Origin of the sequence: Caulobacter sp. X, from assembly GCF_002742635.1 — a bacterium.
Lineage (GTDB): Bacteria > Pseudomonadota > Alphaproteobacteria > Caulobacterales > Caulobacteraceae > Caulobacter.
The window spans coordinates 1749558-1805343 of sequence record NZ_PEGF01000001.1 but is presented as its reverse complement, the minus strand read 5'-3'; the positions used below and the strand labels follow the sequence as shown (position 1 = coordinate 1805343).

The following is a 55786-nucleotide window of genomic DNA, read 5'->3' as shown; positions in this document are numbered from 1 at the left end:
GTGAGAAGGCTCGCAGCATCAGGGCCATGTTCTTCTGCGGCGTCAGGCGAGCGATGCTGACAAAGCGCCGACCAGAGCCGTCACCCGTCTCGCGGGGCTGGGCGCGCAGCCGCTCGATCAACGAAACCGACAGGGCCGGATCGGGAATGATCGTGACGCGGTCCGCGCCCACGCCCAGCGCCTGCCGGATCTCGTCGGCCATCGGCGTCTCCAGGCCGACGAAGTGGTCGATGGAGCGCCCCTGAGCCTTGAGCCAAAGGCGGTAGAAGAAGCGGAACCATACGGGCTGGTCGCGCCGGTCGAGGTCGTTGCTGACCTTGAGCAGGATGGGCGGGCAGTCTCGGCCCAGCAGCGCCTTCAGCGCCAGGGCCACGATCGCATAGGTGTTGCCCGCGCAGAACAGGACGTCGGGCCGGAGGCGCCGCACGACCTTCGGCAGCGTCCAGATCATCCAGAGCGTCTCCATCCGCGCGATCAACGGACCGCCGCGCGGCGGCGTGATGAAGTCCAGATCCGCGCCGACATCGCGCATGGCCCCATCGGTGCGGCCCAGGAACAGCGGCGCATCGACGCCCAGGGCGCGCCACCGCCGCACGAGGCGCAGGGCGATCCGCTCGACCCCGCCTGGCTCGAAGCTGTGCAGGAACGTCAGGACGCGCGGGCCGGCGCGCTGGGGCGCGATGTCGGACGGCTTCAAGGCTGGCGCGCTCCCCAAAGCGAGCGGTCGATCCGCTTGACGTCGAAGAAGGTCACGGGGCCGCAGGCCGAAAGCGTATGGAGGCCGCGCGAATAGCGCCCGGCGTTGGGTGGGAAATCCAGAGGTTGGGACGCGTGGGCCTCGAACCGTTCGGGGGTAAGGCTCGTTATATTCAGTATGCGGATCGCTCCGCCATAGGTGCGCGTGCAGTCCTGGACCGGCAGGCGCGGCAGGCCATCCTCGATCCACGCGGTCCCGCCCGGGCGACTGGAGGCCAGGTCGTCGCGGACCGGATTGCCCGGATGCGTCCGCCAGGGCCCGGTCAGGCGCTCGGCGAAGGCGAAGTGCAGGCGACCCTGCTTCCAGCGCTGCGGCCCCGTCGGCGAATAGGCCAGCCACCAGAGGCCGTTATGCTGGAACGGCGTGGCGTCGATCGCCGGGGTGTCCAGCTCCAGCCGCGCCGCGGGCTCCCAGACGTCGGGGAAGGCCGCCGCGCGATAGAGCGTCAGCGCGCCCGACCGATAGGCCTCGGGCAGCATCCAGATCTCGCCGTCGGCCTCGAACACCTGGGGATAGGAAAGATGCCAGGGCTCCTTGAGCACGACGGCGCGGCGGGTCGGCGTGAAGTCCGCGCCCAGCTCGATCGTCTCTATTACGCCGTGGCGGGTCCGGTAGTCATAGGCCTCGACGAACAGGTGCAGCCGCCCGTCGCGCCACAGGCCGAACGGATCGGCCAGGAACCGTAGACGCGGCTCCTCCGCCAGCCAGCGGACCGGCGTGTCGGCGGGAAAGCCGCGCCGGGCGACGTCGGCGATCGGCGCCTCGACCAGCCCCACCCGCCAGATGTCCCGCCCGGGGATCTTTATCCGCCAGTTACTCATGGACGCTGCTCGCCCCTTTCGTTTCCGGCCCGACGAAGACGCCGCCGCCGCTGCTCATGCCCCGCGCCAGATCCGCCGCGCCCAGCGCGACGATGACGCCCAGATGCATGACCAGGGTGACGAACGCCAAGGCCGCCAGCAGCACCGCCACGGACGAGTGCGCGCCCAGCAGAAGCAGCACCAGGTTGCCGAACACCAGGTCCTTGTTCGAGATCAGCGGGATGCGCGAGATCAGGCAGCGGATCGCCAGCAGCACGATCCATTGGCCCGTCGGAACCTCTGGCAGGGCCATCCGCCAGACGGCGATGTTCAGCACGGTCCAGGCCGCCAGCCGCCCGATGTTGACCGCCCCGACATAGGCCAGCTGGCCCAGGCGCAGCGAGAACACCTGACGCCCGAAGATCAGCACCACCACCGAGATCGCCATCGGAATGAGGCCCGACCACAGGGCCGGCCCCAGGCGCTGAGCGAAGTCGAGATTGCGCAGCTCGGCGAGGCTGATCGCCGCCAGCGCCAGGGTCAGCAGATTGCCCAGCAGCGCCGAGATGATGTTGGCGTCCTTGATGGCCGCGAACGGAGCCTCGACCACCTGGGCCGCGCGACGCGCCCAGACATAGAGGAAGGCCTCGCCGCTATAGCCCAGCACCACCTCGTTGATGACGTTCTTGCGCAGCAGCGCCTTGAATCCAGCCGGCGGCAGGTCCCAAAGCCGCCGGAAGATCAGATAGTCGAAGGCCGGCTGGACCAGATAGAGCAGCAGCAGGACCGGCCAGACCAGCGGGGGGAGGTCGCGGATCGCTGTCAGGATTTCGGACGTCGCGCCGCCAAGCTGCAGGACCACGGCCGCCACCAGGCCGATGGACAGCGCCACGCCGACCCAGACCCACAGGCGCGATGTCTTCTTGCTCGGCCGCTCCGGCGAAGTCTCGTCGAGCCCGTTCTCGATCGCCTGCGTCATGCCCGGGCGCTCGCCGCGATCGCCTGGTAGTGATCGAACAGCTCGGCGAAGTGATCGCTGTCGCGCCGGACTCTTTCGGCGGCGTCGACCGCGGCGGCCCTGAGGGCGGCCGGATCGCGGGCCAGCAGCCGACGGATGGCCGCGGCGGCCGAAGCCGTGTCGCCAGACCGATAGATCTCGGAGGTCGCCGGCTGCGCCAGGTGGGAGAAGCCGCCGCGATCGGGACCGACGACCGGCACGCCGCTGGCCATGGCCTCGGCGGGGATCAGGCCGAAGGTCTCGGACTCGCAGCCGTGCGCCAGGGCGTCGGCGCTGGCGAGGTGGGCGGCCAGCAGGGCGCGATCGTGGATCGGCGACAGGATCTGGACGTGGGGATGGCTCGCGGCCGCCCGCGTCACCCGCTTGCGGTCGATGCCGTCGCCAATCAGGACCAGGCCCAGCGGATGTCCCTCGGCGCGGGCGCGCATCGCCGCCTCGATCACCATCGGCCAGCGTTTTTCGGGATGGAAGCGGCCCACGCCCAGGACCAGCTTGGCGTCCGTCGGGCAGCCACAGGCGGCCAGGAGCCTGGCCCTCAAGCCCTCGTCGCGCATCGCCGGCGAGAAGGCCCCGCCATCAATGCCCAGGGGCACGCTGGCCACGCCGCCGACGCCTTGTCCCGTGAGCCGGTCGGCCAGCCACGCGCCGCCGGTCACGACCGAGCTGAAGCGCCCCGTCAGCTTGCGCAGATAGCGCCAGAACCATCCGAAAAGCTGGTCGATCTGCTGGGGCGTGGCGATCGGCGCCAACCATCGCTGCGGATAAGAAGCCACCGGATCGGCGTGCATGAACATCGCGCGCGGCGCTCGCCCCGCCCAGTCGGCGACGATGCCCGCGCCCCGCCACGGCGAGGACGCCTCGACCAGATCCGGCGCCAGTGTCTCCAGTTGGCGATGGACGGGCGCCGCGTCCCAGAAGACGTGATAGTTGGCGTCGAACGGCAGGCGCGGCGCGCGGACCTGGATCACCCCGCCTGCCGGCCGCGGTTCGAAATGGTCGCGCGGGCCCGGCGCGATGACGAACAGCTCATGACCCAGTTGCGCGGCCGCCTCGAACTTGCGGTCGATATAGGTCCGCACGCCCCCGCCGGTGGGCGAATAGAACTCGGCGACATCCACAACCCGCATCTTCGCGTCCCAGAATCTCTGCCCACCGATAGTCCGACACCGTGACGAAGTGATGCCAGTCGCCCGCCTTCACAAAAGGACGACATGAGTCGGTGTAGCTCTCATCGATTTTGAAAAATCGTCTGCGGTGGTGGGGCCAGGACGTCGTCTAAGGGGCGGGGAACTGGGGGCGCGGGGAAGAACGAGCATGGATATCAAGGCGCAGTCGCACGTCGGTGGTGCGCGCCCGTTACGGATTGCCTTGTTTTCGGGGAACTACAACTACACGCTGGATGGCGCCAACAAGTCGCTAAACCGTCTGGTCGCTCACTTGCAGGACACGGTCGGCGCGCGGGTGCGGGTCTATTCGCCGACTGGACCCAAGGCCGCCTTCGAGCCCGCGGGCGAATTGATCTCGGTCCCCTCGATCAAGATCCCGCTTCGAGGCGACTATCGGCTGGCGCTGGGCCTGCCTGGCGCGATCCGCAAAGACGTCGAGGCGTTCAAGCCGGACTTGGTTCACCTGTCGGCGCCGGACCTCCTGGGCTGGGCGGCGTTGAGGCTGGGCCGGCGCCTCAAGGTTCCCGTGGTCGCCAGCCTGCACACGCTGTTCGACAGCTATCTCGACTACTACGGCCTTGGCCGCCTGCGCCCGCTGGTGCGTCAGCGGCTGTGGAACTTCTATGGCGCCTGCGACTACGTCATGGCCCCCACCGAGGCGATTGGCGACGAGCTTCGGGCCCAGAACCTGCCCGTTCAGGTGCGCACCTGGGCGCGGGGCGTGGATCCCGAGCTGTTCCACCCTGGGCGACGCAGCGAGACCTGGCGAGCCGGCCAAGGCTTCGATTCCGTGCGTCCGGTGATCGTGTTCCTGGGGCGGCTCGTCATGGAGAAGGGCCTGGCGTCCTTCGCCGAGACCATCCAGCATCTGCGGCTGTCGGGCCAGTCGCCGCAGGTGCTGGTGATCGGCGACGGCCCCGCGCGGAGCTGGTTCGAAGAGCGGCTGCCGGGCGCGGTGTTCACCGGCTTCCTGTCCGGCGAGGCCCTGGCGACCGCGCTCGCCAGCGGCGACATCTTCCTCAACACCAGCACCACCGAGACCTTCGGCAACGTCAATCTCGAGGCCATGGCCTGCGGTCTGGCCATGGTCTGCGCCGACGCGCCGAATACGCGCGCGCTGATGCGGCATGACGACAATGCAAAGCTTTGCGCCGACCAGCCTGGCGCCTACGCCCAGGCGCTGACGCAGCTGATCGTCGACGGCGATCTGCGCCGGCGTCTCGCGAACCGGGCGCTGAAGCGCAGCGCCGCCTTCCGGTGGACCCAGATCCTGGACGAGGTGGCGGAGGTCTATGGCGAGGCGCTGAGGGCGCGTTCGATGGAGCAGGCTCTTCCGCCCGCGCGCCGCCGGGCCCCGTCGGTCGAACCAGCGACCGCCGGCCTGCCGGCGCTCTAGAGCGCGCGCCTCTCCATGATCCCGACCACCCTGGACCGGTACCTGCTCAGGCGCACCCTGACGCCGATGAGCGCGGTGCTGATCAGCACGATGGTGGCGTTCCTGATGGAACGCCTGATGCGGTCCTTTCAGCTGCTTTCTCAGACGACGGACGGTTTCAAGTTCCTCACCGAGCTGCTGGTCAATCTGGTGCCGCACTATGTGGGCCTGACCCTGCCAGGCGGCTTCTTCATCGGCCTGTTCGTGGTGGTCAACGGGCTCAGCAAGAGCTCGGAGATCGACGCGATCCTGGCCGGCGGCGTGTCGCTGGGCCGCTTCGCCGCGCCGTTCGTCGGCATGGGCGTGGCGCTGATGGCGTTCAGCGTGCTGCTGTTCGGCTTCGTGCAGCCCTACAGCCGTTACGCCTATCATGCGGTGCTGCACGCGGCCGACAAGGCCGGCTGGAACGGCGACGTCAGGCCCAAGGCCCTGTTGACCACCGGTTCGCTTCTGCTGACCGCCGACGACACGGACGCCAGTGGTCGTCGGCTGGAGCGGGTGTTCATCCGCAAGATCACCCCCGACGGCCGTGAAGACGTGCTGACCGCGCGCACCGCGGTGGTGAACAAGAGTGAAGCCGACCAGAGGGTCACGCTGGACCTGCGGGACGGACGTCAGGTCAGCACCACCCCGGACCGCCAGACCTATGTCGCCGAGTTCTCGCGCTTCGCCTTCGACGTGCCCTTGTCGCTGGCGGGCAAGCTGTTTCGGATGCGGGGAAACGACGTCAGCGAGCTGACGCTGATCGAGCTGGCCCGGCAAGGCTTTGGCGCGGGGCCGACGGCGCTGCCCCGGCAGACGCTGCTCGCCGAGTTCTATGCGCGATCATCCCGGGCGCTGATGTTGCCGCTTCTGCCGCTGCTGGCGATTCCCCTGGGCCTCAGCGCCAAGCGGGCGGGCGCGGGCTCGGCCATGGCCACCGGCGCGGTGCTGCTGTTCCTGTTCGAGACCTCGCTGATCCTGGGGCAGGCCATGGCCGCCAGCGCCGGCTTGCCGGCGCTGCTGACGGTGGGGCTGCCGGCCGCGCTGTTCGCCGTCACCTGTCTGGTCACCTGGATGGTCAGTCGAAACCGGCCGGGCGAAAACCCGGTCAGCTGGATCATCGACCATATCGAGGCCTTGGTCGTCGTAATCGGGCGAAAGCTTGGAATGCGGAAGGGGCACTAGCCCTCAGACCTCGCCGCCGATGCGCTCGACCTCGTCGGCCAAGGCGGGAAGGTCCAGGACGTGCAGGGTGCGGCCCGTCTGGCGCACGATGCCCAGGCCCGCCAGACGGTTCAGCTCGCGCGTGACCGGTTCGCGCTGACTGCCCAGCAGGGCGGCGAGCTCGGCGTGGGTGGGGCAGGGGTTGATCACCGCCTGACGGCCGTCGGCGCTGGCGGCGCTGGCCATCCGCAGCAGCTCGATATCGACGCGACAGGCCACCGACACGGCGGTCAGCTCGAACAGGCGATCGGTCAGGGACCGCGCGAGGCCCGCCATGTCCTCCAGCAGCGCTCTCATGAAGCGCGGCGACTCGTCGAACAGCCGGCGCACCAGCGACTGGGGCAGGCGGGCGATGCGCGAGTCCTCCAGCGCCACGATGTTCACCGAGCGGGGCAGGCCGTCGATGGCGGAAATCTCGCCGAAATAGCTGCCCTGCGTGATGCGTCGGTAGCCGACCTCGCGGCCGGACTTCGCATACAGATTGGCCAGCAGGACGCCCTCCAGCAGCAGGTAGATGCCGCCCTCCTGATCATGGCGCTGGAGGATCATTTCCCCCTTGTCGTAGCTTAGGTGTTCGATCGCGCCGGCCAGGGATTCCACCTCCGGCTGAAGCATGTGCCGAAATACACGATTTGCGCGATAGTCTTTAGGCCATGCTTCTTTCGGCGTATGGGACGACGCAGGGGCGAACGATGGGGCAAACGTTTTCATCGAGGGGCGCTCCTGCTGTCGATCGGGGGCGACACATGGATAACCGACAGCGCTACAAAGCGTTTATCAGTTATAGTCATCGCGATCGCAAAGTCGCTCAATGGCTGCACCGCGCGCTTGAGACCTATCGCCCGCCACGCTTGGTGGCTAAGCGGGGCGTAGACGATTCCAGGCGCAGCTTACGACCTATTTTCCGGGATCGCGACGAGCTGAGCGCTTCGCTCGACCTGAACGGCGCCATCCGGACGGCGCTGGAGCGTTCCGATGCTTTGATCGTCCTGTGCTCGGAGGCTTCGGCGGCTTCCCGCTGGGTGGACCAGGAAGTCGAGTACTTCCTGAAAACCGGAGCGCCCGAGGGGATCATCTGCGTGATCACGCCGGACACCGAAGCCCATACGGACCTCTCCGCGATCCTGCCGCCCTCGCTGCGCGCGGTGTTGCCCCCGGGCGTGGAGCCCCTGGCGGTGGATCTGCGGGAGGATGGCGACGGGCGGCGCCTGGCGCGCCTGAAGATCGCCGCGCGCCTGCTGGGCGTCAGCCTGGACCAGCTCGTGCAGCGCGACGCCCGGCGGCGGCTGCAGGTCATGGCCGCCTTCACCACGGCGGCGGTGCTCGTGGCGATCGGCATGGGCGCCATGACCGTGGTGACCCTCAAATCCCGCCAGATCGCCCGCCAGCAGCGGGACGAGACCGAGGCGCTGGTGGCCTTCATGCTCGGCGACCTGCGCCAGCAACTGGAACCGGTCGGCCGCCTGGACGTGCTCGACAGCGTCAGCGCCAAGGTGCTGGCCTATTACGCCAAGGCCCAGACCGATCGGCTGGACGACAAGGCCCTGGGCCAGCGCGCCAAGGCCCAGACCCTGCTGGGGACGATCCGCGAGCAGCGCGGCGACCTGGCCGGCGCCGAACACGCCTTCTCCCAGGCCGCGGCGACCACCCATACCTTGGTCCAGCGCAATCCGCAGAACGGCGATTATGTGTTCGACGAGGCCCAGAACGTTTTCTGGTTGGGCTATGTCCAATGGCGGCGCAGCGACGTCGTGGGCGCCGAGCGGGGCTTCAAGCGCTATGGCGAGCTGGCCGATCGCCTTGTGGCCCTGGATCCCAACCGTCCCGAATGGCGGATCGAGGTGGCCTACGCCAAGAACAACCTGGGCACCCTGTTCTACGAGCAGGGGCGACCGGCCGAGGCCCTGGAGGCGTTCCGCGTCGCCTCGTCGGTCTTCGAGACCGAGCTTGCCAAGGCGCCGAAGGACCAGAAGCTGATCCAGGGCCTGGCCAATTCGCGGGCGTGGTCCGCGGACTGCCTGATGCGTCTCGTCCGTCCGCGCGAAGCCCTCGCCGAACGGGAGGCCGCGGTGCGCCTGCTGGAGGACGCTCTGACCGAAAACCCGGGCGACAAGCGGCTGGCCGCGCGCGCCGTCGCCGCCCAGGTGGCGTTGGCGCGACTCGAGCTCGACCTTGGTCGCCTGGCTTCGGCGCGGGCGCGGTCGGACGAGAACCTGAAACGGCTTCGGGGCTTGGCCGTCCTGGATCCGACGAACGCTCGCTGGCGGGAATATCTGGCCAGCAGCCTGATGGACGCCGCCGACCTGGCGCTATGGTCGGGGCGAATGAACGACGCGCGCGCCGCCCACGCCGAGGCGGGGCAGATCCTCGCGGCGCGTCGCGCTGGACCGAAGGCCGAGGCCTGGAGCGACAAGTACGAAGGACGCCTGGATCAGCAGGCGGTCACCCTGGCCCTCCAGTCTGGACGAGCGGATGCGGCGCGAACGCTGGCCGACGCGCTGGCCGTCCGGGCCAAGGCCACCGCCTGGCGCAAGGATCTGGGCCGCGCCGCTCTCTACGCGTTCTCGGAGTGGTCGGCCGGACGCGCCGCCTCGGCCGTCGACATCCTTTGGCCGTGGCGCGCCACCCTGCCGCCGTCTGGTCGCGACGTGCTGGCGCGCTCGTTAGCGGCGGCCGGCCGTAAGCCGGAAGCAGACGCAATCGTGCGCGAGCTCATAAAACAGGGCTATGGGCACCCCGGATTCCTTGCGTTTTGGAGAGACTCTCTTCCTGGTGGAGCTTCCACTTTGGGAGGCGCGAAATGACTGAACCTACACCGACCACCTACGTCGAGATCATCGTCGGCCTCGACGGCAACTTCAACTTCATGAACCTTGCGACGAACCCGCCAAGCCCGCTCAGCATGGACCTGAGCCAACGTCAGGAACTGTATTTTCGTCTGAGCGATGAGCTGATCGCGGCGAACTGGGCCTTCCAGCGACGCCCCATCCATATCGATGACGACTACGGCGTCAATTTCTCCAGCTGGGTGTGGGTGACTGAAGGGCCGCACGGCGCTCAGATGCCGACGCACACCGCGTTCAAGATCATCTACGAATGCAATCGGATGGGCATCTACACCTACAGCCTGTTCATGCTGGATGGTCATAAGCAGCTGATCACGCTCGACCCCGACGTCGAGAACGGCACGGGTCAGATTCCCTGACCCCCTACAGGCCCTTCGACAGCGAAGAGATCGCCGCGCTGATCCGGCGCGGCGAGATCCTCGCGGCCTACGACATCGCCCACGCGGCGCTTGAAGGCGAGGCCGCGCCACCCGGCGCGGCCTATGCCGCCGTCCTCTGCCTGGCGCGAGCCGGAGCCTTGGACTTCGCCCGTTCGGAGTATGTCCGACTGGGCCTCGCCGAGGCGGACGACGCCGACACGATCGCCTTGGGCGCCCGGCTGCTGAAGGATGTCGCCCTGGCCAGCCGGGGCGCGCGGCGGATCGCCTTCGCCAAGGCGTCCCGCCTTCGATACGAGGCCCTGTCGCATCGCTTCGGCGGCGTCTATGGCGCGATCAACGCCGCCACCATGACGCTTGTCGCGGGCGACCGCGCCGGCGCCGCCGAGCGCGCCATGGGCGTGCTGCAATCCCCGCCCCCGCAAGGCCTGACCGGCGAGGCGGCCTATTACGAAGCCGCCAGCCGCGCGGAGGCGCTCTTCCTGGTCGGCGACCTGGACGCCGCGCGCCGACGGCTCGAGCAGGCGCTGGCCTCGGCGCCGAGCGCCTACGCCGCCCACGCCTCCACCCTGCGGCAGATGGAGATGCTGTGCCGCGAGGTCGACGTCGATCCTGGCTGGCTGTCGCCCTTTCGGCCTCCGGCCTGCGCGCACTTCACCGGGCATATCCAGAACATCTGCGACCAGAGCCTGCGCGCCCGCATCGACGAGACGCTGCGCGCCGAACGGATCGGCTTCGGCTATGGCGGTCTGGCGGCGGGCGCCGACATCGTCTTCGCCGAGGCCCTGCTTGAGGCGGGCGGCGAACTGCACGTCATCCTGCCCTTGCATCGCGCCGCGTTCGTCGAGGTCTCGGTAGCGCCGTTCGGCGACGCTTGGCTGGAGCGTTTCGAACGTTGCATGGCCCGCGCGGCCTCGGTCCGATACGCCTCGCAGGATCCCTATCTGGGCGACGAGCAGGTGTTCGCCTACGCCAGCCAGTTCGCCATAGGCTGCGCGGTGCTGCGGTCTCAGACGCTGGCGACCGAGGCGGTGCAGTTGGCGGTCTGGGACGGGCGCGCCGCGCCGGGGCCGGCGGGCGTCTTCGCCGACATGGCCTATTGGGCCAGAAGCGGCCGGCGGGCCGCGGTGATCCCGGTCGACAGGCCACAGCCCGCCACGAGCGTCTCCAAGCCGATCACGATCGGGGCGCGGGCCATGAAGGCCATGCTGTTCGCCGACGTTCAGGGCTTTGGCGCGCTGCGCGACGACCAGATCCCAGCCTTCATGGAAGGGGTGATGGGGCGCCTGGCCGAGGTGGTCGAGGGGCTGGAGGCGCGGCCGATCCACATCGAGACCTGGGGCGATGGTCTGTTCCTGGTGTTCGACCAGCCCATCGACTCGGCGCTGGCCGCTCTGGCCCTGCTCGAGGCCTATCGCGCGGTTGATCTGGGCGCCCTGGGCCTGCCGCGAAGCCTGGGCCTGCGGATCGGCGGCCACTATGGTCCGGTCCATCTGGGCACCAATCCCCTGACGAAGGCGCCTGCCGTCGTCGGCGCGCACGTGGTCGTCGCCGCGCGCATCGAGCCCGACGCCGCGCCGGGCTCGGCCTATGTCAGCGAGGCGCTCGCCGGCGCGCTGGCGACGTTCCACGGCGATCGCGTGCGCTGCGGTTATGTCGGTCGCACGCAGGGGCGGAAGGGCTTTCCGGCCACGCCGATCTTCAACCTCTCCCGCGCCTGAAACCCCAGCCGGCGCGTAGCCGAGCCACAAGAAAAACCGCTATTTTTCCCGATGTGAAAATCCGCACATCCAAGCGGGGCCATTCCGGAGATTGTCTGCGTGTCGACCGGCGGCGGCGAGCGTCCTTCGCTTGCAGCCACCGGCCGCGTGAACCGACTTGGGGCCCGGCCACCCGCCGGCCGGGTCCATTTTCGCAACTTTCCGGGGCCTACGTCCCGGTCGGATCGGGAGCCGCGCGATGTCTATGAACACTGTCGCCCTGGGCGATGCGCCCTTCGCCAAGACCGAAGTCGGCAACACCTTTCTCCGGCACGCCCTGATCATCTGGGCGCGCGAACAGGGCGTGGCCGAGGCCCACCTGCCCGCCGTCACCCGCGACGTGCTGGATTTCGCCCAAGCGACCGTTCGCGACGGGCATCCGCAGGCGCTCAGCGCCTGAAACCTTTTCGGATCGCCGGTTACCCCTTCTGAGGCGCCCGGGAGGGACTCAAGGACCGGAGATCACTCATTTTGAGACGCGCCGCCCTGGTGGGGATTGGGGCGGCAGTCGACGAACGCCACCGTCCGCGCGGTGAGTGAGTTCGTCGCGGAGAGCCTGGGCGGCGCGACCGCTCAGGTTCTTCGCAGTCTTGCCGGCTTCTGAATTGTTGGAGAACCGTATGTCCGCCTTGCTGAGCGTCCTGGACAGCCCCGTGATCTTCGCGGCCGCCGCCGTCTTGGCGTTCGTCGCGGCGGGCGTGGCGGGGTGGCTCGGCTCCTACGCGATGCGCCTGCGCGCTCAGCTGGACGAGGCCCGCGAGGAAGCGGCCGGCCTGGCGGCGCACCGCGACAGCGTCCTGGCCGAACTGGCCCTGACCCGCGCGCGCCTGTCAGAGACCCGGCAGGCCGCCGGCCGGGCGCAGGCGACGGCGGCCGAGCTTGAGGCGCGGCTGAAGCCGACCATCAAGATCGAGCGCGGCTTTGGCGAAAGCCGCTGCGAGGCCGCCAACCGGGTGATCCTCGACGCCCTGCGGGACCGGCCGCAATAGAACCGTCCCCGGCGCGTCAGCGCGCCTTGCGGGCCTTGATCTCTTCGGGGGTCAGCTTGCGGATCGCGGTCACTGGATAGCGCTGCGCGCCGATCGGGCCCGGCACGATGATCGTGGCGTCCATGCCCGAACAGATCCAGGAGCCGCCGCGCGCCTCGATGCCGATCCGCTGGGTCCAGTCGATGTCGGGCGACGGCGAGAACAGGGTCAGGCGATAGACATCCCGGACGCCAACCGAGACATCGACGGTCTCCTTGTCGACGGCGTTGAAGCCGTCCACGTTCTGGGCGCGGAAGCACGTACGCTCGGCCTTGGGCTTGGCGGCGGGCTTGGCGGCGGGCTTGTCGGTCTGGGCGGCGGCGAGAGCCGGCGCGGCCAGCAGCAGCGCGCCGGAAACGAGCGATAGGGTCAGGTGACGCATCATGTCGTCAGCTCCTTCAACGCCCCGCTGTCGGCACTTTCGCGCCAAACCCGGCCAAGCTCAAGCCTCTGTCGCCGGCCTCGCCAGACGCAGGAGCGCCAAGCCCAGCAGCGCCGAGGCCAGGGAGCCGGCCAGGACGCCGATCTTGGTCTCGTCGATCAGCTTGGGATCGCCAAACGCCAGCCCGCCGATGAACAGGCTCATGGTGAAGCCGATCCCGCACAGCACCGCCACGCCGTAGAGCTGGGCGACCGAGGCGCCGGCGGGCAGGCGCGCCCAGCCCATCCGGATCAGGCCGTAGGCGACGCCGAACACGCCCAGCTGCTTGCCGAGGAACAGGCCCAGCGCCACGCCCAGCGGCACGGGATCCAGCAGGGCCGACAAGCCGACGCCCGCGAACGACAGGCCGGCATTGGCGAAGCCGAAGATCGGGGTGACGCCGAAGGCGACCGGCCTATGCAGGGCGTGCTCCAGCCGGTGCAGCGGGCAGCGCTCGTCGGCGCGCAGCGGAATGGTCAGGGCCAGGGCGACGCCCGCCAGGGTGGCGTGGACCCCCGACTCCAGCACCAGGTACCACAGCACGACGCCCAGCAGCAGATAGGGCCACAGGCTGATGACCTTCAGGCGATTCAGAATGACGAGGATCGCCAGCACGGCGCCCGCGCCGGCCAGGGCCATCAGGTGCAGCTGGTCGGTATAGAACAGGGCGATGATCACGATGGCGGCGAGGTCGTCCATGATCGCGATGGCGGTCAGGAACACCTTCAGCGAGGTCGGGACGCGCGGACCCATCAGCGCCAGCACTCCCAGGGCGAAGGCGATGTCGGTGGCCGACGGGATCGCCCAGCCGGCGATGCTGTCGGGGTGGCGCAGGTTGAAGAACAGATAGATGGCCGCCGGCAAGGCGACGCCCCCCAGAGCGGCCGCGCCGGGCAGGATCACGTCGGCGGGCCGCGACAGCTGGCCGTCCAGGACCTCGCGCTTGATCTCCAGCCCCACCAGCAGGAAGAACAGGGCCATCAGGCCGTCGTTGATCCAGTGCAGGACGCTCTCGTCGAGGCGGACGGGGCCGATGGCGAAGCCGAGGTGGGCCTTCAGCGCCGCGAAATAGGTCGGGGCCAGCGGCGAGTTGGCGACCACCAGCGCCAGGGCGGCGGCGACCATCAGCACATAGCCGCCGGCCGCTTCGTTCGCCAGGAAGTGCGCCAGGGTCTCGCGAGCGCGGCGGCTGATGACGCGCAGGGCCATGTCGGATCTCCTTCGGGAACGGGACCAGCTAGCCCGCTTCGTCCGTCTCTCGCAATCGGAGATGGCGCGCCTGGGCCAGCCGCTGGTCGGAGACCTCGCCCAGGTCCAGCCAGTCGGTGAAGGGCTGGCGGTAGGCGCGGTCCAGGAACTCGGCTTGGAAACGGAACGGCAGGCCGGCGTCGCTGTTCCACAGCATGACGATGCCGGTCTTGGTCGCCGGGTCGAACACCATGGTCGAGCGGTAGCCCGAGACGGCCCCGCTATGGCCGATCACGCGATGACCGCGGTAGTTGAAGCTGCGCATGCCCAGGCCGTAGCCGGCATGGCTGATCTCGCGGGCGAACGGCGCGCGGCCGTAGGGCGGCGCGGTGCCGATGCGGGGGCGTTGGGCGGCGTCCAGCACGGTGGGCGGCAGGACATCGGGCCGCAGGCCCATCTGCGCCTGCATCCAGACGGCGAGGTCGACGATGGTCGAGTTGACGCCGGCCGCGCCGGGCACTCGGTAATAGGCCTCGGACATCGGCAGCAGCCGGCCCTCGCGATGCGGGCGGGCCCAGCTCTTGGCCCCCACCAGGCCGGCCTGGCCGATCGAGGCGGTGGTCATGCCCAGGGGCGCGAACAGCTTGCGCTGGACGGTCTGAGCGTAGGCCTCGTGCGTGCGGGTCGCCAGGATCTCGGTGATCGTGTCGTAGGCGACGTTCTGATAGGTGTGGCAGCGCCCCGGCGCGCAGGCGACCGGCACGTCGCCCAAGGCGTGGCGGATCACCGTTGGGTCCTGGCCGTCCTCCAGCCGATCGTCATAGGCGTTCTTCGGCAGGCCGGTCCGCTGGGACAGCAACTCCTCGACCGTCAGCTCGCGCTGGGCGTCGCGCGGCAGGCGCAAGGTGGTGTGGAAGGTCTCGACCGGTTCGTCCAGCGACAGCAGGCCATCGGCGGCCAGCTTGGCGGTCAGGGTTCCGGCGACCGTCTTGGACAGCGAGGCCCAGCGGAACACCGTGTGGGCGTCGACGGGCTGGCCGTCCTTGGCCGAGGTCAGGCCATAGCCCTGAACGAACGACAGGCGTCCGTCCTCGACGACGGCGACCGCCAGGCCTTCCATAGAGTGATGGGCGGCCATCTCGGCCAGGCGCTGGTCGAGGGCGCGATAGTCGATGCGGCCATGCCAGTCCTCGGGCTTGGTCGGCAAGACGACCGGCGTCGGCGCGGGCGCGTGGGCCGAGGTAAGCGCCGCGAGCGGCGTCGCGGGGCGGAAGTGGAACGCTACGGCGGCGCAGGCGACCAGCACGCTCAGCCCGCCGACCGCCAGCCACTTGCGACGCGACATCTTGGGGGCGGAGATCGGGTCCTGCGGGTCCGACAAGGGCGATCGACTTTCAGCGGCGAGGAGAGGAGGCCTCGTCCTTATGCGGGGAGCCGTCCGCGCCGCCAAGGGTTCAAGGCGTCGCGCGATGACTGGTCCACAAACAAAAACGCCCCTCGCGAGGAGGGGCGTCTTCGTTTCGGCGCTAGCCGTGAGCCTTAAGCGGCCTTGACCAGCGACTTGGTCAGGATGCCGATGGCGGCTTCGCGGTCGATGCGCTCGATGGCGGCGACTTCGCGAGCCATGCGGTCCAGGGCCGATTCATACAGCTGGCGTTCCGAGTAGGACTGTTCCGGCTGGTTCTCGGCGCGGTGCAGGTCGCGGACCACCTCGGCGATCGAGATCAGGTCGCCCGAATTGATCTTGGCTTCGTATTCCTGGGCGCGACGCGACCACATGGTGCGCTTCACGCGGGCGCGGCCCTTCAGGGTGGTCAGCGCTTGGCTGACGACATTGCCCTCGGCCAGCGGACGCAGACCGGCCGTCTTGGCCTTCTTGGTCGGCACGCGCAGGGTCATTTTCTCGTGGTCGAAGGTGATGACGTAGACTTCGAGCGACATGCCGGCCACTTCCTGGGTCTCGATCGCCTGAATGTTGCCCACGCCGTGCGCGGGATAAACGACGTGATCGCCGACCGAGAATTCCAGACCAGTCTTGCTCATGTTCGTCCTCATCAATGCGGACCCAAAAGGGTCCGAACGCCGTCTTCCGCGCCAAACCAAAGGCGACAGCTTCCCGCTCCGCGGAATACTGGTCGCGGGGCCAAGCCTGTCAGGATTTGGAATAGAGCTCTAAGACACCCTTCGCCTTCATCGGGCGCGCCGGCCAGAATGAACTCTGAAGCCGGCTTGTTCGCCAAGACGGACCGTCGCGAATAGCCGCAACCGTCACGTCGGCGAAGACAATAGCATAAAATTCAGCCCGAAGAAAGGGTTGCGTCCAGGCATGCCGGATCGCGCCGCCAAGCTTTCGCATCGCGGCGGGGTTGCAAGCTTCAGAATTCGCGGGGCGATCAGGAGCCCTTGCCGGGCTTTTCGCTGAAGTACTTCTCGAACTTGCCGGTCTCGCGCTCGAACTGTTCGCGGTCTTCGGGGGGGACGCCCTTGACCGTGATGTTGGGCCAGACCTTGGCGTAGTCGGCGTTGACGCGCAGCCACTTGCCGTCGGCCTCATCCTCGGTGTCGGGCTTGATCGCGTCGACCGGGCACTCGGGTTCGCAGACGCCGCAGTCGATGCATTCGTCGGGATTGATGACGAGGAAGTTCTCGCCTTCGTAGAAGCAATCGACCGGGCAGACCTCGACGCAGTCCATGAACTTGCAGCGGACGCAGGCGTCGGTGACGATATAGGTCATCGAAAACTCGAATGAGATCGGGACGGAGTTCGGCGGGCGCGTTTTCGAAGCCTCGCGGCCGCTTGTCAATGCGGCGTGATCGCGTAGGGGGCCCAGGAATTCTGAAGGCGGGGTCAGGGCGCTCGCCTTTTGGTGGTCGACGGGCCGCCGAAAACAATTTCTTATTGAGTGCTCACGACTATCGATTTCTGAAAGCTTCAACGAAATCAACGTCAGGAAGTCGACTTAATGATCGGGGACGCCCTGGCTGTCGGAAGCAGCGAAGAGGACGGTCTGCGGGCCAGCGCCCAGGCGCGCGCTCGCGCCCAGGCGTTTGGGGCCTTCATAAGCGACACGCCTTTTCCAGCGGCCCTGCTGGACATCGACCTTGTCCTGGTCGCCGTGAGCCGGGACTGGACGGTCCAGGCGATCGCGCCAGACCTGAAGGTGGGCGCCGACGCGAGCGGCGTCGTGGCCGCGGACGACCGGGCGGCGCTGCTGGCCTGCGCCCGCGAGGGCGTCGATTTCTCGCGTTATCTCCAGACCGCGACCGAGGACGGCTCGCCCCGGTTCTGGCGCACGGAGTTCAGCGCGTGCTTGCAAGAGGATGGAAGCGTCTACGCGGTGATGGTCACCGCCCGGGACGTCACCGGCTACGCCGAAAGCGTCCTGCGGGCCGAGCGCGACGAGCAGCGCCTGAGGATGGCGCTCGAGCTCGACGACCTTCTGGTGCGCGAATACGACCTGCGCACCGGCGAGATCTTCTTCTCCGACACCGCGCCCGGCCTGCGGAAGTGGTGCGTGTTCAAGGACGATCCGTTGGAGATCGTCCACCCCGACGATCGCCAGCAATGCGCCGACGTCATCGCTTCGCGCAAGATCGGCGAGGCGCGGGTGTTCGAATTTCGCCTGAACCGCGACGATGGGGTCGAGACCTGGATCCGCGCCGTCGGCAAGGTGTTCGTCGACCAGGAGGGCAAGCCCGAGAAGCTGGTCAACCTGTTCAAGGACATCACCGACCGCCGCCGCCAGACCGAGGCCATCGAGACCCTGGCGTTCAAGGATCCGCTGACCGGACTGCCCAACCGCGCGCTGTTCCAGCACCGGTTCAACGAGGCGGTCTCGGCGTCCGAGACCCTGGGCGAGATGTTCGGCCTGATCATGATCGACGTCGATCACTTCAAGGACATCAACGACACCTTGGGGCACGACGCCGGCGACGTGCTGCTCAAGCGCCTGGCGGGCATGCTGCAGCGGGCCTTCCGGTCCGGCGACACGGTCGCGCGGCTGGGCGGCGACGAGTTCGCCGTGATCCTGCGCGGCCTGCACAGCGAGGCCGACATGATGCGGCCGATCCAGAAGCTGCAGGAGCTGCTGCAACGGCCGATCGAATATGCCGGCCGCAGCTTCACGGCCACCGCCAGCATCGGCGCCGCGCTGCATGGAGACCCCGAGGCCGACCCGGCCCACATGATCAAGAACGCCGACATCGCCCTCTATCACGCCAAGGAGGAGGGGCGGAATCGCAGCATCGTCTTCGAACCGGCGATGCGGACCGAGCTGGAGCGGCGGGTCGAGCTGCTGCGCGACGTCCGGGCGGCCGTGGCGGCCAACGAGTTCACCCTGTTCTACCAGCCGGTCGTCGATATCCGCGAGCGGCGGGTCGTGGGCTTCGAGGCCCTGATGCGCTGGCTCCACCCCGAGCAGGGGGTTCTGACGCCGGCGCACTTCATGGCCGCGTTCGAGGACCAGGAGCTGTCGCTCCGGCTGGGCGACGTGGCCTTCGAGCAGTCTCTGCGCCAGATGCGGGAATGGCTGGACCAGGGCGTCGAGTTCGGCCGCATCGCGGTCAACATTTCCGCCGCCCAGTTCCGCAGCGGACGCCTGGCCGAAGAGGTGCAGGAGCGCCTGGCGCGCTGGAACGTGCCGTGCGAGCGGCTGACCATCGAGGTCACCGAGAACGTCTACATGGGCTGGGGCTCGGACCTGGTCAGCGGCAATATCAGCCGGCTGCACAAGGCTGGCGTGATGATCGCGTTGGACGACTTCGGCACCGGCTACGCCAGCCTGGCCAACCTGCGGCAGTTCCCGATCGACCGCCTGAAGATCGACAAGTCCTTTGTCCAGAACGCCGAGGACGAGGCGATCGTGAAGGCCGTGATCACGCTCGGCTCATCCATGGGCATGAAGGTGGTCGCCGAGGGCGTCGAGGACGCCGACCAACTGGCCGCCCTAATGCGCTATGGCTGCGACCAGATCCAAGGCTACCACTTCGGCAAGCCGATGCCGGCGGAGCAGGTGGCGGGGTTCTTGACGGGGTTTGGGAACTAGATGCTCCCCCGCGATGCGGGGGAGCTGTCGCGGAGCGACGGAGGGGGCGAGCGCCGCGAAGGCCGAGCTAGCCCCCTCCGGCCCTCTCTGGGCCACCTCCCCCGCATCGCGGGGGAGGAACTGGCGTCTACCCCTCCACCGCCTCGTAGAGCCCGCGCGCCTCGCTTGCCGGTCCCCTTCGTTCGCCGCAGTCCAGCACGCGGATGGCGATCAGGCGGCCCGCCAGGCCGAACACCAGCACATCCCCCGGCTTCAGCGTGCGCGAGGGCTTGTCGATGCGGCTCTCGGCGCCGGCGCGGGTCAGGCGGATGCGGCCTTCGTCGACGAACCTGGCGGCCAGGGAGCGGGTCTTGAAGAAGCGGGCGCGCCACAGCCAGACGTCGGCGCGGGCGGCGTCGTTTGAGGACGCGGCGTCCGTCACGACGCGGCCTGCTTGGCTGCGGCGGGCTTGCGGCGACGAGGGCGCTTGCGGCGCGTGGGCGGAGGCGGTGGCTCGGTCAGCTTGGCCAAGGCTGCGAAGGGCGAATCCGGGCGCGCCTTGACCGGCTTCTGCTCCAGCTTGGCCGCGCCGCGCCGCTTCCAGACGATCGGTTGATCGGGCTTGGCGCGGATAGCGGGCGTGTAGTCGAGGGCGCGCAGAACAGCCGAGGCCTGGGCGGCGGTCCAGCCCAGCTTTTCCAGCGCCGCGTCGGTCAGCACCACGCCGCCGGGCCGTTGCTCGGCGCGCAGCAGGGCGTCGAGGGTCTCGAGCTGCTCGACCGGAACCGTGAAGCCCGCCACCGCGCGCAGGCCGCTGGCCGACAGCTCGCGAGCGCTGGGCTCGGGCGAGGGCAGTTTTTCCAGCGTCGTCAGGGCGCCGCGCCAGCCGGCGGGGCTGAGCGCGCGGGCGCAGGCGACGGCCTCGGCCCGCAGCACGCCGGGGCTGTAGAGGCTGAACGCCCCGATCCGCACGCCCAGGCTCTTCAGCGTGCGGCGCTCCGCCTGGCTCAGCGCCTTCAGCTCCGGATCGACCGGACGCTTGTCCAGCACGCCGCCGGCTTCCAGCAGGCGGTGGGCGATGCCGCGCGGCAGGCCTTTCAGCTCACCGCCGGCCAGGGCGCGCTCCAGCTTGCGTAGCGGCGCCAGATGCCGGTCGACCTCGGCGGCCAGGAAGGCGTCCAGTCGGCGCTCGGCCCGCTCGCGCACGGCGGCGGGGCCCAGCTCGCCCAGCAGGCGGGCGCGGGGCGACAGCAGGGGCAGGTCGCGGCGCACGGCGCCGGCCGCCTCGCCGCGCCACAGGATCATGCCGTCGGGCGTCAGGGCGAAGGCGTCGTCGGCCTCGCTGGCCAGCACGCCCAGCCGTCGGGCGATCTCGGGCCCGACCGCGCGCTGGGCGGCGTTGCGCAGCGCCTTCTCCTCCAGCGGGGAGGCGCCCTTGGCCGGGGTGAAGGCGACGCCCGACAGGTGGCCGACCACGTGGCCCTCGACGGTCACCTCGCCGTCCTGGCCGACGCCGGCGTAGAGCGTCTCGCGCTCGCCCAGCTGCTTCATCAGCGCGCTGGTGCGGCGGTCGATGAACCGCGCCATCAGCTTCTCGTGCAGGGTGTCGCTGATCCTGTCCTCGAGCTGGCGAGTCAGGCCCTGCCAGTGGGCCGGATTGGCGACCCAGTCCGGCCGGTTGGCGATGTAGCTGAGCGTGCGCACGCCCGACAGCCGCGCCGCCAGGCTGTCGATCTCGCCGTCGGTGCGGTCCAGGGCCTTGAACTGGTTGTTCACCCAGTCCTCGGGCAGGCGCTTGCGGCCGGTTGTCAGATCGTCGAACAGGGTGCGCGCCATGCGCTGGTGCTCGTCGTCCGTGGTCTTGCGGAAGTCCGGCGTCTGGCAGACCTCCCACAGGCGGGTCAGGGCCGAGCGGTCGGCCTTGCAGCGCTTGATGACGTCCTCCTGCTGGGCCAGGGCCCGCAGGGTGCGCTCGTCCAGCGCCTCGTCCGACAGCTTCAGGCCCCCGCGCTGGGGCGTCTCGGCCAGGGAGCGCAGCAGGCCGGGCAGCGAGCCGAAGTCGAGGCGGGCGTTGCGCCACTCGGCGGCGACGATCGGCTCGAACGCGTGGCCCTCGACCGCCTCAACGAGATCCTCGTCGATCTCCTCGCAGTCGCCGGTGACGCCAAAGGTGCCGTCGCGGGTGTAGCGGCCCGCGCGGCCGGCGATCTGGCCGACCTCCTGCGGATAGAGCCAGCGGGTGCGCTTGCCGTCGAACTTGCGCAGACCCGCGAAGGCCACGTGGTCGACGTCCATGTTCAGGCCCATGCCGATCGCGTCGGTGGCGACCAGGAAGTCGACCTCGCCGGACTGATAGAGGGCCACCTGGGCGTTGCGGGTGCGGGGCGACAGCGAGCCCATGACCACGGCCGCGCCGCCGCGTTGCCGCCGGATCAGCTCGGCGATCGCGTACACGGCGTCGGTGGAGAAGGCGACGATCGCCGTGCGCCGGGGCAGGCGGGTCAGCTTCTTGGAGCCGGCGTAGGACAGGTTGGAGAACCGCTCGCGGCTGACGATCTCGGCGTCGGGCAGCAGGCGGCGCACCAGCGGGGCCATGGTCCCCGCGCCCAGGAACATGGTCTCGAACTTGCCGCGCGCGTGCAGAAGGCGGTGGGTGAAGATGTGGCCGCGCTCGGGATCGGCGCATAGCTGGATCTCGTCGACGGCCAGGAACTCGACCTCGCGCGCCAGGGGCATGGCCTCGACCGTGCAGACGAAATAGGCCGCGCGGGCCGGGACGATCTTCTCCTCGCCGGTGATCAAGGCGACGCTGGCCTTGCCGCGCAGCTTGACCACGCGGTCGTAAATCTCGCGCGCCAGGAGGCGTAGCGGCAGGCCGATCATGCCCGAGGCGTGACCCAGCATCCGCTCGACGGCCAGGTGCGTCTTGCCGGTGTTGGTGGGCCCCAGGACCGCGGTCAGCTTCGATGGGGCCAGGCCGGTCGAACGGTCGCTCATGGACCGAAAGTGGGGCGGGATTCGCGCCGGGGCAAGCGTGGCGGCGGACGGTCGATGGCGCTACGGTTTCTGCGAACGGAGGTCGATATGAGCGCCTTGGACCAGAAAGTCTTCGCGCCGCTGTCCGGCGGCTGCCATTGCGGCGCCGTGCGCTATGTGATCAGCGCCGCCCCGCGCCGGCATTCGCTCTGCTGCTGCGTCGACTGTCGGCGCTGCGCGGGCGCGCCGATGGTGGGTTGGGCTTCGGTGGGCGAGGATACTCTGACCATCACTGGCCAGACCGCTCGCTACAACTCTTCGGGTGATGTCGAGCGCGTCTTCTGCCCGCGCTGCGGGACGGGACTGTTCTATCGCAGCGCGTCGCTGTTTCCAGGCGAGGTCGATGTCAGCACCGGGACGCTCGATGATCCCGATGCGCTGCCGCCGACGGAGGTGATCCAGGTCGCCGACGCGCCCGCCTGGTGGACGGCGATCGGGTCGCTGCCTCGGCACGCGCGGTTTCCCGAGGAGAGCGACCCGAACCCGTGATCAGGCCGTCACCGTCTCCAGCGCCAGGCGCAGGCGGCGGAAGGCCGAGGTCAGGCCCGAGGTCGCCATCGACAGGCGGTTGCCGTTGCGCAGCCGGCGATTGGCCTCGGCGTATTCGCCGCGGTTGATCAGCTCGGCCACCTCGAAGGCGGCTTGGTGGAACTCGCGGTGAGCCTCCACGCAGTTCAGATAGGTGTGGTTGCCCGCCCAGCGTTGCTGGAGCGGCCCATGCAGCCACTGGCCGGTGGTGCATTGACGGTCGGCGCGCAGCTTGGCGGCGTCGACCTGGCGCTTTTCGGCGACGGCGTCGACGAGTTCGTCATAGATCCGGGCGTGCGCGTGCGCTTCTTCGGTAAGGTCCATTTCTAAACCCTAGGGTTGGCTCACATCGGTACGCACTTTTTGGAAAACTCTGGTTTCCACCGCGTAACCGGGGATGCTTAATTCCCTCGTCGGATGTGAACCTTTTTCCCGTGCTTGTGGATGAAGCGGTTCAGCGCGTGAACGCCACCTTTCCGTCCACGATGGTCAGCACCGGTTGGGCCGTCAGGATCGCCTTGGGCTCGACGGTCATCAGGTCCTTGTCGAAGGCCGTCAGATCGGCCTTTTTCCCGGCTTCCAGCGTGCCAAGGTCCTTCTCGCGGAACGCGGCGTAGGCCGGCGCCCAGGTGAGCATCTTGAGCGCCTCGGCGCGGGTGACGGCCTCTTCCAGATGCCAATCGGCGTTGGCGAAACCGTCCAGCGAATGACGGTAAACGGCGGCGTAGAATTCGATGCGCGGATCGCCCACCTCGACGGGGGCGTCGGACCCCGCCGCGACCACCACGCCGGCCTTCAGGAAGTCGTTCCAGCGATAGCCCTCGTGCAGGCGGTCCTTACCCAGGCGCGCGGGGGCGAAATAGAGGTCGCCGATCGCGTGGCTGGGCTGCATCGAGGCGATCACGCCCAGCTTGGAAAAGCGCGGCAGGTCGGTGTCGGCGACGATCTGGGCGTGCTCGATCCGCCAGCGGGCGGTGGTGTCGCCCGCCAGGGCTTCCTCGAACCAGTCCAGCGTCATGCGGTTGCCGCGGTCGCCGATGGCGTGCATGGCGACCTGGGCGTTCACCGCTTTGGCCTTCTTCATCAGGGCCAGACCCTGGTCGCGCTGGGTCAGCTGCAGGCCCAGTCCCTCGGCGTCGCTATAGGGCTCGAGCAGCGCCGCGCCGCGCGAGCCCAGGGCGCCGTCCATGTAGAGCTTGATCCCGCGCACGCGGATCAGGCCGGTGGCGTCGGTCTGCGGGCCCTTGGTCAGGACCTCGGCCGCGCCGCTGGGGTCCATGTAGTTGTCGACCCGGATGTGGAACGCGCCTTTGGCCGCCTCGTCGCGCAACAAGGCCAGGTCGTCGGCCATGACGCTCATGTTGCCCAGGCCCGTCCAGCCGCGCGAGGCGTAGAGCTGGCCGGCCTTGCGCAGGGCTTCGCGCTTCAGGGCCTCGCTGGGCGGCGGGATGACGTCCTTCACCAGGCTCTGGGCGTGGTCGATCAGCATGCCGTCGGGCTGGCCGTCCGCGCCTTTCAGGATCTGGCCGCCGGCGGGGGCGGGCGTCGTGGCGGTGATCCCGGCCTTGGCGAGGGCGGCGCTGGAGGCGACGCTGGCGTGGCCGTCCGAGCGGCCCAGCACCACGATCCGCCCGGGCGCGGCGGCGTCGAGGTCGGCTTTGGTGGGAAAGCGCTTCTCGGGCCAGTGAGTCTCGATCCAGCCCCGGCCGTAGATCGCGCCCTCCGGATGGGCGGCGGCGTAGGCCTTTACCGCGGCGACCAGTTCGGCGACGGACTTCACCTGGTCGAGATTGAGCGTCAGCTCCCGCAGGCCAATGCCCGTCAGGTGGGCGTGGGCGTCGACGAAGCCCGGATAGGCGGCCGCGCCCTTCAGGTCGATGTCGCGGACATCCTTGGCGGCCTTGGCCTTGGCGGCGGCGAGGTCGCCAACGAACAGGATCCTGTCGTCGCGGATCAGCACCGCCTGGGCGGTCGGCGCGGCGTCCACCCCCGTATGGATCGGACCGCCGTGGACCAGGAGGTCGCCGGCCTCAGCGCTCGAAAGCGACGTGAAAGCGAGCAGAGCGGCGAGAGCGAGGCGGCGCAAGGCGATCTCCGTGACAAGTTTCGGAAATCGTAAGGGCGGTCCTTCGCCAGCGGCAACAGGCCTGCTAGTTTTTCCACATGCCGACCCAGGGTTTCGCCCTTTTCGACACCAGCATCGGGCGCTGCGGCCTCGCTTGGGGGCCAAGCGGCCTGATCGGCTTGCAGTTGCCCGAGGCCACGCCTGGCGCGGCTTGGGGCCGCCTGAGGCGGCGCTTCCCTGAGGCGGTCGAATCCGAGCCCCCGCCCGAGGTCGAGGCGGTGATCGAGCGGATCCGCGACCTGCTGTCCGGCGGGCGAGACGACCTGGCCGACGTGCCGCTGGATCTCGGCGGCCAGTCCGCCTTCAATCTGAGGGTCTACGAGATCGCCCGGGCCATCGCGCCCGGCGAGACCTCCACCTATGGCGAGGTCGCCAAGGCCATGGGCGAGCCCGGCGCCGCGCGGGCCGTCGGCAAGGCCCTAGGCGAGAACCCCTGGCCGATCGTCGTGCCCTGCCACCGCGTGCTGTCGGCCTCGGGCGGCCTGGGCGGCTTCTCCGCGCCCGGCGGTTCGGCGACCAAGGCCCGGCTGCTGACGCTGGAAAAGGCCAAGACCGACCACACCCCGACGTTGTTCGACCTGGAATTCTCGGTGGCCCCGCCGCGCGTGAAGGCCCATTCTCCCCTTGCGGGAGAAGGTGTCGCCGAAGGCGACGGATGAGGGGTCGATAAGCGTCTTGGCTTGGCGACCGCCCGGCGCGTCCTCGCGGCGGATGCCGTCTTCAACCCCTCACCCGACCCGCTACGCGGGCCACCCTCTCCCGCAAGGGGAGAGGGGCAGGTCGTGCGCTGATGCAATGTGAAGCTTGGGGAAGCTTAACGTCCGCTAACCCTTGGCCGAACAGGGGCGAAACGAATCATGACCGAATCAGCGACGTTCACCGATTCAGTGTTTGTTCCCTACAATCTATTGTATCTCAATTCGCGTTAACCACAAACGGAAGCTTTGCCTTAGAGCCTACTTCGCAGCCTGCTCGGCCGGGCATTCGGCCGAGACGCGCTTGGCGGTCATCACCCCGGCCAGCGGGAGGCCGTTGATGGTCTTCATGTGGATGTTTAGGGTGAAGCTCTCGGGCGTGTACGAGCCGTCGGCGGTCACCGGGGCCACGCGGTCCTTCTTGTCGGTCCACGTGCCCTTCAGCTTGATCTTGCCGTTGGAGACGACGTTGGTCGTGTAGTCGCAGCGGTACTTGCGGGTGCAGATCCCGCGCGAGAACTGCTCGACGTCGGCCGCCTTCAGGCACTTGGTCTCGCTGCCGGCCGGGATCGGCCCGACGCGATAGTCGTACTCCCAATGCCCTGGGAGAATCGTCCGCGCCGCCGGGGCGGTCGAGACCTGACGGGTCTGGCTGGACGCCGCCAGGGGCAGGGCGACGGTCAGGGCCAGGACGGAAGCGGCGAGGGCGGTCGTACGCATACAACGGGTCTCCTTCATGCGGCCCTATATATAGAGAGCCAGATGAACCGTGCTTGAAGGCCGGCGGCGCGCGGTGGGTTCCTTCGCTGGCGCGAACGGAGGTCCAGACCAGCCTTGACTCAAGGGGCGGCCTTCGCCTATATCGCCCGCTCTCGCGCGGCCAGCTCGTCCGGATCGCGTGCCCGAATTCATATCTTAGCGGGCCAGGCTCTTCTCAAGAGAGCGGGGCTTCGCCCAAGCCAAGGTAACCACCATGTCGCGCCGTTGCGAACTTACCGGTATCGGTCCGATGGTCGGCCACAATGTGAGCCACTCGAACATCAAGACCAAGCGCCGCTTCCTGCCGGCCCTGTCGCCCGCCACGCTCCAGTCGGAGTCGCTGGGCCAGAGCTTCAAGCTGCGCATCAGCAACGCGGCCCTGCGCACCCTGGACTTCAAGGGCGGCCTGGACGTGTTCCTGCTGGGCGCCAAGGACGAGCAGCTGTCGCCGCGCGCCTTGAAGATCAAGGCCCAGGTGAAGGCCAAGGCCAAGGCCGCCGCTCAAGCCGCCTAAGGCTCTACAGCCCTTCAAGGCTGAAGATTTGAAAGCCCGCCGGGAGTGATCCCGGCGGGTTTTTCGTTGTGGGTGATAGGTGGCGGCCGGGTGTCAGTCGCTCAAGCCTGGGCGCGCACAGCGGCAAGCCGCCACGACCGGATGCGTCAAGCCATAGGTTGAATGGCGCGGGAAACTCCCCTCAAACGAAAGACTATCTTAGGGGTTTGCTTGTCTAGCTTGGCGCTCTCGAAACAGAAAAGCCAAGGTGTCAGGGCGCTTCATGGCAAATGAACTCGACGAAATCACCGGTCCGGTCGATCCGGCGGGGCGAGATATCAATGTTGTCGCGAAACAGATTCCGGTGACAATCGGCGTAGGCTCTCTGATCTTCGAGATCGCGCTTTGGGCCGCCATTCCCGTACTCGCGCTCAGCGGCGTCGGCCTCGGACTGATTCCGCCACAGAATGGATTGCTGATGGCGGTGCTAGGTGTCCTGCCGGGCGTGATCTTTCAGTTCATGAAGATCAACGCGCTGGCCTATCTGCGTAAGCTGCAGCAGCGTGTTCAGGCCGACGCATCCCAGATCGACAATTATCTGGAGCAGCGGGTTGTCATCCTGAACAACGTCGTCGGGCTTTTGAACAAGGCCGTTGATCTCGACAAGGACGTGATGAAGAGCGTCGCCGCCATGCGCAGCGGCGCGGGCGCCCAGGCGGACGTCGAGCGCAACATGGCCTCAGCCGAGCTTAACAACGTGCTGTCGCGCATCAACGTCGCGTTCGAGGCCTATCCAGATCTCAAGGCTCACGCCGCCATCGCCGACGCCATGCAGCAGAACAGCTATCTGCAAAAGGAAATCACCGCAGCTCGCACTCTATACAACGATACGGTGGCGATCTGGAATCAGGACATCTTCGCCTGGCCGGCCAAGCAGATCGTGGCGGCGCGCAAGGGCTACACGACCCGCATTCCCTTCATCGCTACGGCTGAGATCAAGGCGGCGGCTCGGGAGGCCTTCTTCTGACCGAGGATCTTTACGAACCGCTCGGCCAGTATGAGGTCAGCCTAAGAGACGCTCACCGTAAGCATACGGCCGATTTCTTCGAAGAGCTGGTGCGCACTTCCGGCGTCGATGAAGCGCTCAACGCCAAGACGGCCCGGGAAATCCGCGATCTGGAGAAGCGCGCCAAGACCTCCGGCGCCACCGTCCGATGGTGGAAGCGGCTGCGCATTGCGGGCTTTGGCGCGATCGCTGCGACCCTCTACTTGGCCTATAGCCAACACCCGGCGTGGCTGGCGGGGGCGGCTGCGCTCCTGGTCGGGATTCTGTTCTGGTTGAATCCCGTCATCAAGACCGCCAGCGACCGAGCCGATTCTCTCGCTAAAGCCCGCGCCGAAAAGGAGGCCGAGGCTTGGCGCCAGATGGCGACGCTGAACAGCCTGTTCGACTGGGACATCTTCGCCAAGCTGGTCAGCAAGACCGTCCCAAAGATCGAGCTGGATCCTTATTTCACCAATGCCCGGCTGACCAACCTTCATCAGTCGTATGGCTGGAGCGACGCCTTCAACCAAGGGCGGTCAGTGATGTTCGCCCATACGGGCCTCGTCAGTGGCAACCCCTTCATCATGGCGCAGACCCTGCGTCACTGGATCGGGGCAAAGACCTATAGCGGCAGCCTTACAATCCACTGGACGGAGGTAGTGCGCGATTCCAACGGGCGCACGAACTCGGTGTCGCGGTCCCAGACGCTAAGGGCTTCGGTCACCAAGCCCTTTCCCGAGTATCAAACCGAGTCGATCCTGATCTACGGCAACCAGGCGGCGCCGGACCTGAGCTTCAGCCGTCAGCCCTCCTCCCTCTCGGGCCTGGACGACGGCTTGATCAATAACTGGCGCAAGAGCCAAGCGATCAAAAAGCTGGAAGCCAAGGCCCGCAAACTTGCAGCCGGCTCAGGCTTCACCCCCATGGCCAACCGTGAATTCGACGCTCTGTTCGCGGCGGGCGACCGTGATCACGAAGTCCAGTTCCGCATGTTGTTCACTCCTCTCGCGCAGCAGGAGATAGTGAAGATCCTGAAGGATAAGGCGATAGGCTTCGGCGACAATTTCACTTTTAAAAAGATTCGAAAGATCAACGTCGTCGAACCCGCACACCTCGTTGGGGCGGACATCAGCGCCGCGCCAGAGATGTTTCGCTTCTACGATCTGGCGGTGGCTCGCGCGCGTTTCAACGACTACCACAACGCGTTGTTCAAGGCCTTCTACTTCGCCTTCGCGCCTATCCTCGCCATCCCGCTGTACCAGCAGCATCGTCCGGCCGAGGATATCTATGCGGGAGTGATCCAAGGCTCGTGCTTCTGGGAGCATGAAGCCATTGCCAACTATATGGGCGAGAGGTGCTTCGCCCACCCCGACTGCATCACGCGCAATGTCCTGAAAACCGTGAGCCAGGAGAGCCAGAACGGCGCCCAGAGGGTCAATGTCACGGCCTATGGCTACCGCGGCGACGACCGCGTCGATTACATCTCGATGCGCGGCGATGACGGCCGCACCCATGAGGTGCCCGTGCACTGGGTCGACTACATTCCGGTCAACCGCACGTCCGAGCTCCTAGTGTGTCACGAAACGCCCGCCTCGACATTGGCGACGTCGGAGGAGGCCTCCCCGCAGCCGCAATCGAGTTGGCGCGGGCATTTCGCCCAGCATGGCGTATCGCCCGAGAACGCCATCGCCCGCCGCTCCCTATTCGCGGCTCTGATACGGTAGCTCTCGCCGCGCCTTTGGCGGGCGAGGCGCGCCAAAGCCTACAAGGGCCGGCTTGGCGTTGGAGAGGGGCGTCGATCGTTCGTCGTCGCCCCCCAAAACAAAACCCGCCGCGGCTTGGGCCGCGGCGGGTTTGTGACGCTTGGTACTGTTACGCTGGGTACTCGGAACGCTGTACTGTTACGCGGGGTACTAAGCTTTGGGCGCCTTAGCGCGAGACGGTCGAGGCCGGGTTCGCCGTGTTGTAGGCGCTCAGGGCCGGGTTGTTGATCTTCGCGACGGCGTCGTTGACCGAGGCGCGGATGCAGGCCGGGTACATGTAACCGGCGAGGGCTTCGCCGCGGATGTCCTGCCAGCAGACGGTCGAGGCCGCCTTGACGATTTCAGCGCGGACTTCGGCGGCCGAGCGACCGGCGACCTTGACGCGCATTTCAGCGGCCGAGGCCGGAGCGGCGGCGGCCAGAGCGATGGCCGAGGCGGCCAGAACGATGGAGCGGATCATGTCGATGTTCCGAAAGGGGGTTGGGCGCAACCACCTCCAGACGCGTTCCTCTGACGGTCGCCGAGGTCTTCCGCTCGTTGGATCCGTCCGTGTCGATATAGCGACGTTCCGTTGGGTGATCAACGATAATGTTGCAGCGCACCCTAAATTGGGTCAATCGCGCGGCGCCCGCGCCACAGCGGGCGCGAGGCGCGGAAAAGACCCGCGAGCGCGACGGCTCGCGGGTCCTTCCTAGGGCTTAGCGAAGCGCGACGCGCAGCGCGTAGACCGAGCGGCCCTGGGCCTTGTCGAAGGCGACCAGCTCGGGGCTGTTGGTGCGGATCACGGCGTCGCGGGTGATTTCGCGGACGCAGTAGGGGGCCAGGTCGTTGGCGGCGGGGTTGCCGGCCAGGTCTTCCTGGCACAGCTGCTTGGCGGCCTGGATGATCTCGGCGTGGACCACGGCGGCGGGGCGACCGCGAACCTTGACGGTGATTTCGCCAGCGCTGGCCGAGGTGGCGGCGGTGGTGGCCATCAGGGCGCTGACGGCGATAAGGAGCAGACGGATCATGGTGTTAGTCCCGGAAAGGAGGTTGGGTTCAACCGCCTCCCGGCGCGTTCCTCTGACGGCCCGTGGGTTCTCGCCTCATCGACCGTCAAGCTATGAATGACTGACACCGGTGTCTATTGCAAGTGCGAAAACGCATCTGAACCGAAAAATGTTAGCGGTAACATATCGTTTCCAACGAAACGATTTCAGGCGTTTAGCGGTTGGTGCTCTATGCTGCGCCGCGAAGACTTAGCGCTTGCGGACGGGCTTCTTCGGCGGCTTGGCCGGGGCGGGCGGCGGTGGCGGGGGCGGCGTCCAGTCAAAGGCCAGAAGCAGGGTGCGTTGCTTGGCGCTGACCGCGCCGTCGTCCGAGATCACGTAGATGCGGATCGCGCCCGAGGGAGACGACGAGAGCGCCAGGCCTTCGAAGTTGTCGCGCGGCATGGCGCCGTCGATGTGCAGCGAGGCGGCGGTGCGTTGGCGCGCGGCGGGCAGGGTGGGGTCCGAGATGAAGCGGACGATCGACCGCCAGCCGCGGATCGGGTCATAGCCCCGGTGCAGGGTGGCGACCGCCGTCCCCTGGAACGGGGCGAAGGCGGTCAGGCCCCACGTGAAGTCGGGGCCCGATTGCGGCGGCAGCGACTTGCAGTCAGCCGACAGGCGGCACAGCCACACCTCGCCCTCCTCGCCGCCAACGATATAGGCGTCGGGACCGGCGGCCGGATAGGCGCTCAGCGCCTCCATGCCCTCGTTGTCGGGGAAGATGGTGGCGGGCTTGGGCGCCGGACGGGGCGTTCCCCAGCCGCCGTCGGCCTGGGCGGGATAGAGCCAGATGCGGTGGTCGCCCTCGAAGCTGACCAGGCGGTCGCCGTTGGCCAGGACGGCCAGGCCCTCGGCGTCGGCGTTGCGCTTGCCCTGCAGCGGCTGGCCGTCGAGACCCTTCAGGGGGAACAGCTTGCCGCCGGTCAGGCCGGCCAGGCGCCCCGTGGCGTCCAGCTGGATCTTGGCCTCGAAGACATCGCCCTCGTCGCTGATCGCCGTCAGCACATCGCCCGCGCCGATACGCAGGTCCGACAGGCCGTGTAGCCGCGTGGTGTCGGGGCTGGTCAGCACCAGGCCGCCGGCATAGGTGAAGCCGCCCTCGGCCGTGACCTTCGTGGGGTCGGCGGTGTCCATCGGTATGGGCGTGGCGACGACGGTGATCTCGGGTCCGGCCTTGACCGGCGCGGCGGGGATAACGGGCGGCGGCGCGGCGTGCTCGGCGCAGCCGGCGACGAGGCCGCCGGCCAGCGCCAGGCTCAGCGCCAGTCGAGCCCTCACGCCGGCGTCCTGGCGGGCTTGGCCGCTTGCGGCGTGACCACGGGCAGCGGCGCCAGCAGGCCGCGCGTCCGGGCGATCTGACGAGGCTCTTCCTCGAACAGGGCCGCCAGCTGCTCGACCAGCACGCCGCCCAGCTGCTCGACGTCGACGATGGTGACGGCGCGGCGGTAGTAGCGCGTGACGTCGTGGCCGATGCCGATGGCGATCAGCTCGACGGGGCTCTTGCCCTCGATCTCGGCGATGACCTGGCGCAAGTGGCGCTCCAGATAGTGGCCCGAATTCACGCTCAGGGTGCTGTCGTCCACCGGCGCGCCGTCGGAGATCACCATCAGAATGCGGCGAGCTTCGGGCCGGCCGACCAGGCGCTGGTGCGCCCACATCAGGGCCTCGCCGTCGATGTTCTCCTTCAGGAGACCCTCGCGCATCATCAGGCCGAGGTTCTTGCGCGCGCGCCGCCAGGGGGCGTCGGCGGCCTTGTAGACGATGTGGCGCAGGTCGTTCAGGCGGCCCGGCGCGGCGGGCTTGCCGGCCTTGATCCAGGCGTCGCGGCTGGAGCCCCCCTTCCAGGCGCGGGTGGTGAAGCCCAGGACCTCGGTCTTGACCCCGCAACGCTCCAGGGTGCGCGCGAGAATATCGGCGCAGATCGCCGCCACCATGATCGGCCGGCCGCGCATCGAGCCGGAGTTGTCGATCAGCAGGGTCACGACCGTGTCGCGGAACTCCTGGTCCTCCTCCTGCTTGAAGGACAGCGGCGCGGTGGGGTCGATGATCACCCGCGTCAGGCGGGCGACGTCCAGCATCCCTTCCTCGAGATCGAAGGTCCAGGCGCGGTTCTGCTGGGCCAGCAGACGGCGCTGCAGCTTGTTGGCCAGGCGCGAGACGACGCTGGAGAGTGCCGAGAGCTGCTGGTCCAGATAGGCGCGGAGGCGGGTCAATTCCTCGGCGTCGCACAGGTCCTCGGCCTGGACGATCTCGTCGAACTCGGTCGTGAAGATCTTGTAGAGCGGCTCGCCGCCCTGGGCCTGGCCGGGATCGGGACGAGCGGGCTTGGCGCCGTCGCCCATGTCGGGCGCCTCGTCGGTCTCCTCGACCTCGCCGTCCTGGTCGGACTGGACCATCTCCTCGTCGCCGGCCTCGGACTCGCGGTCAGAGCTCTCGCTCTCCTGCGGCGAGGAGCCCTCGGGCTGTTCGCCTTCGCCCTCGCCCTGTTCGTCGTCGGAGCCTTCGGTCGGGGAGTCGTCCTCCTCGCCGTCGTCCTCGTCGGCGCTGTCGGTGGCGTCGGCCATCTCCTCGCCGAGGTCGAGATCGCGCAGGATGTCGCGAGTGACGCGGGCGAAAGCGGCCTGGTCGTCGATGGCGGCGGCGAGACGGTCGAGGTCCTTGCCGGCCCGGGCCTCGATGTCGGCGCGCAGGATGTCGACCAGAGCCTTGGCGCCGTCTGGCGGGGCGTCTCCGGTCAGGCGCTCGCGGACCAGCAGGCCCAGGATCTCGGCCATGGGGGCCGACTGGGTGTCGGTGGCGACCGCGCGGGTCAGGCCCTGCTTCTCCAGCCGGGTCTCGAGGGCGGCGGTCAGATTGGCGCGGACGCCGCCCAGGGCGTTGGCGCCGATGGCTTCCAGCCGCGCCTGCTCGATGGACTCGAAGGCGGCCTGGCCGTCGGGCGAGGCGGGGCGGGCGCGGGCGTGGGCGACCGGATCGTGGTGGGCCAGGCGCAGGGCCATCTGGTCGGCGAGGCCTCGGATGCGCGCGGCCTCCTTGCTCGACAGGTCGCGCGGCGGATGCGGCAGCACGGCCCGGTTGCCGAGAAGCTGCGGCCCATCGCCCGAGAACACGACCTCCAGGTCAGGCGTCTCGGCGAGCGAACGGGCCGCGTGGGCCAGCGCGCGCTTGAAGGGTTCGGTCGGGCTTTCGGGCTTGGAGGCCATGGCGTCTGGGTTACCGGCCTCGGGCCGCGAAGACAAGGAACGCCGCGCGGTGAAGCGGCGTTGATTTTCCGAACGCGCCGTTTCGGCGCTCACGGAGGGAAATCGTCATGCTCAAATGGGCCATCATCCTCGCCATCGTCGCCATCATCGCCGGCGCCCTGGGCTTCACCGGCGTGGCCGGCGCGGCGGCCGGCGTCGCCAAGATCCTGTTCTTCCTGTTCCTGGTCGGCTTCGTGATCGTGCTGCTGCTGGGGACCACGGTGTTCAAGGCCGTGGCGGGGCCGAAGTAGCTTTGGTGCAGATCCTCCCCCGCGATGCGGGGGAGGTGGGCCGGAGGCTCGGAGGGGGCGAGCTGGACCTATGCCGCATTAGCCCCCTCAGTCGCTCCGCGACAGCTCCCCCGCATCGCGGGGGAGCATCTTACGCGCCCTACTTCGCCCCGTAAGCCGCCGCCTGCCGATCGACCAGCGCCACCAGGTCGCCCATCGCCAGGTTCACGTCGATCAGGTGCAGGCCCCAGTCCTTCAGCGTGAAGCCGGCCACCACGATGTCTCCGGCGATGTCGTCGGCGCGCGGGTCGGCGGGGTCGGCGTTGATCTTGACCGACAGATAGGTGAAGTCGCCCTCGCTGACGCAGCGGGCCGAGATCAGGCCTGGCATGGATACGAACGGCGTGGTGACCGTCAGGCCCTTGGCGAAGGGCTTGGGCGACTGTCCTTCGACCGCGCCGTAGCCCTTGCTGCTGAGATAGCTGTGCAGAGGGGCCTCTTCCGAGGACTCCTTGCCCGCCAGCAGGGCGGCCGGGTTCACGCAGCCGGCGCGATGGCCCTCGGCGTCGGTCTTGCCAAAGCGGCTGTTGGCCGGCGGCGGGCTGCTGGCGCGGAAAGAGACATAGGTGACGAGGCAGCCGGCCTCGTCGGCCTTCGTGCAAAGCGGGATCGAGCCGTACTTGCCCGCCGCGTCCACCGGCGTGTTCATGCCCAGCACCAGGGCCGAGATCATCTGCTTCTGGGCCGGCTGACCGTCGATCTCGTTTTTCAGCAGGTTCAGCAGGATGCGCGAGCCCTGGCTGTGGCCGATCAGGACAGCGCCTCGGCCCTTGTTCTCGTTAGCCAGATACCAGCGCCAGGCGTCGCGGACGTCGCCATAGGCCAACTCGGCGTCGCCCGGCGAGGGACGGCCCAGCATCACCGAGCGCAGCGCGGCCAGGGTGACCTGCCGGTACATCGGCGCGAACACCCGGCACTTGGACGCAAAACGCGCCAGCTGCTGGTCGACCACGCGCTTCTCGGCGGGGTCGATGACCATGTCGCTGTTGCCGCCGGGGTCCGTCGAGACGGTGGGATAGACGTAGAAGCAGTCATAGGCCGGAGCGGCCGCCGCCTGGAACGTCTCGCTCGAGGTCTTGCCGTCGGCCGCGACGATGGTCGTCGTCTGGTCGGTGGCGCAGGCGTCCTGGCGGCCGGGCAGGCACAGCCAGTTGTCGGCCTTGGCGTAGTCGTTCGGCGTGGCCGGCGCGGTGTTGGTCTGGGCGCAGGCCGACGCGCCCATCGTCAAGATCGCCGCCAATCCCATGGCGGCCAGTCTCATCCCGGTCATGCTCTTCCCCTAGCACGGCGTTCGAACGCCTGTTTGGCGCGGAGCATGGCCTCAAACCCGCCGCCGCGCCAAGGGGGAAGATCCTAAAGACCAGGCACCATCGCCTTCAGCCGCGCCTCGCCGCTCAGCAACGGCGCGCGGGGCGGGCCGGCGCCGGGTCCGCCAGGCGGCCCCATGCCCTCGGGCGGCGGACCCGGAGGCGGTCCGGACGGGCCCGATCCAGGCTGTTCGGGACCAAAGCCGGCGTCCTTCCAGTCGGCTCGCGGATCGATGGCGACGGTCAAGGCGATTTCGTAGGCGTCCTTGCCTTCCTTGACCGCCGCGACCATGGCCGCGCCCCCCTGCAGGGCGATGCCGTCGTTGCTGTTGAGCGTGTCGCGCTTGCGGGGGCGCTTATAGGCCGGGACGTTCTCGTACAGGTATTCGCTGAGCGCGTCGGGGACGAACAGCTGGCAGGTCAGGGCCGTGCGGGCGTCGAGGAAGACCTTGGCGTGGATGTGCGGCGTGCGGCCTTGGTACCAGCCCGGCCAGATGGTGCGAAAGAGCGCCGCGCCGCCGGCGTCGGTCAGCTGGCCGCCGCGCAGAAAGGTTTGGCCCTTGGTCCCGGTCTTCTGGTCGTCGCCCTGGCCGTCATAGCCGGAATAGAGGCCCGAGGCGTTGCAATGCCAGATCTCGACCCGCGCGCCGCGGATCGGCGCGCCGACCTGGTCCAGCACGGTCATCCGCACGCGGGCCGGGACGCCGGGCTGGCCCTCGGTGATGTCCGCGCGCAGCAGGTTGGGGTCGAACCAGTAGGGACCCTGGGTGACCTGGGGCGTCAGCACCAGGGCGTCGGCGTGGGCAGGGCGGGGCAGGGCCGAGGCGGCGGGCGCGATGGCGGCCAGGGCCAGGACGCGACGGCGGTTGGGGGAGAAGAGCTGAGGCATGTCCCGGCTCTAGCCGCCAATTGGGGCGTGGCGATTACCCAGCTGAAACGCGCCGAAAGCGCGTGTCAGAACAGCCAGCGGCGCGGATACTTGTCGCCCAGCCGCCGGGCTTCGCCGCTCTTCAGCCCCAGGTCTCGCATCCGATAGGCGACGATCTCGTGCATCGCCTCGACCGGCTCATGGCCGTCGACGGGGCTGGAGGCGATCGCGCCCTCGGTCTGGGCGAGGTCGGTGGCGGTCCATTCGGCCTGCGCCCGATCGGCCTTGCCGACGGCGAAGTAGTGGCGCACCGGCGCGCGCTCGCCCGGGACCTCGACCATGACGCCGATGACCCAGCCTTGAACGATCAGATCGGCGTCGGGGCGCTGGCGGAACATGGGCCTGCACTTAGGGCGTTCCGCCTCGAACTGTAAGGGCCTTTGACCGCCGATCAGCCGATCAGCCGATCAGCTGAAAGGCCGCCTGGCTCACCAAGCCCAGCACCAGCCAGGCCGACAGCCCCAGCACGACGATACTCAAGGGTGTCCGCGGAGCGCGCTTACGGCGCGGGGCGGGGTACTCACGCACGAACGACATCACGGCCTCCATGCTAGCGAAGCCGTAGCCTAACGCCGATCGGGGCGCTTGGATGCGTGTGGTCTCGCATTTACCGCGAATACCGGTGGATAGCCGGTGGATAGAAAAAGGGCGGAGCCTTTCGGCCCCGCCCTCATCCGTTTCAGCGGTGTGCTGAACTTCTAAGATTAGAAGTCCATGTCACCCATGCCGCCGGGCATGCCGCCCGGAGCGGCCGGAGCCGACTTCTTCGGAGCTTCGACGATCGCGGCTTCCGTCGTGATCAGCAGGCCGGCCACCGAAGCGGCGTTCTGCAGGGCCGTGCGGACAACCTTGGCCGGGTCGATGACGCCGTCGGCGACCAGGTCGACATACTGTTCGCTCTGGGCGTTGAAGCCGAACGAGCTGCTGTCGTTTTCCAGGATCTTGCCGACCACGATCGAACCTTCGACGCCGGCGTTCTCGGCGATCTGGCGGATCGGAGCCTGCAGGGCGCGACGGACGATCGCGATGCCGGCGGTCTGGTCGTCGTTGTCGCCGGTCAGGCCAGCCAGGGCCTTGGAGGCCTTCAGCAGAGCCGTGCCGCCGCCCGGGACGATGCCTTCGTCGGCGGCCGCGCGGGTCGCGTTCAGGGCGTCGTCAACGCGGTCCTTCTTTTCCTTCACTTCGACTTCGGTCGAGCCGCCGACGCGGATGACCGCGACGCCGCCGGCCAGCTTGGCCAGACGCTCTTGCAGCTTTTCCTTGTCGTAGTCCGAGGTGGTTTCCTCGATCTGGCGCTTGATCTGCGAGATGCGAGCCTCGATGGCTTCCTTCTCGCCGATGCCGTCCACGATCGTGGTGTCGTCCTTGGTGATCGAGACCTTCTTGGCGCGGCCCAGCATGTCGAGCGTGACGCTCTCGAGCTTGATGCCGAGGTCTTCGCTGACGACTTGAGCGCCGGTCAGGATCGCGATGTCTTCCAGCATGGCCTTGCGGCGGTCGCCGAAGCCCGGAGCCTTGACGGCGGCGACGCGCAGGCCGCCACGCAGCTTGTTGACGACCAGCGTGGCCAGGGCCTCGCCTTCGACGTCTTCAGCGATGATCAGCAGCGGACGGCCCGACTGGACGACGGCTTCCAGCACCGGCAGCAGCGGCTGCAGCGACGACAGCTTCTTTTCGAACAGGAGGATCAGCGGCTCTTCCAGCTGAACTTCCATCTTGTCGGCGTTGGTGATGAAGTACGGCGACAGGTAGCCGCGGTCGAACTGCATGCCTTCGACGACGTCGAGTTCGGTCTCGGCGGTCTTGGCTTCTTCGACGGTGATGACGCCTTCGTTGCCGACCTTGTCCATCGCCTTGGCGATCATCTCGCCGACTTCCTTGTCGCCGTTGGCCGAGATGGTGCCGACCTGGGCGATTTCAGCGTTGGTGGTGACCTTCTTCGAGGACTTCTTGATGTCCTCGACGGCGACCAGCACGGCCTTGTCGATGCCGCGCTTCAGGTCCATCGGGTTCATGCCGGCGGCGACCGACTTGAGGCCTTCCTGGACGATGGCTTGGGCCAGGACCGTGGCGGTCGTGGTGCCGTCGCCGGCCTTGTCGTTGGTCTTCGACGCGACTTCGCGGATCATCTGCGCGCCGAGGTTCTCGAACTTGTCAGCCAGTTCGATTTCCTTGGCGACCGAGACGCCGTCCTTGGTCGTGCGCGGAGCGCCGAACGACTTTTCGATGACGACGTTGCGGCCCTTGGGGCCCAGGGTCACCTTCACCGCGTTGGCGAGGATGTTGACGCCGCGCAGCATCTTGTCGCGCGCGTCGGAGGAGAAATAGACGTCTTTAGCGGCCATTTTGGAGCCCTTCTAAAAGAGAGTTGCGTTCGAAAAGCGCTGGGAACAGGGAGGCCTTAAGCCTCGACCACGCCCAGGACGTCGCTTTCCTTCATGATCAGGAGGTCTTGACCGTCGACCTTCACTTCGGTGCCCGACCACTTGCCGAACAGGATGCGGTCGCCAGCCTTGACGTCCAGGGCGACGATCTCGCCCTTGTCGTTGCGAGCGCCCGGACCGACCGCGACGACTTCGCCTTCTTGAGGCTTTTCCTTCGCCGTGTCGGGAATGATGATCCCGCCCTTGGTCTTGGTTTCTTCTTCGACGCGCTTCACGAGGACGCGGTCGCCCAGGGGACGAAACTTCATTGTGGTTCTCCGTCGGAACGGTTTGATTTAATGGCTTCGTTGGCAGGGGGAGCGGTGCTGTTAGCAGTCGCTCCCTCCGAGTGCTAACGACGAGCGTCAGTTAGGCGCCGGCCCTCGGGGAGTCAAGAACGCCCGATGCGAACTTTTTGCGGCGCGCGGTTAACGGGAGCGGTCCAGTGATCGACCATATGGGCGTGACGGTGCGGGATCTCCAGGTCGCCAAGGCGTTCTACGACGCGGCCTTCGCGCCGCTGGGGATCGCCGTGGTGATGAGCGTCAGCGCCGAGGAGACAGGAAGTTCGGCCTTCATCGGCTATGGCCCGACCGAGGATCGGCGCGACATCCAGGCGGGCAAGCCCAGCTTCTGGGTCAGCCAGGGCGCGGCGCCGACCGGGCCGATGCACGTGGCGTTCCTGGCCGCCGACCGCGCCCAGGTCGACGCCTTCCACGCCGCGGCCCTGGCGGCCGGCGGGACGGATAACGGCGCGCCCGGCGTGCGGCCTCACTATCATCCCAACTATTATGCCGCTTTCGTTCTTGACCCGGACGGTCGGAACGTCGAGGCCGTCTGTCACGCGCCCGCCTGACGCAAGCCCAAGGAGACCCGATGTCCAGCTACTTCCTGTCGCTGTTTCTCGCGGTGGTGGCCTGTGTCATCGGCGGGGCGCTGGGCGGCATGATCCTGGCGCGGCCGCAGACGATGATCGGCCTGGCGGGTCTGGCCGACGAGGAGACGCCGAAGTCGCCGCTGTTCGCGGAGGGACGCGCGTTCGGCGGCATGCTGATCGCCTCGCACGGGATCGCGGCGCTGTATCTCGGCTATCAGCCGAGGCTGGGCGCGGCCATGGCCATGGTGCTGGCGGTCGGCTGGCTGGGCGCGGCGGCGGCGCGGGCGCTCTCGGCGGCGATCGACGGCGAGGCCGGCCGCTTCAACGCCGGCTCGATCGTCTTCAACGCCCTGATCGGGATCACCCTGGCCCTGCCGTTCTTCAACGTCGGGCCCTATGTGGCGCGGGGCGTCGGGCTGGCCTGACTCTCGACTTTGGCCTAGCCTCGGCTCGTCTTGAGATTGAAGGTTTTGGCATGACGGCTTCTAGGCGAGAGTTGATCGGCCGCGGTCTGGCGGCCTTGGCGATGACGGGCGCGGCGCGAGCGGAAAACTCCGGCCAGCCCAGGGTTCTGCCTCCGGACCCGACGCCGCGCGCGGCGGCGCTCGACACGCCCGCCCTTCATGGAAACAGCCTCGCCTTTAGTTTCAAGCAGCCCCCGACCGGATTGACCGTCCCGGAGGTGAATGTTGAGCGCGCTTCGGGCGTTCGGGCGCTGAAGTTCGAGCCGGGGCTTACTCTGCTGTCGCTGTGGGCGCCGTGGTGCGCGCCATGCTTGAGGGAGCTCGCGGACTTCGCTGTTCAACAGCGGATCTACGAAAGCAAACGCTTCCGCATCTTGCCAGTGCTCACCAGTCCCCGGCGTGACATCGCCTTCGCCGAAGGGCGGGCAGTGCTGGAGAAGGCCGGCGCCGGCGCGTTGCCGACGGTGATCGACCGTTCGCCCGGATCGAGCACCCTGTTCGACACGCTCGCGCGGCGCGGCGCGTCCATGCCGAGCAGCTTGCCCTGCAACCTGTTGGTGACTGACCAAGGTCGTTTGCTGGGCCGGAGTTTTGGAACGCCTCTCTGGCTGAATGGCGTCAAGCTTGGTCCGGGCGAGAAGCCGACGCCAGAGATGATGGCCGCGGCGCGCAGCTCTTGGGTGTCGCCCCAGGGGCAAGCCTTGCTGAGCGCCCTACAGCGCGGCGAGATCGCCGGCGCCGCCTAGCGCGCCCTCGTGGGCCAGCAGCCAACGCTTGCGTTCGATCCCGCCGGCGTAGCCGGTCAGGGCGCCGCTCATGCCGACCACCCGGTGGCAAGGCGCGACCAGGCTGAGCGGATTGGCGCCGTTGGCGGCGCCGACCGCGCGGACCGCGGCGGGGCGCTCCACGCGGCGGGCCAGCTCCGAATAGGTGACCGTCTCACCGGGCGGGATCGCCGCCAGGGCGCGCCAGACCGACCGCTGGAACGCCGTGCCGCCGGTGTCCCAGGCCAGGGGCGCGAGCGCGGCGACATCACCGGCGAAGTAGCGGGCGAAGGCGGCCTTGGTCGCGGGCGGCGCGTCGCCGGTCTCCAGCGGAATGTCGCCATAGTGCAGGCGCAGCAGCCGGCGCAGGCGCGGCTCGAAATCGTGGAAGTCGACGGCGCGCAGCAGGCCGGTCTCGTCGGTGACGATCAGAATCTCGCCGATCGGCGAGGGCGCGCGGTCCAGGAGAAGGCGGTTGGGGCGGGTCATGCGGGGATGATCGCCTCGCGTCGCGAGGCTGTCCGCCCGGATTTTGCTCCCTTCTCCCCTTGCGGGAGAAGGTGGCCGCGAAGCGGTCGGATGAGGGGTTGAAAGACGTGTCGGCCGTTCACGAAAAAGGGGCCGCTTATGCGACCCCTCATCCGTCGGCCTGGCGGCCGCCACCTTCTCCCGCAAGGGGAGAAGGAAACTACCGAATCCCCGGCACGTGCAGGGCCGCGTCGCGTTCGGTCTTCTGTTTGTAGGCGAGGTCGCCATACTTGGACATTTCCATGCGGGCGATGGTGCGGCAGTGGACCTCGTCCGGGCCGTCGGCCAGGCGCAGGGTGCGGATGCCGGCATAGAGCTTGGCGAGGCCAAAGTCGGTGGTCACGCCGGCGCCGCCGTGGGCCTGGATGGCGTCGTCGATGACCTTCAGCGCGATGCGCGGCGCGGCGACCTTGATCATCGCGATCTCGAGGCGGGCCGACTTGTTGCCGGCCTTGTCCATCATGTCGGCGGCCTTCAGGCACAGCAGGCGGCACATCTCGATGTCGATGCGGGCCTCGGCGATGCGCTGTTCCCAGACCGAGTGGTCGGACAGATACTTGCCAAAGGCCTTCCGGCTCATCAGGCGCTTGATCATCTTCTCCAGCGCCACCTCGGCCGCGCCGATCGTGCGCATGCAGTGGTGGATGCGACCCGGGCCTAGACGGCCCTGGGCGATCTCGAAGCCGCGGCCTTCGCCCAGCAGCAGGGCCTCTTCGACCGGCACGCGGACGTCCTTCAGGATCACCTCGGCGTGGCCGTGCGGGGCGTCGTCATAGCCGAACACCGGCAGCATGCGGACGATCTCGATCCCCGGCGCGTCCATCGGCACCAGGACCTGGCTCTGTTGCTGGTGGGTCGAGGCGGTCGGATCGGTCTTGCCCATCACGATCGCCACCTTGCAGCGCGGATCGCCCACGCCCGAGCTCCACCACTTGCGGCCGTTGATCACATAGTGGTCGCCGTCGCGCTCGATGCGGGTCTCGATGTTGGTGGCGTCGGAGCTGGCCACCGCCGGCTCGGTCATCAGGAAGGCCGAACGGATCTCGCCGTTCATCAGCGGGCGCAGCCAGCGCTCCTTCTGCGCCAGCGTGCCGTAGCGCATCAGCACTTCCATGTTGCCGGTGTCGGGCGCCGAACAGTTGAAGACCTCCGAGGCGAAGCCGACCTTGCCCATGTGCTCGGCGATCAAGCTGTACTCGAGGTTGGTCAGCTGCTCGCCTTCGAAGACGAAGGTGTCGTCGACGTGGCTCTGGCCGCTGTGCGGCGGCATGAAGAAGTTCCACAGGCCCGCGGCCTTGGCCTTCTTCTTCAGCTCTTCCAGCACCTGGACGACCTTCCAGCGCTCCTGGCCCAGGACGTTCATCTCGGCCTCGTAGGCCGGGATCGCCGGATAGACGTGTTCATCCATGAACGCGGTGACGCGATCCAGGAAGACGCGTTGCTTGGGGGAGATGTCGAAGTCCATGGTGTTCCCTCTGCCCGCTTTGCTTATCTCAAACGCTTGTTTGAAGTGTTTGTAGAACGCCCTGACGCGCGGGGCAAGCGGGCAGGGCGACGTCCGATTGCGTAAGTTTCCGACCGGCGGGTTGTGTTCGTCACAAGCCTGTCGGACAACGGCGGTCATGCTGAACCTGACCGCCGACATCCTGCAGGGGCGCCATGTGCGCCTGGAACCCGTCACCGTCGATCACCGCGACGAGCTTAAGGCCGCCATCGACTGCGATCCCGAGAGCTGGGAGATCATGTCGGTCAACGGCTGCGGCGAGGGCTTCGACGACTTCTGGGGCGCGCTGCAGGGCGAAACGGATCGGGGCGAGCGGATCGGCTTCGCCATCCGCCGCCTGTCGGACGGCAAGGTGGTCGGCACGTCCAGCTACCTGAACATCCGCCGCGTCCACTGCGGGCTGGAGATCGGCTCGACCTTCCTCAACCCCGACGCGCGGTCCGGTCCGATCAATCCGGAGAGCAAGCGGCTGCTGCTGGGCCACGCCTTCGACTGCGGCGCGATCCGGGTCGAGCTGGTCACCGACGTGCGCAACGCCCGCAGCCAGGCCGCGATCCAGAAGCTGGGCGCGACCAAGGAAGGCGTGCTGCGCAATCACAAGATCACCTGGACGGGTCACGTGCGCGACACGGCCGTCTTTTCGATCACGGATTACGACTGGCCCGGCGTGCGTCAGCGCCTAGACTTCAGGTTGTCCGAGGCATTTGTTTAAGGTCTGTGGCGCGTTGTCGCGCCGTGAGTTCTGAGAAGCAATTCTCAATACACGGCGTTATAAGTTTCCCCGCATGGGCGGGATGGCATGTCTTCGAATCTGCATTGAGCACGGCGCGCGAGAGTCGGCCGTCGAAGGCGTGACTCCGGCCAAGATCGACAAGACCGCCTCCGCCTATATCGAAGCCCATTGGCCCGCTCCCCGTCGTTACGGCCGCGTGGCCCCCGGCGCCTATGTGCTGGTTGATCCGAACGCCCAGTATCTGGACGGCGAAGAGCTGCGCCACATGGCCTCGGAGCTGCAGCTGCGGCTGTTTGGCACCCAGGGTCGCGACGATCTCTGCATGCTCACCTTCGAGGGCGAGGAAGAGCAGGTCCTCAAGTTCTCGACCCTGACCGAGGAAGAGTTGCTGGCCATGCGCGGCGGCAAGCCGCCGCCGCCCGAGGGCCGCACGCGCCTGATCCGCCGCGACGGGGTCGCCGAGCTGGCGCCCTGGGGCTCGACGCCGCGCGTGGTCGCGGCCAAGCCCAAGGCCGAGACGCAGACGCCGATCCACCTGGGCTGGCGGGGCGTCTACAATGTGGCGAACCAGAAGTTCGAGAGCGCCGAGATCATGGTCGTGCGCAAGCCGGGCGCGCCCGAGCCGCAGGACGACGCCGAGTTCGCCGAGGCCGATCTCGTGGCCTTCGACCGCGCCGTCGCGACGCTGGAGGCCGATCCCAGCCTGAAGGCCTGGGTGGGGATCCGGATGTGGAGCGTGGTCCGCGCGGGCATCCGCGAGGCCTATCAGGCGCGCTTCACCGCCCTGTCGCCCAGCGTCCGCGAGCGGATGGCGGCGGTGATCTACGAAGTGCCGCGCGACCTGCCGTTCTCGGCCATCGCCCCGCTGCGCGACCTCGTCCTGCCCAGCTTCGCCCGCGTCGATCTGCGGGTGCATGACGCCGGCTTCTACTGCCAGGCCGTGCCCGAAGGCCTGGCGCACGGCGTGGTCCTGCAGCTGGAAGGCGACGACGAGAAGTCGCGCCTGCTGAAGATCCATCGCTTCCTGTCCGACCGTAAGGTCTACGCCGTCCGCCGCCTGCGTCAGGGCCTGGCGGGGGTGCGCAACGCGCGCGAGCTGGAGCTTGCCCGGCGCATGGGCGCCAATACGATCAAGGGTCCTTTCGTCAGCGGCCTGTTCGCCACGCCCGTGACCGAGCAGGAGACGCCGATCGATGAACTTCCGCTGGCCGTGTGAGGCCCGCGGGTCGCCGCTTTTAGCCGGGGTCCTCAACGAATTGGCGAGGATTCCTACCTAATGTTGCACTCATGACGGCCATCGCCTGCCTCCGAATCCTGTTCAACGCCGCCGGCGAAAGCCAGCCGGGCGAAGTCCCGAAGTCCAAGGCGCAAGCCGTGGCCGACGCCTTCCTCAAGGCCCGATGGCGCGCGCCGCGTAAGTGCGGGGCCGTGGCGCCGCTGGCCTTCGTGCTGGCCGACAACCGGGTCGAGACGCTGGATCCCACCGAGATGCAGGCCCTGGCGGCCGAGCTGGAGCAGGTGCTGTTTCCAGGCGGCGAAGGCGGCGAGATCTGCTTGATGACCTTCCAGGGCGACGAGACCGCCGTCCTGAAGTTCGCCAGCCTGTCGCAGAAGGAGCTCGCCGGCCTGGTCGCGGGCAAGGGTTATGGCGGCGCGGCGGGCCGGGTTCACGTGATCACCGCCGACGCGGTCGAGTCCGTGCCCAGCACGCACGAAGAGGCCAAGGCCCTGGCGGCCGAGAAGGCCGCAACCGAGGGCGCGGCGGACGCCCCTGCGGCCGACAAGCCGGCCAAGGCCGTCAAGGCGCCGGTCCAGCCCAAGGCGCCGCCGCCTCCGCCGCCTCCGCCGCCGCCCCAGACGGGCTGGTGGGGGATCTATGACCTCTCGGCCAACGCCTTCGTCGCCTCGCTGATCGGCATGCGCGCCGACCTGCTGGAGCCGCCGCCGGAAGAGGACGACAAGCTCCTCAAGCGCGATCTGGTCTGCCTGACCGACGCCCAGGCGGCGCTGAAGGCGGCGACGTTCGGCGAGATCCTGGTGCCGTTCGGCTTCTGGAACCTGACGACGCAGCACGCCCTCGATTCCTACAAGAGCCGCCTGTCGCGCTATCCGCTGGACCAGCAGCCGCGGCTGGTCGCCACCATCTACGGCACGCCGCGCGAGGCTTCGCTGGGCATGCTGCAGCAGATGCGCGCCTTCCTGAAGGGCAGCTTCGCCTTCATGGACCTGCGCGTCGACGACGCCACCTTCCCGATCCACGGCCTGCCGCCCGAGCTGATCGACAGCGTCACCCTGCTGCTGACCGGCGAGACCGAATTCGACAGGATGAGCACCATTCAGCGGTTCGCCGAGCGAAAGACCCTCTACGAGGGCAAGGGCGTGCTGCAGGGCGTGGCGGGCGTGGCCTCACGGGCCGAGATCGAGGCCTGCCGGGCCGGCGGCGTCACCCGCGTCCAGGGCCCCGCGATCACCACCCTGCTCGACAAGCCCCTGGCCGCCGCCGAGGGCGCGCCGATCGCCCTGAGCTAGCCGCCTGAATTTTTCTGTTCCGGCGCGCTTGACCCTCACGCCGCGTGATCCCTGAGTGACCTGGCCATCGAGAGGCAAGGTCGACGAAAGGACACCAAGGTTGAGCGTCTACACGGTCAAGCAGATGGCCAAGCTGTCCGGCGTCTCGGTGCGCGCGCTGCACCACTACGACGCCATCGGCTTGCTGAAACCCCGCGCCGTCGGGGCCAATGGCTATCGCTATTACGACCGCCAGGACCTGTTGCGCCTGCAGCAGATCCTCTTCCACCGCGCCCTGGAGACTCCGCTGAAGGACATCCAGGCCGCGCTGGACGACCCGCGCTTCGACCTCGCCGCCGCGCTCCGCGCCCAGCGGATTCGCCTGGCGGCCGAGGCCGAGCGCTACGCTCAGTTGGTGACCGTCGTCGACCGGACCCTCGCCAACCTCGAAGGAGACGAGACGATGGACGACAAGATGCTTTTCGAAGGCTTCGACCCCAAGAAGCAGGCCGAGCATGAGGCCTGGCTGGTCGAGCACTACGGCGACGAGGCCGCCCAGCGGATCGCCGACGCCAAGGCCGGCATGACGACCTGGGGCAAGAAGGACTGGTCCCACTTCCAGGAGGAGGCCAAGGCGATCGAGCACGATCTGGCCAAGGCCTTGAAGCAGGGTCTGCCGGTCGACAGCGAGCCGGTGACGACGATCATGCGCCGCCACTGGGCCTGGGTCGGCCGCTCCTGGAACCGCGAGCCGACGCCCGACGCCTTCAAGGGCCTGGGTCACCTCTACCAGGAGAACCCTGAGTTCACCGCCCGCTACGAGGCGATCGCGCCGGGGCTGACGGAGTATTTCGCCGAAGCGATGCGCGTGTTCGCGGAGGGACGAGGGGCCTGAAGAGCGCCCCCTCCGTCACGCGGTTTCACCGCGCGCCACTTCCCCGTTTCACGGGTGAGGAGGATAACCATCCTCCCTCGCGAAGCGGGGGAGGTGGACCGGCGCGAAGCGACGAGACGGAGGGGGGCGCCAGTCTCACCGCCGCCCGAACAGTTTCTCGATGTCCGCCAGCTTCAGTTCGACATAGGTCGGGCGGCCGTGGTTGCACTGGCCCGAGTGGGGCGTGGCCTCCATCTCGCGCAGCAGGGCGTTCATCTCGGCGCCGTTCAGGCGGCGACCGGCGCGGACGCTGCCGTGGCAGGCCATGGTCGAGCAGACCTCTTCCAGCCGCTCCTTCAGGGCCAGGGCCGCGCCGTTCTCGGCCAGGTCGTCGGCGATGTCGCGGATCAGGCCCGCGGCGTCGGTCTTGCCCAGCAGGGCGGGGGTCTCGCGCACCAGCACCGCGCCGGGGCCGAAGCTCTCGATGACGAGGCCGAGCGCGGCCAACTCCTCGGCGCGGGCGACCACCCGCTCGGCCTCGGCCGGATCGAGGTCGACGACCTCGGGCAGCAGCAAGGTCTGGCGGGCCACGCCGCCGGCCGCCATCTCGCCCTTCATCCGCTCGTAGACCAGACGCTCGTGGGCGGCGTGCTGGTCGACGATGACCATGCCGTCGCGGGTCTGGGCGACGATGTAGGTCTCGTGCACCTGGGCCCGCGCCGCGCCAAGGGGGTAGTCGATCGGGTCGAAGGGCGCCCCGGCGCCTTGATAGTCCGTAGGCGGACGGTCGTTGAAGGCGACGGTTCCGTAGGCCTCGCGCACCACCTCGGCCAGCTCGCCGCCATAGCTCGGCTCAACCCGCGCGGAGACCTCGCTCAGCCCCGGCAAGTCCATCGGGCGCTGCGTCGGCGGCGTCCAGCCGCCTTCGCGCCAGGCCGAGAAGCCGGCGGCCGACGGGCCGGGCTGGTACTGGGGTTGATAGCCGGGGAACGGGCTCTGCTGGGCGCGGATGCTGTCCAGGGCCTGGGCCGCCACGGTGGTCGAGGCGCGGTGGCCGGCGCCGGCCAGGGCGTGGCGCAGGGCCCCGACGATCAGGCCGCGCACCAGGGCCGGATCGCGGAAACGCACCTCGGCCTTGGCCGGGTGGACGTTGACGTCGACCTCGGTCGGGTCGAGCGTGACATAGAGCGCGGCCGTCGGGTGACGGTCCCGCGCGAGGAAGTCGGCATAGGCCGCGCGCAGGGCGCCTTGCAGCAGGCGGTCGCGGACGGGACGGCCGTTGACGAACAGGTACTGGTGGGCGGCGTTGCCCCGGTTGTAGGTCGGCAGGCCCGCGAAGCCCGACAACCGCACGCCGTCACGGGTCTGGTCGATCTCCAGGGCGTTCTCCTGGAACTCGCGACCCAGCACGGCGGCCAGGCGCGCCAGCCGCCCTTGCGGGCCCGGATGCTCGGGCGGCAGGCGCAGCACCCGGCGGCCGTCGATATCGAGCGAGAAGCCGACGCTCTCGTTGGCCATGGCCTGGCGCTTGATCTCTTCGGTGATCGCCAGGGCCTCGGCGCGCTCGGACTTCATGAACTTCAGGCGGGCGGGCGTGGCGTAGAACAGGTCCCGCACCTCGATCCGCGCCCCGTGCGGGCCGGGGAAGGCGGCGGGGGCGACCTCGCCGACCTGGCCGCCCTCGACCAGGATCGAGAAGGCGTCCTTCTGCCCCTTGGCGCGCGAGCTGATCTGCAGCCGCGCCACCGAGCCGATCGACGGCAGGGCCTCGCCCCGGAAGCCCATGGTGTGGATGCGCAAGAGGTCCCACAGGCCGTCGGCGTCGGGCGCCAGCTTGGAGGTCGCGTGGCGCTCGATGGCGACCGGCAGCTCCTCGGCCGACAGGCCGCAGCCGTCGTCGGCCACCAGGATGCGGGTCAGGCCGCCGCCATGAGCCTCGACCTCGATCCGCGTGGCGCCGGCGTCGATGGCGTTGTCGACCAGCTCCTTGATGGCGCTGGCCGGCCGCTCGACCACTTCGCCGGCGGCGATGCGGTTGACGGTCTCGGGCGGCAGGCGGCGGATGGGCATCAAGCGGACTTTCACGAAGCACGCCGGCGAGACCGCCGACATTGCAACTCCTTAAGTTGCCGAACGAAGGCCGATCGGCCAACCAGATGGAGATCGAAAACCTTAGCTCGATTCCGCCGTCGTTCGAGGAACTGAAGATAGTGACCCTGACCCGTTTCGCCGCCGCCGGCCTGGCGTTTTCGTTGTTGTGCGGCGGTTCGGCGATGGCGCAGGGCCAAGGCCAGGGCAAGAACGAGGTCTCGATCCACCAGACCAAGCCCGTGGACCTGACGCCGGTCGACAGCCAGGCCAACCTGGTCGAGGCGCTGATCGTCAACGCCCGCCTGCCGGGGCCCGCCTGGTGGAAGGTCTCGGACGGCGACACCACCGTCTATGTGATGGGCGTCCCCGCCTTCGCGCCGCAGAAGCTGGATTTCGACGACTCGGTGCTGCGCCGTCGGCTGGACGGGGCCAACGTGCTGATCATCGGCCAGGAGCCGGAGGTTCGGATCCTGAGCCTGCTGGCCCTGATCCCGGGACGCGGCAAACAGTTCATGATGGACAAGCCGATGCGCGACACCCTGCCGCCCGACCTGCGCGCCCGGCTGGAGAAGCAGCTCAAGGCGCGCGGCAAGCCGCTGAGCGAGCATGACGACATGAAACCGGCGCTCGCGGGCTTCGTCATCGCCAACGAGCGGGGCGGCGGAGTCTCGATCACCGTGGGCGACCTGACCAAGCACATCCGTGACCTGGCCAACAGCAAGGACCTCAAGGCGCAGCCCCGGATCAAGAAGCTGGACGACTACGACCTGATCGGCATGGTCAAGTCGCTGGCCGAGGCGCCCCAGCCGCTGCAGGAGCTGTGCCTGGACGCTGGTCTCAAGCAGGCCGAGAACGGCCTGGCCAGCGTCCGCGAGACCGCCGAACAATGGGCCGAGGGTCAGGTGCGCGAGGTCGTTTCGGCCGATCGCGGCTTCCAGCGCTGCCTGGCCTCGACGCCCTGGATCGCCCGCCAGTTCAAGGAGGGCCAGGACGACGCGGTCGGCGCGATCACCTCGGCGCTGAAGAAGCCCGGCAAGGCCGTGGCGGTGATCGAGCTGCGTTCTTTGCTGGCCGAAGGCGGCGTCCTGGATCGCCTCCGCGCCAAGGGCTTCACCGTGACAGCGCCCGAATAAGGCCAAGCTTCCGCCACACCGTCTCGCCAGGGTTGAGCCAGGACACGGAGGGGGTGAGATGCGGAAGATCCTGGCAGGCCTGATGCTGGCCGCGACGGCCCTGGGCGGCGCGGCGCGGGCCCAGGCGATCGACGACCCCCAGGCCAATGTGGTCGAGGCGCTGGTGGTCAGCGCCAAGCTGCCGGGGCCGGCCTGGTGGCGCGTGTCGGACGGCGACACCACGATCTATGTGATGGGGACGCCCAGCGCCCTGCCCAAGGGCATGGCCTGGGACAGGTCGGTGCTGGAGCGCCGGCTGGACGGCGCCTCGGTGCTTTTGACGCCGCCGGAGTGGCGCGCGGGGCTGGGCGACATCCCGGCCCTGCTGAGGTTGCGGGGCAACCTCAAGGACGACGGCGACTGGACCGGGCGGTCCCCCGCGCTGGCCGCGCGCACCCAGCGCGCCTGGAGCGGCGTCGATCCGAAGAACGCCGGCGAATGGCGCAAGTGGAAGCCGCTCTTCGTCGCCCTGCAGCTGAACGGCAAGGCCAACAGCCAGGCCCAGCTCCAGACCGCGCAACCCGACAAGACCATCAAGGACGTGGCGCGCAAGCAGCGCGTGAAGACGCGGCCGGCGGCGGTCCACAAGGCCATGCCGATGCTGAAGGCGCTGGTGCGCGAGCATAGCGAGGAAGCGGGGCTGACCTGCCTGTCCGAAACGCTCGACGCGACGGAGGCCGGGCCGGCGCCCATCCGAGCCGCCGCCGACGCCTGGGCCCAGGGCCGGGTCAAGGACGCCCTGGCCGGACCGCGCAGCGCCGAACGCTGCGAACTGCTGATGCCCGGCGTCGCCGATCTCAAGCGCCAGTTGGTCGACGACGAGGTCCAGGCCCTGACGGACTTGCTCAAGACCCCGGGCCACGCGGTCGCCTACTTCCCCTTGCGGGCGCTGGTCGCCGAGAACGGCGTGCTGGACAAGCTGCGAGCGCGCGGGATCACGGTCCGGACGCCGGGAGAGGGGTAGGGAGTCAGAATCCCTCTCTCTTAGAGAGAGGGAGGGGCCCATGCGGAGCATGGGAGGGTGAGTGGTCACCCTCTCAGAGTAACGCTCTGATGTTCAGTCGCGCCGCTACCGACCAACTGTCGCCAGAACGAGCCTCTCGGCTGGCCTCGTATCCACTCACCCTCCCACGCCTGCGGCGCGGGCCCCTCCCTCTCTCCAAAGAGAGGGATTCCGGTGGCGGCTTCCCAAAACAAAACGGCCCGGAACCGAAGCTCCGGGCCGTCTCGAATCTCTCGGCGGAGATGTCCGGCCTTACAGGCCCGGCAGCTTGATGCCGCCCTTCTTCTCGCGGCTGATGACCACGCCGCCCGTACCGACCAGCTTCTTGAGGCGGGCCTCTTCGGCGGCGGCGTCGACTTCCATCGGGGCGTTGGCGCCGGCTTCGGCGGCCGTCGTCACGTTGGTGGTCTTCTGACCCTTCTTCCAGAACATCACCTTGCTGGCGAAGCTCTCGTCCTTGTGGGCCAGGTCGCCGGTCTCGTCGTCGACGACGAAGCGGATCAGAGGATCGGCCTTGTCCGAGCCGGCGCGGGCGACCAGCAGCTTCTCGCCTTCCGAGCGGCCGGCGGCGTTGCTCTGGCCGATCAGGGCGGCGCGGGCCGCGCTTTCGGGCTGCAGCTCTTGCGGGCGCGGCTCGCCGGGCGCCGGCGGACGCAGCGAATAGTCGGGCGGAACCACCAGCGGGGCCTTGCTGACCACGCGGAATTCGTCGGGAACGACCTTGTCCATCCCCAGGGCCTTCTTGGTCGAGGTGCAGCCGGCCAGGCCGATCGCGGCCACGACGGTCAGGGCGCTAACAGCGGCGACCCGTTTGAAACTCATCAAACCATGCTCCAGCAGAGCCGACCCCCGGCCCAAAAATTCGGACGCTCTCGATACGACATCCTCGCGCGGGCGCCAATGTCCCACGCGATTGCGGCGGCAATCGGCCAAAACTACTCGGTCTGATGCGACAGTTTGCTCTCTTCGGACAGGAAGCTGTCCAGCAGCAGCAGCGCCACCCCGATCGAGATCCCCGAGTCGGCGACGTTGAACACCCAGGGGAAATAGAACCGCGAGACGTCGATGAAGTCGACGACATAGCCGTACATCACCCGGTCGATCAGGTTGTTGCCGATCGCGCCGCCGATGATCATGCCGATGCCCAGGGCCGGCAGCAGCTTCTTGGCCTTCCGCGCCCAGACGACCAGGGCGATCACCACCACGATCGAGAAGCCGATCAGCAGCCAGCGGCCCCAGTCGCTGTTCTTCAGCAGGCCAAAGCTCATGCCGTAGTTGTGGACCATGGTCAGGTGCAGCGGGCCCAGCAGCGGGACGCTCGCCCCCTGCTCGCGGCCCAGGAAGCCCAGGATCCAGAGCTTGGACAGCTGGTCCAGCACCAGGACGGCGGCGGCGACGGCGTAGGCGGTCCAGCCGAGGCGGGTGATTTTCAAGCGCGTCGTCCCCTTCTCGAAATCCTCTCCCTTGGGAGAGGAGGGACCCGCCGCGAAGGCGGCGGGAGGTGAGGGGTTACGGCCGCCGACGGCTTATCCCCTCACCCCTGCCCCTCTCCCCGTGGGAGAGGGGGATTTTAGTGCGTCGCGTCCCAGTGGGCCACGGCGTCGGCGTCGCGAAGGCTAAGCTCCGGATAGCGCGGATCGGTTCCCACCTCCGGCAGGATCCGCCACGAGCGGGCGCACTTCTGGCCCTCGGCGAGCTTGGGATCCACCGACACGCCCTTGACCTCGTCGACGCGGAACGCGCCCGCGTCGCCGGCGACCAGGGTGGCGCCGCTGGTGCGGAAGACTTCGGCGGCGTCCAGGCCTTCGAAGGCGGCCAGCAGGTCGGCGTCGGCGACGTGCACCACCGGCGCGGCTTCCAGGGCCGAACCGATGCGCTTTTCGCGGCGTTCGACTTCCAGGGCGCCGGTCACCACCGAGGTGACCTTCTCGACCTTGGCCCAGCGGGCGGCTTCGGCGTCGTTGCGCCAGGCGTCGACCCGCGCCGGGATCACCCGCAGCGCGACCGGACCGGCCTCGGGGAAGCGGGTGGTCCAGGCCTCTTCCATCGTGAAGCTGGCCAGCGGGGCCAGCCAGATGGTCAGGCGGTCGAACACGTAGTCCAGCACCGTGCGATAGGCGCGGCGCTTCAGGGCGTCGGGGCGGTCGCAATAGAGGCTGTCGCGGCGGACGTCGAAATAGAGGGCCGAGAGATCCCCCTGGCAGAACTCGATCAGCGGCCGGATCACGTCGCTGAAGCGGTAGCTCTCATAGGCCTCGCGCACCTGGCCATCCAGCTCCCACAGGCGGTGCAGGATGTACTTCTCCAGCGGCGGGAAGTCGGCGTAGTCGGTGACGCGCTCGGCCTCGTCGAAGCCGGCCAGGGCGCCCAGCAGGTAGCGCATGGTGTTGCGCAGCTTGCGATAGGCGTCGGTCGTGGTGGCCAGGATCGTCTTGCCGATCCGCTGGTCCTCCGAATAGTCGACCATGGCGGCCCACAGGCGCAGGATTTCCGCGCCGGACTCCTTGGTGATCGCCTGCGGCTCGACCGTGTTGCCCTTGGACTTGGACATCTTCTCGCCGTTCTCGTCCATGGTGAAGCCATGGGTCAGGACGGCCTTGTAGGGCGCGCGGCCGCGGGTGCCGGAGCCTTCGAGCAAGCTGGACTGGAACCAGCCGCGGTGCTGGTCGGAGCCTTCCAGATAGAGGTCGGCCGGCCAGTGGCTGTCGGCGCGGCCCTCGATCGTGAAGGCGTGGGTGCAGCCACTGTCGAACCAGACATCGAGGATGTCGGTGATCTTCTCGTACTGGGCCGGGTCGTGGGCGCCCAGGAAGTCGGCGTCGGGACGGGTGAACCAGGCGTCGGCGCCGCCCTCGCGGATGGCCGCCAGGATCCGGGCGTTCACCTCGGGGTCGTTCAGCGGGTGGCCGGTGTGCTTGTCCACGAACATGGCCAGCGGCGTGCCCCAGTTGCGCTGGCGGCTGATCAGCCAGTCAGGACGCGTCTCCACCATGGCGCCGATGCGGTTGCGGCCGGCGTCGGGGTGGAAGGCCGTGTCGGCGATGGCCTGCACGGCGACCTCGCGCAGGGTCTTGCCGCCCAGCGAGTCCACGGCGTGGTCCATGCGGATGAACCACTGCGGGGTGTTGCGGAAGATCACCGGGGCCTTGGAGCGCCAGCTGTGCGGATAGCTGTGCTCGACGCGGCCGCGCGCCAAGAGGTTGCCGGCCTCGATCAGCTTTTCCATGACCGCGCCGTTGGCCGGCCCGAACTTGCCGACCTTCTTGCCTTCGGTCTCGAGGACCTTGAGGCCCGCGAACAGCGCCACATGCGGATAGTAGGCGCCGTCCGGGTCGACGGTGTCGGGGATCTCGCGATGACCGTGGGCCAGCCAGACCTGGTAGTCGTCGGCGCCGTGGCCCGGGGCGGTGTGGACGAAGCCCGTACCGGCGTCGTCGGTCACGTGGTCGCCGGCCAGCATCGGCACCGCGAAGCCGTAGTGGCTGTCGAGGTCGGCCAGCGGGTGGGCCAGCACCATGCCTTCGCAGTCGACGCTGTCGACCTTCTCGAAGGTGGCGACCTTGGCGGCCTTGAAGACGTCGCCCGCCAGCTTCTCGGCCACGATCAGGCGATCGCCCGGCTTGGCCCAGGGCTCAAACTCGAGGCCTTCCTCCAGCGCCTTCACCTCGAAGACGGCGTAGGGGATGTCGGGGTTATAGGAGACCGCGCGGTTGGCGGGGATGGTCCACGGCGTGGTGGTCCAGATCACCAGCTTGGCGCCCTCGGCCACGTCCGGTCCCTCGACGACCGGGAACTTCACCCAGATCGTGGGCGAGACGTGGTCGTGGTACTCGATCTCGGCGTCGGCCAGGGCCGTGCGCTCGACCGGGCTCCACATCACGGGCTTCGAGCCGCGATAGAGCTGGCCGGTGGCCAGGAACTTATGGAACTCGGCGACGATCGTGGCTTCCGACGAGAAGTCCATGGTGGCGTAGCGGTTCCACCAGTCGCCCAGCACGCCCAGGCGCTGGAACTCGGTCTTCTGGGCCTCGATCCAGCCGCCGGCATAGGCGCGGCACTCGCGGCGGAACTCCTCGGCGGGGACCTCGTCCTTGCGGCGGCCTTGGGCGCGGAACTTCTCCTCGATCTTCCACTCGATCGGCAGGCCGTGGCAGTCCCAGCCGGGCACGTAGTCGACGTCGTAGCCGAGGGCGAAGCGGCTGCGGACCACGAAGTCCTTGAGGATCTTGTTCAGCGCGTGGCCGATGTGGATCGCGCCGTTGGCGTAGGGCGGGCCGTCGTGCAGGACGTACAGGGGCGCGCCGGCGGCCTGGCGCTTGGCGCGCACCGCGCCGTAGAGGCCCTTCTCCGAGAGGGCGGCCCAGCCCTCCAGAATCTCGGGCTCCTTCTTGGGCAGGCCCGCGCGCATCGGGAACGGGGTGTCGGGAAGAAAGACGGTCTCGCGATAGTCGCGGGCGGGCGTGGCGTCGTCGGCCATGGGATGAAAATCCGGCTCTGGAAATTTCGGAAGAGGGCGGGAAAACCCGGCGCGCGCTGGAGGATCGTCCGGCGGCGTCACGCCGGGCGGATAATTCGCG

Annotated in this window: 53 protein-coding genes and 3 pseudogenes (2 of these 56 only partly in view); 24 read left to right on the top strand and 32 right to left on the bottom strand. The window is 68.3% G+C overall.

Going from position 1 to position 55786, the window contains the following annotated elements; all coding sequences use genetic code 11:
• The 4 genes in view from CSW60_RS08345 to CSW60_RS08330 are tightly spaced (each overlapping or abutting the next) and all read right to left on the bottom strand, a layout consistent with a single transcriptional unit that may run on beyond the window.
• Positions 1–697, bottom strand: partial view of a glycosyltransferase gene (locus tag CSW60_RS08345; protein WP_201722993.1) — the 5' portion only. Its footprint begins 518 nt before the window's first position; the window shows 697 of its 1215 coding nt (coding positions 1–697); its start codon is at positions 695–697; its stop codon lies beyond the left edge, outside the window.
• Positions 694–1578, bottom strand: a complete 885-nt coding sequence (locus CSW60_RS08340) for a hypothetical protein (RefSeq protein ID WP_201722992.1) — start codon at positions 1576–1578, stop codon at positions 694–696. Before CSW60_RS08340 ends, CSW60_RS08345 begins: the two co-directional genes overlap by 4 nt.
• A complete protein-coding gene (locus tag CSW60_RS08335) occupies positions 1571–2536 on the bottom strand; it encodes a hypothetical protein (RefSeq protein ID WP_099536815.1) in 966 nt (321 codons plus the stop codon). Before CSW60_RS08335 ends, CSW60_RS08340 begins: the two co-directional genes overlap by 8 nt.
• Positions 2533–3702 (bottom strand): glycosyltransferase, encoded by a 1170-nt coding sequence (locus tag CSW60_RS08330; RefSeq protein WP_099536814.1) that lies wholly within the window; start codon positions 3700–3702, stop codon positions 2533–2535. Before CSW60_RS08330 ends, CSW60_RS08335 begins: the two co-directional genes overlap by 4 nt.
• 187 nt (positions 3703–3889) lie before the next feature.
• Here CSW60_RS08330 and CSW60_RS08325 point away from each other — a divergent pair, with 187 nt between their 5' ends.
• Together CSW60_RS08325 and CSW60_RS08320 are read left to right on the top strand one after the other, a co-directional pair.
• Positions 3890–5137 carry a glycosyltransferase family 1 protein gene (locus CSW60_RS08325; protein WP_099536813.1) on the top strand — a complete coding sequence of 416 codons (1248 nt, stop codon included), beginning with the start codon at positions 3890–3892 and terminating at the stop codon, positions 5135–5137.
• A gap of 15 nt (positions 5138–5152) precedes the next feature.
• Positions 5153–6343: an LptF/LptG family permease gene (locus CSW60_RS08320; RefSeq protein WP_099536812.1), complete on the top strand. Its 1191-nt coding sequence runs from the start codon at positions 5153–5155 to the stop codon at positions 6341–6343.
• A 3-nt stretch (positions 6344–6346) separates the two neighbouring features.
• Here the strand turns inward: CSW60_RS08320 and CSW60_RS08315 are convergent, their stop codons facing one another.
• The gene (locus CSW60_RS08315; protein WP_099536811.1) at positions 6347–7093 is read right to left on the bottom strand and encodes a Crp/Fnr family transcriptional regulator; all 747 of its coding nucleotides are present in this window, start codon (positions 7091–7093) and stop codon (positions 6347–6349) included.
• Between CSW60_RS08315 and CSW60_RS08310 the strand changes: the two genes are divergently transcribed.
• The 5 genes from CSW60_RS08310 to CSW60_RS08290 all read left to right on the top strand — a co-directional run bounded on the left by CSW60_RS08310 (position 7075) and on the right by CSW60_RS08290 (position 12354).
• Positions 7075–9186 (top strand): TIR domain-containing protein, encoded by a 2112-nt coding sequence (locus CSW60_RS08310; RefSeq protein WP_369801015.1) that lies wholly within the window; start codon positions 7075–7077, stop codon positions 9184–9186. The two genes, CSW60_RS08315 and CSW60_RS08310, sit on opposite strands and share 19 nt — an antisense overlap.
• Positions 9183–9587: a hypothetical protein gene (locus tag CSW60_RS08305; RefSeq protein WP_099536809.1), complete on the top strand. Its 405-nt coding sequence runs from the start codon at positions 9183–9185 to the stop codon at positions 9585–9587. Before CSW60_RS08310 ends, CSW60_RS08305 begins: the two co-directional genes overlap by 4 nt.
• Before the next feature lie 158 nt (positions 9588–9745).
• Positions 9746–11326: an adenylate/guanylate cyclase domain-containing protein gene (locus CSW60_RS08300; protein ID WP_236634237.1), complete on the top strand. Its 1581-nt coding sequence runs from the start codon at positions 9746–9748 to the stop codon at positions 11324–11326.
• A 238-nt stretch (positions 11327–11564) separates the two neighbouring features.
• Positions 11565–11765: a hypothetical protein gene (locus CSW60_RS08295; RefSeq protein ID WP_143324137.1), complete on the top strand. Its 201-nt coding sequence runs from the start codon at positions 11565–11567 to the stop codon at positions 11763–11765.
• A gap of 220 nt (positions 11766–11985) precedes the next feature.
• Positions 11986–12354 (top strand): hypothetical protein, encoded by a 369-nt coding sequence (locus CSW60_RS08290; RefSeq protein ID WP_099536806.1) that lies wholly within the window; start codon positions 11986–11988, stop codon positions 12352–12354.
• 16 nt (positions 12355–12370) lie between these two features.
• On the opposite strand, the gene CSW60_RS08285 is transcribed toward CSW60_RS08290, so the two are convergent.
• The 5 genes from CSW60_RS08285 to fdxA form a co-directional block, all read right to left on the bottom strand.
• Entirely contained in the window at positions 12371–12778 is a 408-nt protein-coding gene (locus CSW60_RS08285; RefSeq protein WP_236634236.1) for a DUF6491 family protein, read from the bottom strand.
• A gap of 57 nt (positions 12779–12835) precedes the next feature.
• Positions 12836–14023 carry a Na+/H+ antiporter NhaA gene (gene nhaA, locus CSW60_RS08280; protein ID WP_099536805.1) on the bottom strand — a complete coding sequence of 396 codons (1188 nt, stop codon included), beginning with the start codon at positions 14021–14023 and terminating at the stop codon, positions 12836–12838.
• A gap of 28 nt (positions 14024–14051) precedes the next feature.
• Complete coding sequence (locus CSW60_RS08275; RefSeq protein WP_099536804.1) at positions 14052–15383, bottom strand: serine hydrolase; 1332 nt, start codon at positions 15381–15383, stop codon at positions 14052–14054.
• Between the two features lie 158 nt (positions 15384–15541).
• Complete coding sequence (locus CSW60_RS08270) at positions 15542–16045, bottom strand: CarD family transcriptional regulator (RefSeq protein ID WP_066684746.1); 504 nt, start codon at positions 16043–16045, stop codon at positions 15542–15544.
• A 350-nt stretch (positions 16046–16395) separates the two neighbouring features.
• Entirely contained in the window at positions 16396–16737 is a 342-nt protein-coding gene (gene fdxA, locus CSW60_RS08265) for a ferredoxin FdxA (RefSeq protein WP_099443031.1), read from the bottom strand.
• A gap of 228 nt (positions 16738–16965) precedes the next feature.
• On the opposite strand from fdxA, the gene CSW60_RS08260 reads away from it, so the two are divergent.
• A complete protein-coding gene (locus CSW60_RS08260; RefSeq protein WP_099536803.1) occupies positions 16966–19047 on the top strand; it encodes a bifunctional diguanylate cyclase/phosphodiesterase in 2082 nt (693 codons plus the stop codon).
• A gap of 127 nt (positions 19048–19174) precedes the next feature.
• Here CSW60_RS08260 and CSW60_RS08255 read toward each other — a convergent pair whose 3' ends face one another.
• Positions 19175–19468 carry an RNA-binding S4 domain-containing protein gene (locus tag CSW60_RS08255; RefSeq protein ID WP_099536802.1) on the bottom strand — a complete coding sequence of 98 codons (294 nt, stop codon included), beginning with the start codon at positions 19466–19468 and terminating at the stop codon, positions 19175–19177.
• The gene (locus CSW60_RS08250; protein WP_099536801.1) at positions 19465–22023 is read right to left on the bottom strand and encodes a helicase-related protein; all 2559 of its coding nucleotides are present in this window, start codon (positions 22021–22023) and stop codon (positions 19465–19467) included. Before CSW60_RS08250 ends, CSW60_RS08255 begins: the two co-directional genes overlap by 4 nt.
• A gap of 87 nt (positions 22024–22110) precedes the next feature.
• Between CSW60_RS08250 and CSW60_RS08245 the strand changes: the two genes are divergently transcribed.
• A complete protein-coding gene (locus CSW60_RS08245) occupies positions 22111–22551 on the top strand; it encodes a GFA family protein (protein WP_099536800.1) in 441 nt (146 codons plus the stop codon).
• Here the strand turns inward: CSW60_RS08245 and CSW60_RS08240 are convergent, their stop codons facing one another.
• Both CSW60_RS08240 and CSW60_RS08235 read right to left on the bottom strand, forming a co-directional pair.
• The gene (locus CSW60_RS08240; RefSeq protein ID WP_099536799.1) at positions 22552–22914 is read right to left on the bottom strand and encodes a CZB domain-containing protein; all 363 of its coding nucleotides are present in this window, start codon (positions 22912–22914) and stop codon (positions 22552–22554) included.
• Between the two features lie 130 nt (positions 22915–23044).
• Positions 23045–24676 (bottom strand): amidohydrolase, encoded by a 1632-nt coding sequence (locus CSW60_RS08235; protein ID WP_099536798.1) that lies wholly within the window; start codon positions 24674–24676, stop codon positions 23045–23047.
• A gap of 77 nt (positions 24677–24753) precedes the next feature.
• Between CSW60_RS08235 and CSW60_RS08230 the strand changes: the two genes are divergently transcribed.
• Positions 24754–25374: a methylated-DNA--[protein]-cysteine S-methyltransferase gene (locus tag CSW60_RS08230; protein ID WP_099536797.1), complete on the top strand. Its 621-nt coding sequence runs from the start codon at positions 24754–24756 to the stop codon at positions 25372–25374.
• Positions 25331–25506, top strand: a pseudogene (locus tag CSW60_RS23080) (hypothetical protein). The gene CSW60_RS08230 and the pseudogene CSW60_RS23080 overlap by 44 nt, the downstream one beginning before the upstream one ends.
• A gap of 165 nt (positions 25507–25671) precedes the next feature.
• Here the strand turns inward: CSW60_RS23080 and CSW60_RS08225 are convergent.
• A complete protein-coding gene (locus CSW60_RS08225; protein ID WP_099536796.1) occupies positions 25672–26130 on the bottom strand; it encodes a DUF3617 family protein in 459 nt (152 codons plus the stop codon).
• A 253-nt stretch (positions 26131–26383) separates the two neighbouring features.
• On the opposite strand from CSW60_RS08225, the gene rpmB reads away from it, so the two are divergent.
• From rpmB to CSW60_RS08210, 3 genes are all read left to right on the top strand, one after another.
• Positions 26384–26683: a 50S ribosomal protein L28 gene (gene rpmB / locus CSW60_RS08220; protein WP_066684724.1), complete on the top strand. Its 300-nt coding sequence runs from the start codon at positions 26384–26386 to the stop codon at positions 26681–26683.
• A 262-nt stretch (positions 26684–26945) separates the two neighbouring features.
• Positions 26946–27689 (top strand): LemA family protein, encoded by a 744-nt coding sequence (locus tag CSW60_RS08215; RefSeq protein WP_099536795.1) that lies wholly within the window; start codon positions 26946–26948, stop codon positions 27687–27689.
• Positions 27686–29431 carry an MAG1210 family protein gene (locus CSW60_RS08210; protein WP_369801025.1) on the top strand — a complete coding sequence of 582 codons (1746 nt, stop codon included), beginning with the start codon at positions 27686–27688 and terminating at the stop codon, positions 29429–29431. The genes CSW60_RS08215 and CSW60_RS08210 overlap by 4 nt, the downstream gene beginning before the upstream one ends.
• Before the next feature lie 205 nt (positions 29432–29636).
• Here CSW60_RS08210 and CSW60_RS08205 read toward each other — a convergent pair whose 3' ends face one another.
• From CSW60_RS08205 to cobT, 4 genes are all read right to left on the bottom strand, one after another.
• Positions 29637–29930 (bottom strand): hypothetical protein, encoded by a 294-nt coding sequence (locus tag CSW60_RS08205; RefSeq protein ID WP_099536793.1) that lies wholly within the window; start codon positions 29928–29930, stop codon positions 29637–29639.
• A gap of 238 nt (positions 29931–30168) precedes the next feature.
• Entirely contained in the window at positions 30169–30480 is a 312-nt protein-coding gene (locus tag CSW60_RS08200) for a hypothetical protein (protein ID WP_099536792.1), read from the bottom strand.
• 228 nt (positions 30481–30708) lie between these two features.
• Positions 30709–31779 (bottom strand): esterase-like activity of phytase family protein, encoded by a 1071-nt coding sequence (locus CSW60_RS08195; RefSeq protein ID WP_099536791.1) that lies wholly within the window; start codon positions 31777–31779, stop codon positions 30709–30711.
• The gene (gene cobT, locus CSW60_RS08190) at positions 31776–33704 is read right to left on the bottom strand and encodes a cobaltochelatase subunit CobT (RefSeq protein WP_099536790.1); all 1929 of its coding nucleotides are present in this window, start codon (positions 33702–33704) and stop codon (positions 31776–31778) included. Before cobT ends, CSW60_RS08195 begins: the two co-directional genes overlap by 4 nt.
• A gap of 107 nt (positions 33705–33811) precedes the next feature.
• Between cobT and CSW60_RS08185 the strand changes: the two genes are divergently transcribed.
• Positions 33812–33994 carry a DUF1328 family protein gene (locus CSW60_RS08185; RefSeq protein WP_099536789.1) on the top strand — a complete coding sequence of 61 codons (183 nt, stop codon included), beginning with the start codon at positions 33812–33814 and terminating at the stop codon, positions 33992–33994.
• 139 nt (positions 33995–34133) lie between these two features.
• Here CSW60_RS08185 and CSW60_RS08180 read toward each other — a convergent pair whose 3' ends face one another.
• The 6 genes from CSW60_RS08180 to groES all read right to left on the bottom strand — a co-directional run bounded on the left by CSW60_RS08180 (position 34134) and on the right by groES (position 38960).
• Entirely contained in the window at positions 34134–35294 is a 1161-nt protein-coding gene (locus CSW60_RS08180; RefSeq protein WP_099536788.1) for a DUF3089 domain-containing protein, read from the bottom strand.
• 92 nt (positions 35295–35386) lie between these two features.
• Positions 35387–36229, bottom strand: a complete 843-nt coding sequence (locus CSW60_RS08175; protein ID WP_099536787.1) for an intradiol ring-cleavage dioxygenase — start codon at positions 36227–36229, stop codon at positions 35387–35389.
• Positions 36230–36294: 65 nt separating this feature from the next.
• Positions 36295–36606 carry a hypothetical protein gene (locus tag CSW60_RS08170; protein WP_099536786.1) on the bottom strand — a complete coding sequence of 104 codons (312 nt, stop codon included), beginning with the start codon at positions 36604–36606 and terminating at the stop codon, positions 36295–36297.
• A 61-nt stretch (positions 36607–36667) separates the two neighbouring features.
• Positions 36668–36805, bottom strand: a complete 138-nt coding sequence (locus CSW60_RS23640) for a hypothetical protein (RefSeq protein WP_201722991.1) — start codon at positions 36803–36805, stop codon at positions 36668–36670.
• Between the two features lie 167 nt (positions 36806–36972).
• Positions 36973–38613 (bottom strand): chaperonin GroEL, encoded by a 1641-nt coding sequence (gene groL, locus CSW60_RS08165; RefSeq protein WP_099536785.1) that lies wholly within the window; start codon positions 38611–38613, stop codon positions 36973–36975.
• 56 nt (positions 38614–38669) lie between these two features.
• A complete protein-coding gene (groES, locus tag CSW60_RS08160) occupies positions 38670–38960 on the bottom strand; it encodes a co-chaperone GroES (RefSeq protein ID WP_099536784.1) in 291 nt (96 codons plus the stop codon).
• A 176-nt stretch (positions 38961–39136) separates the two neighbouring features.
• On the opposite strand from groES, the gene CSW60_RS08155 reads away from it, so the two are divergent.
• The 3 genes from CSW60_RS08155 (at position 39137) to CSW60_RS08145 (ending at position 40778) form a co-directional block, all read left to right on the top strand.
• Complete coding sequence (locus CSW60_RS08155) at positions 39137–39547, top strand: VOC family protein (protein ID WP_099536783.1); 411 nt, start codon at positions 39137–39139, stop codon at positions 39545–39547.
• Between the two features lie 20 nt (positions 39548–39567).
• Positions 39568–39993: a DUF4345 family protein gene (locus CSW60_RS08150; protein ID WP_099536782.1), complete on the top strand. Its 426-nt coding sequence runs from the start codon at positions 39568–39570 to the stop codon at positions 39991–39993.
• A 71-nt stretch (positions 39994–40064) separates the two neighbouring features.
• On the top strand, positions 40065–40778 hold the full coding sequence (locus CSW60_RS08145) for a hypothetical protein (protein ID WP_143324136.1): 714 nt from the start codon (positions 40065–40067) through the stop codon (positions 40776–40778).
• Here the strand turns inward: CSW60_RS08145 and CSW60_RS08140 are convergent.
• Positions 40746–41437 (bottom strand): annotated as a pseudogene (locus CSW60_RS08140) (methylated-DNA--[protein]-cysteine S-methyltransferase). The gene CSW60_RS08145 and the pseudogene CSW60_RS08140 sit on opposite strands and share 33 nt — an antisense overlap.
• A gap of 47 nt (positions 41438–41484) precedes the next feature.
• A complete protein-coding gene (locus CSW60_RS08135; RefSeq protein WP_099536779.1) occupies positions 41485–42789 on the bottom strand; it encodes an acyl-CoA dehydrogenase family protein in 1305 nt (434 codons plus the stop codon).
• 157 nt (positions 42790–42946) lie between these two features.
• On the opposite strand from CSW60_RS08135, the gene CSW60_RS08130 reads away from it, so the two are divergent.
• The 4 genes from CSW60_RS08130 (at position 42947) to CSW60_RS08115 (ending at position 46964) form a co-directional block, all read left to right on the top strand.
• Entirely contained in the window at positions 42947–43540 is a 594-nt protein-coding gene (locus tag CSW60_RS08130; protein ID WP_099536778.1) for a GNAT family N-acetyltransferase, read from the top strand.
• 139 nt (positions 43541–43679) lie between these two features.
• Positions 43680–44777 (top strand): hypothetical protein, encoded by a 1098-nt coding sequence (locus tag CSW60_RS08125; RefSeq protein WP_236634235.1) that lies wholly within the window; start codon positions 43680–43682, stop codon positions 44775–44777.
• Between the two features lie 71 nt (positions 44778–44848).
• Positions 44849–46090 (top strand): hypothetical protein, encoded by a 1242-nt coding sequence (locus CSW60_RS08120; RefSeq protein WP_099536777.1) that lies wholly within the window; start codon positions 44849–44851, stop codon positions 46088–46090.
• A gap of 100 nt (positions 46091–46190) precedes the next feature.
• Positions 46191–46964, top strand: a complete 774-nt coding sequence (locus tag CSW60_RS08115) for a MerR family transcriptional regulator (RefSeq protein ID WP_099536776.1) — start codon at positions 46191–46193, stop codon at positions 46962–46964.
• A 135-nt stretch (positions 46965–47099) separates the two neighbouring features.
• On the opposite strand, the gene mutL is transcribed toward CSW60_RS08115, so the two are convergent.
• The gene (gene mutL, locus CSW60_RS08110; RefSeq protein WP_099537611.1) at positions 47100–49013 is read right to left on the bottom strand and encodes a DNA mismatch repair endonuclease MutL; all 1914 of its coding nucleotides are present in this window, start codon (positions 49011–49013) and stop codon (positions 47100–47102) included.
• Between the two features lie 99 nt (positions 49014–49112).
• Here mutL and CSW60_RS08105 point away from each other — a divergent pair.
• Positions 49113–50167, top strand: a pseudogene (locus tag CSW60_RS08105) (TraB/GumN family protein); the annotation flags it as partial.
• Positions 50168–50225: 58 nt separating this feature from the next.
• On the top strand, positions 50226–51170 hold the full coding sequence (locus CSW60_RS08100; RefSeq protein ID WP_099536775.1) for a TraB/GumN family protein: 945 nt from the start codon (positions 50226–50228) through the stop codon (positions 51168–51170).
• A 291-nt stretch (positions 51171–51461) separates the two neighbouring features.
• Here the strand turns inward: CSW60_RS08100 and CSW60_RS08095 are convergent, their stop codons facing one another.
• The 4 genes from CSW60_RS08095 to CSW60_RS23635 all read right to left on the bottom strand — a co-directional run.
• Positions 51462–52031 carry a DUF3035 domain-containing protein gene (locus CSW60_RS08095; protein ID WP_099536774.1) on the bottom strand — a complete coding sequence of 190 codons (570 nt, stop codon included), beginning with the start codon at positions 52029–52031 and terminating at the stop codon, positions 51462–51464.
• 113 nt (positions 52032–52144) lie between these two features.
• Entirely contained in the window at positions 52145–52642 is a 498-nt protein-coding gene (lspA, locus tag CSW60_RS08090; protein WP_099536773.1) for a signal peptidase II, read from the bottom strand.
• 137 nt (positions 52643–52779) lie between these two features.
• Positions 52780–55686: an isoleucine--tRNA ligase gene (gene ileS, locus CSW60_RS08085; RefSeq protein ID WP_099536772.1), complete on the bottom strand. Its 2907-nt coding sequence runs from the start codon at positions 55684–55686 to the stop codon at positions 52780–52782.
• Between the two features lie 77 nt (positions 55687–55763).
• On the bottom strand, positions 55764–55786 hold the 3' portion of the coding sequence (locus tag CSW60_RS23635) for a hypothetical protein (RefSeq protein WP_181242883.1). The gene runs 22 nt beyond the window's last position; 23 of the gene's 45 nt are visible here — the last part of the coding sequence; its start codon lies beyond the right edge, outside the window; its stop codon occupies positions 55764–55766.

Bases quoted from the DNA above. Each gene is read 5' to 3' on its own strand.
- CSW60_RS08185 (WP_099536789.1), top strand. From the start codon at position 33,812: ATGCTCAAATGGGCCATCATCCTCGCCATCGTCGCCATCATCGCCGGC.
- CSW60_RS08340 (WP_201722992.1), bottom strand. From the start codon at position 1,578: ATGAGTAACTGGCGGATAAAGATCCCCGGGCGGGACATCTGGCGGGTG.
- CSW60_RS08100 (WP_099536775.1), top strand. From the start codon at position 50,226: ATGCGGAAGATCCTGGCAGGCCTGATGCTGGCCGCGACGGCCCTGGGC.
- CSW60_RS08325 (WP_099536813.1), top strand. From the start codon at position 3,890: ATGGATATCAAGGCGCAGTCGCACGTCGGTGGTGCGCGCCCGTTACGG.
- CSW60_RS08095 (WP_099536774.1), bottom strand. From the start codon at position 52,031: ATGAGTTTCAAACGGGTCGCCGCTGTTAGCGCCCTGACCGTCGTGGCC.
- CSW60_RS08225 (WP_099536796.1), bottom strand. From the start codon at position 26,130: ATGCGTACGACCGCCCTCGCCGCTTCCGTCCTGGCCCTGACCGTCGCC.
- CSW60_RS08215 (WP_099536795.1), top strand. From the start codon at position 26,946: ATGGCAAATGAACTCGACGAAATCACCGGTCCGGTCGATCCGGCGGGG.
- CSW60_RS08230 (WP_099536797.1), top strand. From the start codon at position 24,754: ATGCCGACCCAGGGTTTCGCCCTTTTCGACACCAGCATCGGGCGCTGC.
- CSW60_RS08250 (WP_099536801.1), bottom strand. From the start codon at position 22,023: ATGAGCGACCGTTCGACCGGCCTGGCCCCATCGAAGCTGACCGCGGTC.
- CSW60_RS08240 (WP_099536799.1), bottom strand. From the start codon at position 22,914: ATGGACCTTACCGAAGAAGCGCACGCGCACGCCCGGATCTATGACGAA.
- CSW60_RS08305 (WP_099536809.1), top strand. From the start codon at position 9,183: ATGACTGAACCTACACCGACCACCTACGTCGAGATCATCGTCGGCCTC.
- CSW60_RS08175 (WP_099536787.1), bottom strand. From the start codon at position 36,229: ATGCCTCAGCTCTTCTCCCCCAACCGCCGTCGCGTCCTGGCCCTGGCC.
- CSW60_RS23640 (WP_201722991.1), bottom strand. From the start codon at position 36,805: ATGTCGTTCGTGCGTGAGTACCCCGCCCCGCGCCGTAAGCGCGCTCCG.
- CSW60_RS08310 (WP_369801015.1), top strand. From the start codon at position 7,075: ATGGGGCAAACGTTTTCATCGAGGGGCGCTCCTGCTGTCGATCGGGGG.
- CSW60_RS08320 (WP_099536812.1), top strand. From the start codon at position 5,153: ATGATCCCGACCACCCTGGACCGGTACCTGCTCAGGCGCACCCTGACG.
- CSW60_RS08270 (WP_066684746.1), bottom strand. From the start codon at position 16,045: ATGAGCAAGACTGGTCTGGAATTCTCGGTCGGCGATCACGTCGTTTAT.
- CSW60_RS08245 (WP_099536800.1), top strand. From the start codon at position 22,111: ATGAGCGCCTTGGACCAGAAAGTCTTCGCGCCGCTGTCCGGCGGCTGC.
- CSW60_RS08130 (WP_099536778.1), top strand. From the start codon at position 42,947: ATGCTGAACCTGACCGCCGACATCCTGCAGGGGCGCCATGTGCGCCTG.
- CSW60_RS08120 (WP_099536777.1), top strand. From the start codon at position 44,849: ATGACGGCCATCGCCTGCCTCCGAATCCTGTTCAACGCCGCCGGCGAA.
- CSW60_RS08150 (WP_099536782.1), top strand. From the start codon at position 39,568: ATGTCCAGCTACTTCCTGTCGCTGTTTCTCGCGGTGGTGGCCTGTGTC.
- nhaA (WP_099536805.1), bottom strand. From the start codon at position 14,023: ATGGCCCTGCGCGTCATCAGCCGCCGCGCTCGCGAGACCCTGGCGCAC.
- CSW60_RS08290 (WP_099536806.1), top strand. From the start codon at position 11,986: ATGTCCGCCTTGCTGAGCGTCCTGGACAGCCCCGTGATCTTCGCGGCC.
- CSW60_RS08205 (WP_099536793.1), bottom strand. From the start codon at position 29,930: ATGATCCGCTCCATCGTTCTGGCCGCCTCGGCCATCGCTCTGGCCGCC.
- rpmB (WP_066684724.1), top strand. From the start codon at position 26,384: ATGTCGCGCCGTTGCGAACTTACCGGTATCGGTCCGATGGTCGGCCAC.
- groES (WP_099536784.1), bottom strand. From the start codon at position 38,960: ATGAAGTTTCGTCCCCTGGGCGACCGCGTCCTCGTGAAGCGCGTCGAA.
- CSW60_RS08135 (WP_099536779.1), bottom strand. From the start codon at position 42,789: ATGGACTTCGACATCTCCCCCAAGCAACGCGTCTTCCTGGATCGCGTC.
- CSW60_RS08295 (WP_143324137.1), top strand. From the start codon at position 11,565: ATGTCTATGAACACTGTCGCCCTGGGCGATGCGCCCTTCGCCAAGACC.
- groL (WP_099536785.1), bottom strand. From the start codon at position 38,613: ATGGCCGCTAAAGACGTCTATTTCTCCTCCGACGCGCGCGACAAGATG.
- CSW60_RS08315 (WP_099536811.1), bottom strand. From the start codon at position 7,093: ATGAAAACGTTTGCCCCATCGTTCGCCCCTGCGTCGTCCCATACGCCG.
- cobT (WP_099536790.1), bottom strand. From the start codon at position 33,704: ATGGCCTCCAAGCCCGAAAGCCCGACCGAACCCTTCAAGCGCGCGCTG.
- CSW60_RS08260 (WP_099536803.1), top strand. From the start codon at position 16,966: ATGATCGGGGACGCCCTGGCTGTCGGAAGCAGCGAAGAGGACGGTCTG.
- CSW60_RS08170 (WP_099536786.1), bottom strand. From the start codon at position 36,606: ATGTTCCGCCAGCGCCCCGACGCCGATCTGATCGTTCAAGGCTGGGTC.
- CSW60_RS08200 (WP_099536792.1), bottom strand. From the start codon at position 30,480: ATGATCCGTCTGCTCCTTATCGCCGTCAGCGCCCTGATGGCCACCACC.
- CSW60_RS08180 (WP_099536788.1), bottom strand. From the start codon at position 35,294: ATGAGACTGGCCGCCATGGGATTGGCGGCGATCTTGACGATGGGCGCG.
- CSW60_RS08285 (WP_236634236.1), bottom strand. From the start codon at position 12,778: ATGATGCGTCACCTGACCCTATCGCTCGTTTCCGGCGCGCTGCTGCTG.
- ileS (WP_099536772.1), bottom strand. From the start codon at position 55,686: ATGGCCGACGACGCCACGCCCGCCCGCGACTATCGCGAGACCGTCTTT.
- CSW60_RS08335 (WP_099536815.1), bottom strand. From the start codon at position 2,536: ATGACGCAGGCGATCGAGAACGGGCTCGACGAGACTTCGCCGGAGCGG.
- mutL (WP_099537611.1), bottom strand. From the start codon at position 49,013: ATGCCCATCCGCCGCCTGCCGCCCGAGACCGTCAACCGCATCGCCGCC.
- fdxA (WP_099443031.1), bottom strand. From the start codon at position 16,737: ATGACCTATATCGTCACCGACGCCTGCGTCCGCTGCAAGTTCATGGAC.
- CSW60_RS08330 (WP_099536814.1), bottom strand. From the start codon at position 3,702: ATGCGGGTTGTGGATGTCGCCGAGTTCTATTCGCCCACCGGCGGGGGC.